The following is a 57,671-nucleotide window of genomic DNA, read 5'->3' as shown; positions in this document are numbered from 1 at the left end:
CGGGAGGGCGTAAGATCGTTGGCGGCTCGGCTGCTTGTCAAATTGTCAGAATCTTTCCTCAACGATAAATTGTATTTATTGGCCGGCCAACGATTGCTTCATCTTACGACCGACGCTTGCGCAAACCTTCCTGCTGTCATTGACAGTTGCGGCAGCCGATCGCTTCTATCTGTCGGCCTGCCTCGTGCAGGAAGCCAAGGTCGCGCTCCATGTAGAAGAGCAGGAACGCAGAATAGAGGACAAAGACCAGGCTAAACACCAGCGTCTTCACGATCAGCGAAAGCGCAAAAACGTTGAGGTGCGGTGAGGCGCGCGCCAAAAAGGCCAGCACAAGGTCGGACAACAGCATGCTGATGATGAGCGGGAAAACCAGGGTCAATGCCATCATCAGAATGCGGTTCAGGAGATCGAGGAAAATGCCGGCCGCATCCTTGCTGAACACCGGCAGAAGCTGGTCGATCGGCCACAGGCCATAGCTGTCGTAGAGGCTGGTCAGCGAAAGCTCGAGGCCGCCGGCGGCCAGGTAGACCGTGACCATGATGACGGCGAGCAAGGTGCCGGTGGCGCTCGTCTCATGGGTCATCATCGGATCGATCAGCGTCCCCATCGTCGAGCCGCGCTGCAGGTCCAGGATATCGCCGGCAGCCTCGGCCGCCCAGAACGGAATGCCGATCGCCAGCCCGAGCGTTACCCCAACGACGACCTCCTTGAGCATGTAGGCGACGATCATCGTCGTCGCGATGTCGGTGTTTGTCAGTCTGTCGACGATCATCGGAAAGACCGGAACCGCCAGCGCCAGGGCAACGCCGTTGCGCAGAAGGCCCGACAGCGGCACGCGCGAAAAGAGCGGCATCAGCAGCATGAACCCGGTCATGCGGGCGAGCGCGAAAGCTCCCGCCAAAAGAAACAACTGTAGCTCCTTGACCGACGCGAAGAAGGGTTCGACCGGCATCCGCGCGCCTCAACGCGTGACGACGGGGAATTCGTCCAGCGCCGTCGAGGCCTGCTCGGCGATCTGCTGGCCAAGCAGCGGGCCGAAGACGATGATGACCAGCAGGATCACGACAAGCTTGATTGTCTGCGGCAGCGACTGGTCCTGAATTTGCGTCAGCGCCTGGGCCAGCCCGACCAGGATGCCAACGGCCAGCGCCGCGACGATCGCCGGGCCTGACGCGAACAGCACCGTCAGGAGCGCGCCCTGGACCTTCGCCAGGATGAAGTCATTGCTCATGCAAACCTCCCAGCGGCGTCAGACGTAACTCAGGATCAGGCCGTGCATCAGCCGCGACCAGCCATCTATGGCGACGAAAAGGAACAGTTTCAGCGGGACCGAAATGAGGACCGGCGAGACCATGATCATGCCGAGCGTCATCAGGATGTTGGCAACGACGATGTCGATGATGAGGAACGGAAGATAAAGCAGAAAGCCGATTTCAAACGCCCGCGTAAGCTCGGACGCGACAAAGGCAGGAACAAGTATCGAAAGATCGTCGTCCTTCAGATCTTGTCGTGCCTGTTCCGGCCACAGGCGGTTCGTTCCGTCGAGAAAGAACTGCCGCTCTTCCGGCTGGGTGAACTTGATCAGGTGCTGCTGCAATGGTTCCCTCACCAGTTGCGTCGCCCTGGCGAGGTCCTCGGTCGTCTGGAACTGAACCTGCCCTTCCTGGAGCCGTCCCGACATCTCGCTCAGCAACGGCGTCGTGACATAGACCGTGAGCACGAGCGCTATGCCGTAGAGCACCAGATTGGGCGGCATCTGCTGGACGCCGAGCGCATTGCGGATGAGGAACAGCACGACCGAGATCTTCAGGAAACCGGTCATGGTGACGACTGCCAGCGGCAGCAGACCGACAAAGCCGACGGCAATCAGGATCCCAAGCAGGTTGGGCGAATTGTCAAGCATTGTCGAACATACGGGCGATCCGCACGCCCAGGCTCTCCCCAATGCGGACGATCTCGCCACGGCCGACGCGTTTGCCATTGGCGATGATGTCGACCGTCTCCTTCGTCACATTGGCGAGCGGAACGATGGCGCCGGGCGCAAGCTGCCTTACTTCGCCGAGAGGCAGCGCCGTGCGGCCGAGTTCGAAGGCAAGCGCAACCGGCAGCTCGTCCAGAGTTGCCTCCTCCAATGCCTGATCGGCGTGCGGCGGCGTGTCTTGATTCATGGTCCACTCCCATTTCGATCCAGCGATTGCAGTCGGCGCGGCAAGCAGTTGCGGCCCGCTGGCAGTCAGCACCGCCGGGGCATAAAGCCGCTCGGCAATGACCAATGCCGCCTCTTCCTCTTCGTCATCGAAAAGCACCACATCGCCAGGTTGCAGGCTTTCAAGATCACCGTGACTGATTGTAAGCGCGTGACGCCAAAGGCAGACGGGCAACGGGAATTCGGCAGGAACCGGGGGCCTCGCTTTGCCGATCGCGTCGAGAAAGCCCCCGGCCCGCACCGCCAGATCGACGCTGTCGGTGTGCAAGGCGCAACCTATGGTTTCGTCCTTGCCGGCCAGGACGAAAGCCAACGCGGTTTGGTCCAGAACGCTGTCTTCTTGTTCGATCGACGTAATAGCGATCGTCTCGCCCAGCTTGCTCTCGATCCATTCGAGATCTTTTTCGAATTCGGACTCCAGCAGCAGTGCGGCGTGAGCGGGTGCCGGTCGTTTCACGTCGATCAGCTCGTCAGCCTTGGCAAGGCCTCGTTCGACAACAGATAACGGCAAGCGCAATTTGCCCGCCATGTCTCCGAGAGTGAAGACAATCGTGCATATTGGCTGGTCCACAGGATTTGGCGCCGGCCAGACGGCGGCGATCGCCATGGTTTTCCCGGCAATCGTGATCTGCGCGGCAGCACGACGGCGGTAGAAGGCGTTCAATGCCTCAACCTCCCCAGCCGCAACAGATTCCAATGTCAGCGGCTCGCCAACGCTCGAGCGTGTGCGTCTCGCCGGCTCTGCGCGCGCTTTCTTTTTTGCCGACGCCAAGGCCTGAGGCATCACACTTCCATATTCACGATCACGGATTGGGACTATCGTTCTGTGGGCAAGCGCAGTGGACTGCGCTCGTCTTCCTCGGAAAGCTCGGCAAGCGCCAGGCTGCGGCGCGCAGTGCGTTTGGTCAGATGCTGCAACAGCCCGTCCAGCTTCGTCACCGCCTTCATGCTGGCGCGATGATGGTTGCGGGCGGCCGATAACTCGGTTTTGCGTCGTTGCTCGGTGACGCCGGCCATCTTCTCGTTTTCCCGGAGCTGCTCGGTTTGCCTGGCGGCGTTCTCGAACTGTCCCTGAAGCCGGTAAAGGCTGGCGGCCTTCACCGGTTGCCCAACAAGCGAAGCGAATGCTGCATCCTCAGCGTCGGCTGTCTGCTGCAGGTGTTCGCTGACCGCGGCGGCCGCCTCCCGAACCGCCCCGGCGGCCCGCTGCGCAGCGGCGTATCGCCTTATGACCAATTCGTTTGCGCGCTGTTCACCGTGGCGCCTGAGGTCGCGCAATCGTGCGATCGTGTCACGATCTTTCATTGACGATCCCCCGCATGCGTTCGCGTGTCTGCTCGATTGTCTCGTGGGTGGCGGACGGCTGTCGCAGGAAGGCGTTGATGGCGTCGATCTTCGCCACCGCCTCGTCCGCCACCGCATCGCTGCCCTTTTCGTATTCGCCGACGCGCAGCAGCAATTCGACGTCGGCGTAGCGGGCGAGCAGCTCCCGCAAGCGGCCGGCGTCCGACCGATGCTCAGCCGGCACCACCGTGTCCATGAGGCGACTGCGGCTGCGCAGCACGTCGATGGCCGGGAAATGATTGCGCTGTGCAAGCTCGTTCGACAGAAAGACGTGGCCGTCGAGAAGCGCCTGGATTTCTTCGGCAACCGGATCCAGCGTGCCATCGCCCTCGAGAAGAACGCTGTAGAGGCTTGTAATGGAGCCGACGCGGCCAGGCCCTGAGCGCTCGAGCAATCGGGGCAGAACAGCAAAAAGCGAAGACGGAAAACCGCGACGCGTCGGCGGCTCGCCTGAAGCGAGGCCAATCTCGCGCTGCGCACGGGCAAACCGCGTGATGTTGTCCATTGCCAGCAGCACATGCTTGCCCTGATCGCGAAAATATTCGGCAATGCTGGTCGCCACATAAGCGGCCTTGACGCGCTCGATCGCCGGCCGGTCGGACGTCGCGACGACGATGATTGCGCGCGCCAGCCCTTCCGGGCCAAGCTGATGCTCGATGAATTCGCGCACTTCACGTCCGCGTTCGCCGACAAGCGCAACCACGGCAACATCTGCGTCGGTGCCGCTGACGATATCCGAAAGCAGGATCGACTTGCCGACGCCAGGCTCGCCGAAGATGCCGACGCGCTGCCCACGCGCGCAGGTGAGAAGCCCATCGAGGGCGCGGATTCCGAGCTGGATAGGTTCGGAAATCAAACTGCGCTCCAGCGGCGACGGCGGATAGGCGTTGACGGGATAGCTGCCGGTAATGCCATCCGGCGCAAGCGGCTTGCCATCCAATGGCTCGCCGAACGCGCTGATCACCCGACCAAGCAGGCCGGGTCCGACAGGCACCGTCTGGGTCTTTCCGGTCGCAATGACCTCGGTGAGGCTTGAAAGGCCGGTGAGATCGCCAAGCGGAACAAGGATCGCCATCTCGTCCATGAGCCCGACGACTTCCGCCTTGGTCGCCGTGCCGGTCCTGGGATCGAGGAGTTCGCAGATCTCGCCGATCCGAACCTCCTCCACGGTCGCGTGAATGACCGTGCCGGTGACCCGCCGTACACGCCCTTTCCTTGGCCGGCTGGCATCTTCACGCAGGCCGGAACGCAGGTTCGGAACGATCGATGCGAGGCGGCTCTCGAGCTTGATGGCGGGACTTGTCATGCCGCCGCCTCGGCCTTTGATGAAATCGCAGCGGCAATGGCGTTGAGCTGTGCCTCGATGCTGGCGTCGATGACGGCAATGTCGGTCGAGAGGATGCAGGCGCCCGTCGCCAGCGTATCGTCGGCATCGATCTCGACCGTCATGCCCAGGTCACTCTCGCGCAGGACCGCGTTCAGTTCGTCGCGAACCCTGTTAACGGAAGCAGGATGAAGTCGGATTTTTAGATATTTTGCGCGGCGAATTTCAGTGACGGCCTGCGCGGCCGCCTTGGCGACCAGCATGCTCGCGTCGAATTCTCCCAGCACTCGCCTGACCACATCGAGAGCCAGATTGATGATTTCGGCTTCCAGCCCACCGAGATAGCGATCTACCTTGACCGCGGTCTCGCTCACCAGACGCGCGGCATCCTCGTCGCCTCGCGCCTTGCCGTCTTCATAACCCTGCGCATATTCGGTCGCATAGGCTCGCCGAGCGGCGTCACGCAACTGCTGCGCATCACGCCTGGCTTCGTCGAGAAAAGCGTGCCCATCCTGCCAGGCGCGTGCCTCGGCGGCGCGCAGGATGCGGGCGACGGGGCGCCTCGGCACGGCAGTAGTCACTTTGTCCGGTTCGACCATATCGCCTAACCCATCGCCCGTCGAACGATCGCCGGACCAGCTTCGGCAAATGGTTCGGCTGTCGGCTGGTCGACAAGCGCATGCGGCATCAGCTTGAGACGGACCCGCATGCTCGTTTCGCCCGGCATCGCCTGACACCAGGCGCCAAGGCAATGCAGGCCGTCGGCATGGACACGACGATCAATGTCATCCAGGGGCTCCAACGGCTGTATTGGGCCGGCCAGATCGCGGTTGGCGACTGCGAAAGCGCAGATTTCCGCGCCGAGTGCTGCCTGCAACGCAGCGGCCTGGCGTCCATCGATCACGGCGGCCAGACTGCCGGCCCAGTAGATCGCGCCGGCGCGAAGCGCTAGTTCCTCCAACTCCTCACCCGACGACAAGGCAATCGCCAGGTCTGTCTCATCGGCTGGCTCGTTGGAGACGGCGCCGCTGAGGCCGTAACGCTCAAGCAGAAGCACTGACAATCGCTGATGCAGGCGCTGCGACCGCAACATACGCTCGCAGGCAGCCTCGCCGATCGTGCCGTCAAAGCATTGCGCCAGCCGGGCCGCACCCGCATAGCCTGCGGGATTGGACATGAATGTCTGCCATTCCGGGCTGGCAGTTTGCTTCGAGCCGGTCTGGATCATGTCTTCTTCACCGGCATGGCCGAAGCGTCGAGCGCATAAACACCGGGTCGTCGATACCACTGGACGTAAGCCAGGCGGGCAGCCAGCGCCGCTATAGCCGCCATCATGCCGTAAAACAGCCACATCGCGGCGGCGACGCTGTCGGGATGCAGCCAGAGGCCGAGGAACGTCGTGAAACCTGGCTCGCCGGTTGCGTGCTCGGGAACTGCCGCGGTCACCGGAATGAGTGTGACGGATACATTGTCATAAGTCAGCCCGGCGATGCCTTTGGCCACCAGCATCTTGACCTGAGGGATCAGCTCATTCATCGGAACGGATGCGCGATGCCGGATGAAAACGGAGGCGGACGATGGCACCAGCCGCTGTCTCAGCGGATCGTTTTCGGGCAGGACGAGATGAACGCGCGCGGAAAGCACGCCGTCGATGTCCGAAATCGTCTGCGACAGTTCCTGGCTCAGGCCATAAATCATCGTCGCACGCTCTTCGACCGGCGAGGATACAAGCCCGTCGCGCTTGAACACCTCGCCGAGCGTCTGGAATTCCTGTTTGGGCAACCCGCTTTCGTCGAGAATCGCCATGGCCTCGGCGAAACGGTCCTTCTGTACGGAAACCGTCATTTTGCCGTCCTTGCCCGCCTCGCGTTGGGCCGGGATGCCATGACGCATCAGCGTGGCCACGATCTCGTTGGCCTGCCGCTGGTTGAGGTCGGAATACAGCTCAACCGAGCACGCCTGGAGCACAAGCATGCTCACCACGACGAGCGCGACGCGGCACTGAACGCCGCATCGATTCAATAGTGTTGACCGCCGCGGCAAGGTTATCGTGTGCACGAACACTCCGTAGGCTTACTGTTGCTTGATCAGCGTGCTGGTGGACGACGTAACGGCCGTTACGCTGCTCGTGACCACTTCGAGATTGGCGGCTGCCCACATCACCGAAATGGATCGTTCGAGCAATTGCTCGGCATTTTTTGCGGTGGCGTTTTCGTCTTCCTTGCCTGACGGGGCCTTGCCTGACGGGGCGGTCTTGCCGGCGCCATCCTGCATGGTGGCCGTTTCAGCACTCACGGTGGCATTTGCCTGGGGGGGATTTGCCTGGCCAAGGGCCTTCTGGACCTGCTGCATGGTCCCTTCCAGCGACTGAACCGCAGAACCGAACAATGCAGACGGATCCGTGAGCGCCCCGCCCCCAGCCTTCTCCACCTCGGCCAGATAGTCGAACAGCTTGTGTTCGGCGATCGGCTCGGTCTTTTCCAGTTTGGACGATTGTCCGGCCATCGCCGGATTGGCTCCCGAAGACGACTGCGCCACCTGCTGGCCTGCCCGCGCGGCGACATCACCGCGTTCAGGCATACTGACCTTCGCGGCATCATGTTTTTCCTGATTGGCACCCACCATCCGGTTACCCGGCTGCGCTGTCGTGCCGGCGGTGATCTGCTGCTGCGAAGCCATGCTGGTGGTCAAGTTCGCCAGTGTGGCTTCCAGGGCTCCAATCGGCGCGATTTGCATGAACCTGCCCTCCTGCTTGCTTAGTTCGGTTTGCCGGAGGGAACATTCTGCGCCTCCGCCTGCCTGCCGCGGAAAACGCGGACCGGAACAACTTTGCCAACATCCCGCTTCGTGCTCGGCGCCGCAGGAACTCCCAGTGTTTTCCTGACAAGTTCAACATAGGACGGCGGCCCCGATACCGAGACAACATCGTCTTGCCTGGACACCTTGATCGGAAACTTCGGGTCGATGACCCCCAGCCGCGAAAGCCGATCTTCCGCACCGGCAGCCGTGTTGGCATCAAGCGCGATCATTTCCGTCCGGACCTCAGCTTCGGTCGCGACGTTCATAACGATGCCATCGAAATGCCAGACCAAGCCGTATCGATCGCAGATCTCCTGCAGGAACTCGCGGGCCGTTCCAACCGGCATGCCGGCGCTTAAACGCCCCTTTACGAGTTTGCTGACACGCATGGGCACCCGCATGTTGCGGCCTAGCTCGACTAGCGCGTCGGCCACCGACTGATCGACGGTGATGTATTTGTAGGGGCCGGCAGGCCAGCGCGGTTCGGCGGCGTTGGCCTGCGACGAGGCAAGGCCGAACGCCAGGATCATCGCAAGACCGCAGGCGACAAAAGCAGCCCTGGCTCCCGAGAACCGATCCCCATGGCAGGTGTCGCGTCCCGTCAACATTGGTCCTATCGCAAAGGGACGCACGAGCGATGGCCCGCGTCGCTGGTTTCATGATTTACCCGCCGATTCACTCTATCGTGCACATTGCAGAATTGGAAGTCCAATTGGATTGCGCACGAGCATTTGGTGCCAAATGTTGCGAACCGCCTGCAAAGCGATATGGTGCGCGCTGGAATCAGGTGATCGTCAGCTGGACGCCTGGATGCAGAAGAGATCGGTCTTGGCGGCAATCATCATCCTGCTTGCGAACCTGCCTGTTCCCGTCAAGGTTGCGGGACGCAAAGTCCGGGTCGCCCCGCGCCTTAACCAGAGGTTGCGTGCATTTCTGATCGCTGCCCTATCGATTGCTGCGATGGCGCCGGCGCAGGCCCAATCGAATAGCGGTTATGACCCACGAAGCTGGACTTATGATCCGGCAAGAAATGTGCTGGTCTCCCCTTCCGCACCCGACCAGACTTCCGATGGAGAAACCCGGAGCGACTGGTCAGCAACCCCCAGGGAGATCGTGCATTTCAGTGAGGCTCAACCGAAGGGATCGATCGTTATCAGCACCACGGAGCGGCGGCTTTACTACATTTTGGGCAACGGAAGGGCGCTGCGATACGCGGTGGGCGTTGGAAAGGAGGGCTTGGAGTGGGCCGGCCGCGACACGATTTCGAGCAAGAAGACCTGGCCGGACTGGCGGCCGCCGGCCGAAATGCGATCCAGGGAAGCGTCAAACGGCCGCTTCCTGCCTGCCCATGTCGAGGGAGGACCGAACAATCCATTGGGCGCGCGCGCATTGTATATCGGCAACACGCTTTATCGCGTCCACGGCACCAACCAGCCATGGACCGTCGGACAGGCCAACTCCTCCGGTTGCATTCGCATGACCAATGACGACGTCATCGATCTTTATGACCGCGTGAAGATCGGCAGCCAGATCATTGTGCGGCATTGATGGCCGTTCCCGAAAGCCGCAAATGAGTGATTCCCAGTCGTGATACCTTTCAATATCAAGCAGCTCGAAACCTTTCTCCTGGTGGCGACGTTCGGAAGCTTTCGCAAGGCGGCTGAACGCCTGAACACCACGCAGCCGGCGGTGTCCACCCGAATTGCTGGGCTGGAGGAAGCGCTTGGCGCCAAGCTGTTCGAGCGACAGAGCAGCACGGTCAGGCTGACCGCCGAGGGACAACGGCTGCTGCCGCCTGCCCAACGGGTTCTGCGTGTCGCAGAGCGGCTGCAACTGATGGCCAGCTCTCTTTCAGGGACTTCAGAGACGACGAGGGTGCTGAGGCTTGGGGTCGCCGAAACGATCGTGCACACCTGGCTGCCGGATTTCCTCACGGCACTGAAGGCAAACTTTCCGCTTGTCGATACCGATATCGTCGTCGATGCGACGACGACCCTTCGCAACGAACTCATGTCACACCGGCTCGATCTTGCGGTGCTGATAGGCCCTGTGCTGGAGTACAGCATCGAGAATATCGAGATGCCGTCCTTTCCGCTTGTCTGGGTCTGCTCGCCGCAATTGGAATTGCCCAACCGGCGCAAGGTGACGCTGAACGACCTGATGCAGTTTCCGATCATCAGCTACGCCCGCACCACGCGACCCTACAGCGAACTCTACCGCAAGCTCACCGGCGAATTCGAAGAGACGCCGCGCATCTTTCCGGCCAATTCGCTGGCCGCTTCCATCACGATGACACTCAACGGGATCGGCATAGCCTCGCTGCCCGAGGGCGTCGTCCAGGACTATCTCGCAAGCGGAAAACTGCGCATCGTCGAATGCGAATGGCACCCGTCCGACCTGCAGTTCACCGCCTCCTACTCTTCCGAACCCTCCAATCCGATAGCGGAGCGGGCGGCAAAGCTGGCCGGCTGCGTTGCGCATGCCTATGCTGCGAGAACCGACAAGCTCAGGCCCGCGGTTTCTCAGCCGACCAAGGTGGCCGGCAGGTAGATGCGGTCGCCTGAGAAGATCACATCCGGGCTCATTATATGGTCCATGTTGAGCACCACCGTCTCGGCCACATCCGCGGAATGGGTCCTGGCGATCAGGCGAATGCTGTCGCCGTTCTTGACCTCGACCCACTGGTAGCCGTCTTGCTCCAGCGTTGGATTGGTGCGGCCCGCAGGGTTGCTGCTGCCGTCGGCATGCGCCTCGACATGATCGCCGGAAACCCAGCCACTATGCATTTCGCCGTCCGGCCCGAAACCTTCGACCGGTATCCAGGCCTCCCCTGACTGGTCTGCCGAAGGCGCGGCGGTCTGCTCGACGAAGCTCCCGGGTTGCAGAACCGTCACCACGGTCGAATCCCCGTCAGGCTGGGTCCGCAAGTTCAGGCCGTCATCGGCCAGCACGGCGAGTTGCGGGAAGTCCTGCGGCGGGGTTTGCGTCCCGGGATCAGGCTGCTCGGTCCGTTCGTCCGGCGGCGCGCCCTCGACACCGGAAGGATCGTTACCCGGCGCGGTCTGTTCGTCCGGTAGCGCGCCATCGACGCCGGAAGGTGCGTCGCCCGGCGCGGTCGGGTCGGTCGGCGGCGTCTTGCCGGTGTTCCATGGCTGGTCGTCCAGCGTATCCCAGGCAAACAGCAGCATGCCGACGCCGAAGGTCACGCCAAGCGCGATGCGATCGGCGATCCCCCAGCGCGCGTCGGACTTTGCCCGGGCGTCGATCTGCTCTGGCGTCCTCGGCACGGCCCGGCGGTTGAGCAGATCGGTGCGCGCGGCCGACACCCAGAACTCGGCGCTGCCGACGGTGAACAAGGCGCCCGCCGTCGCGGCCAGCGGCGAGTGCAGGTTCTGTGCCGTGTAGAGAAGGGAGCCGAAGACATAACCAGGACCGGCCAGATGCTCGGCCACGTTCCGCAACACCGGCCGTCCGGCGATCGACTGCAGCGCGGATTTCGTGCCGTAGATCACATTGCCCAGCGAGAAGGAGCCGTTCAGCCAGACATTGTCGCCGCGCAGCAGCCCAGCGGCCGAGCCTGGAGACGAGAAGATGAACGACGCCCCGCTCGCGGCATTGAGGGCGCGTCCCAGCGGCTTGTGATTTGCCGTGGCATTCGGAAACACCGATTGCGCGCTGAAGACGATGCCGCGCACGCCGAACGCTACGCCCGCAGCCGTCGCGGCCCAATGCGGTGGCAGGATCTGCCATACCGTGTAGGAGGAGCCGGCCATCGGACCGAAGGTCGCGACCAACTGCGCGTTCTCGTTGAGGCGGGCGAGGGTCAGCGCCTGATCGACGGCCGCAGTTTGATCCGGCGTCATGACCTTCTTGTGGGTCGCCCGATAAGTGGTCATCTGCAGCACCGAAAGCGCGTTTGTTTGCTCGGTCGACATCCAGGCAAACTGCCTGGGTGTGAACTTGCGCAACTGGCCGGGGCTCAACTCGCCAAGCTGCTTCGGTGTCAGCGCCGCTATCTGTTGTTTCGTCAGCGCCTCGATCTGATGAATGGTCAGAGCGTCAAGCTGCTCCCGCGTCAGCGCTGCGATGTGGCGTGGAGACAGCTTTGCCATTGTCGCAGGATTGCGTGCCGCGACGAGGCCCGGGTCCAGCGCCGCAAACTGGGTGGCATTGAGATGGCTGAATTGGGCAGGCCGCATGGCGGTGACCTGTTCCGGCGTAAGGGCGTTGCGCTGCTCGTCACTGAGCTTGGCGATCTGGTCGGGCGTCAGCTTGCGCACCTGCTCGATGGTCAATCCGGCGAGTTGCTCTTGCGAGAAGGCCGCGACCTGATCCGGCCGCAAGCCGGTGATCCGGCCAGAGGCAACAGCCTGCAATTTGCTTGGCCTGATCGCCTGAAGCTGTTCGGCACCCAGCGCCCGCAACTGCTTCGGCGGAAGCGCGGCAAGCTGATCGAACGTCAACTGCCGAACCTGCTCGGGGCTCAGCGCAGCAACCTGCTCAGGCGCCAGCTTGGCGATCTGCTCCGGCTTGATGGCGTGCAATTGCGCGCCGGTCAGCCCGGCAATCTGATCGGCTGCAAGCGCCCTGACTTCCGGCCCGGTCGGTGCCCGCACGGGTTCGGCAAATCCCGGCTCCGCAGCGGAACTCACCGGAAGCTCAAGGCTGACGATCCTTCCGCTGACGGGGTCAAAAACCGCCCTGCCCCGGTCAGGCGCCGGCGGCCATGTCGCGGCTGTCGGCGTTTCGGCAGCACTATTCTCTGTCGGCGGCGTTTCGCCGGCCACGGCCGGCGCTTCGTGGCCGACCACCGCGGCCACTGGCGGCGGCGGCGCTTCGGCCTGTTCTGGCGCATCCCAGAACTCGTCGGCCGGCCGCAAGATCACCTGCGGGCGTTTTTGTGTCGATCCGCCAGGCGCGACGGCATCCTCATTGCGCGTGAACTCACCGACGAAATTGCCGTCCGGATCCATCATCCGCCAGCCATGGACCTCGTTCCATGGTATGCTGCCGTCGATTGCAGTCTCGTCGACGCGGGCCATGCTGTCGCTGACCGGCCGGCCCATCGCTTCGAACTCGGTCGGGACGTGGAGGCGCGGTCTACTCGGATTGAGCGTGTAGAGATAGGTATGGCCCTGCTGCCGCGCGGCCCGTGACTCTTCCGAAACGAAAGCCTTGGCGCCCGAGATCGACTGGCTGGTGCCAACGAAACGGCCATGGGTATTGCCCAGCACATAGTTGCTCAGGACGATGCCTTGCGGATTGTCCACCCAGATTCCGGTCGGCGGCGGCGGCGAGAAGCCGCCGGCGTCCCTGATCTCGCTCGGCGCGCGTGTATCGGCGCGGAAAACATAGGGGCCGACATTGCCGCGCAAGGGTCTTGCGGGGTCGCCGGCGCCGTCGACGGGCAGATTGCCTTCCTCGGGATGCCCAAGGCTCCCCGGCACATGGTCATCGGAAGCCCCACGTATCCAGGGCAGCACCACCGGCTCCCCGGTTTCCGGATCGCGATGCAGAATATGCGACTTGTGAGCCAAGGTCGGGTCGTCGCCGCGGAGTTGCGGACCATCCGCAGGCGGCACGTATACGTTCTCCGCGCTCTTAGGCGGCGTCCCGAGATACCTCACGGTGGCCGTTTCGCCATTCTCGTCCACGATCCGAACCGTTTTTTCCGACGACCCCGGGCCCAGTGCCGGCGGGGTGCCATTCGACGGCCCCGGGCCCAGTGGCGGCGGGGTGCCATCCGGCCGTCCCGAGCCCTGTGCCGGCGGGGTCGGCGGCGAATTGTGCAGCACGTCCTGCTCGAGCAGCCGGTTGAGGTAATGCGCCTGCGTGGGCGTCAGTTCGCTGCGGGCCTGCTGGTCCAGCTGTTGCCGCAGCGCTTTCCATGCTGGCCGGCTCATGCCGTCTGGCCGTCCGCCGGGGATCTGGTCCGGATATGGCGCCACGCCCAGTTCCGGGAACACATCCAACACGCGCTGACCAGCGAACCTCAAATCGCCGTGCGGCGATGCCGCAACTTCGGCGAGATAGGCGTCGAGATACTGCAGGACGTCCGGCGTCAGTCGCCCCGCCGAGGTGTCCAGCGCCGAGAAGAGCTTTTGCGCGCCTTCGGAGGATCCGGGATGGGCGCGGGCGGTACGGGCATGCGGGACAACATCCTTCCTCACCGAGCCGACTTCCACCGTCGTTAGCGGCAATGGCCCATAGTTCAGGGCGAGACCGGCGCCGTGGTCGGCGCGGTCCAAGCGGTTGAGCGGCCCGGCGCCCGTCTCGCGCGGGACGCCCTCGAAGGCGGGGGTGCCGCGCCAGGGTTCCTTGCCGCCTCCGAAGGGCGCCATGACGTTGTAGTTGCGGTAGAGGAGACGATCCTCGAAACCAGGCACCTTGCCTTCGGAGCTATAGTGGCTGGCACCACCTCTCGCCGCCTCCTCCCAGAAAGAGGCTGCCCGTTGGCTGAGCGGGCCAGGCTCCCTGTGCGTATATCCCGGCCGGCCGCCTTCGCCGCCGAGATAGCGCAGCGTGCGATTAACGTAGGTCCCACTCACAGAGAAGCCAAAGATGGATAGTGAAACGCCAGCGGCTTTTTCGTTCTGGAACGTGTTCTTCGACAGCATCGGCGCCGATGCGACCCACTGGGCGGAGGGAGCCGCCGCCTCATCATAAGCGAAATTCGGCCGGTATCCATTGACGAAAAGTTTCTGGCCCTTCGCGTCGTTGGGATGGACCGGGAGCAGGAAGCCGGTGCCGCCGTCTGGGATCGGGCCGTTGTTCTTCAGGCTGAGTTCGCCATAGACCTGGCGGCTGGGCAGCGGCACTTTGAGGCCGATGCCGAGCATCGATCCGCCGAGCGTGATCGTGCGTCCGTCGGGGCCAAGGAGCCACCCGGCCGCCAGGAGGGCGCCGTTTGTCGCGTTGTCGTTCAGCCAGGGGCCGCCCAGGACATTGGCTTCGTGCTCCTGCAGGAACCAGGAAACAGTGGCGCGGTCGGACCGCCAGACCCCTTGTGCATCGGTGAAGAATGTCGGGGCGCGCAACGAACTCGCCTTGTCGGCATCCAGCAACCGCTCCAGCAGGACGGGCACCTCGCTGTTGATCTCGGTCCCGGCCCTGGGCTTGCTTGCGGGCAGCGCGTTCTCCAGCGCGTGCGCGAGCGACTGGACCGCAGGGTCCGCGGATTTCGTCTGGTTGGCGGCGTAACCGCGCATCTCTCGCCACAGATACGGCGTCCAAGTGTCGTGGCCGGACAGAACCTTCTCATTGTAGCGGCCTTCCGGCGAAAGCTCGCCGGCGGGTTTGAACGAAGTCTCCGGCTGGAGCTTCGGACCGTAGACCCACGTGCTGCCGCTGTCGGCCTGCAGGACCTGCATGAGCGCATCCTGCTGCGCGGTGGTCACCGCCTTGCCGGGCCTGGTGGCGCGGCCCTTGAAAAACGGCGAAGCGGCATTTGCCGCGGCGGCGAGGTCCGGGTCGGTGGAGCGTGACGCAGTTTTGAGGTAATCGCCGACGATGCCGCGGCCGGCGTCGGTCCAGCCGGCTTCTCCCGGCAGCGCCCCGGCGGTAAGGAACTGCTCGCCGCCGGTCAGCCTGGCGTCGGATGACAGGCCGAGTTGGTCGATCACTTCTCCCGCCGACAGATGCGGCAGCTTGCCCTGTGCGCTGAACACCTGGAGGGCCGTCAGGCCGTTCATCGAAAGCTGGCCGGCCGGCTTGGAGCCGGTGAACGGGCTGTTGCGGTCGGCGTTGAGCATTTCGCCAAGCGCATGATGCTGAGCCGGCGTCATGTCCGTGCCGGACTGAGGCAAGGCCTTGCCCCCGAGTTGCACTCTGGTCATGGTCACCGCATCGCGGACGACAGAATCGCTGGACCGTTCGAGAGAATTGAGGTAGTCGCCGACGAGTTGCAGCTGCTCGGGCGTCCATATCGGCGCGGGCGTTGCCGCATCGTCGGGAAGCGCCGGCAAGGTCGTGGCCATGGTTTCGCCGAGCGCCGAGCGACGGCTGACTTCCGGATTCTTGGCAGGATCGAACGCGTGGACTTCCCGTGCCGGGGTGTTGACCCTGAGCTGGCCGTTCGGCGTGGTTATCGACCCGCGCTTGGCGCGTTCGACGGTCGGGCCGGAACCCAGGTAGCCGGCATCCGTCGCATGCTCGCCCAATGGGACGATGTCGGGGACGATGTCGCGGGTCATGCTCGCCTGCGGGCCGGCGACGACGACCTTGGCCGGCAGGTATTCGCCGCCGGCCTCGACATAGATGTCCTGTCCGGCGGTGACGCCGTCCTGCGGAACCGGCCGGTGATAGATGCTGTCGACCAGTTCGCCGAGCTTCGGATAATCATAGCGAGGCTCGGTATTCAGGTAACGCGTGCCGATGCGCCGCAGGCCGGCTTTGACTGCAGTGAACGTCTGGCCGAAGCTGTACGGGTTTGACGAGCGATTGTTGATGATCGGCGTGCCGTCGGGCCGAACCGGGCTGGGGTGCTCGGTGTCCGTCACGGGCGGTGGCTCGGTGCGGGCCTTATCGGCTGTCCAGCGGCCATCGGCGCCGAGATAAAGAACCGGCAAGGAAGGGTCGAGCTCGTCAGGAGCCGGCACCGGCTCCGGCGCCGCCGTGATCGCCTGGGGTTCGGGTATGGCGACAATCCTCTGCCCTTCCGGCAGGTTGAAATCGACCAGCATCTCGCCGGTATGGCGGTTACCGAGAGTGTAGCGCATCAACGGGCGGCTGCCTTCCGCCCCGCGTGTTTCCGTTTCGGACTGGAGCAGGACCTCGTCCGGGGTGGCCAGCACGGCCGGGTCGGAAGGGCGTGCGCCGTCGAGGTAGCCCGTCTGCTGCGGATCCTTGCCGCTGGTGTAGACGTATTCCGCGGGATTGGGGCTTGGCATGCCGGTGAACGTCTTGGTCGCCGGGTCCCAGACGAGCCGCAAGCCGCTCTCGGCCGGGCGCGTCGTTCCATCGCCGCGGACCGGCGGAACCACAATCGGATCGCCGTCGGCGGGGACGCGCACATTCTGCTCACGCGCTCCCTGGGCGTCTCGGTCGCTGGCATTCTCGGGATCGCCGCGCTCACCCGGGGCGCTCGGCCCTTCATCGTGGACGTTGATAACCGTCCCCTCGATAACGGGCTGACTGGGATCGTGGAAGACCAGCTTGTCGGTCGGGCGATAGACGCCGTCGGTGCCTTGCTCATGCACAACCATCGGCCTCGACGATTGTCCGTCGCCTGATGGATCACCTTTGCCGCCCGTGGGCGGCGGCGGGTTCGGACCGTCGGACTCGCCGGCCGGCAGCGCCCGTGGACCGGTTGGACCGTTAGCCCCTCCCGTGTTGTCAAACCCGTCCCGGGCGCTGAAACCGGCTCCCTGCTGGCCGGATGTTTCGCCGGCCACATCGCCGTCGATGATGATCTCATCCGGGTCCGGCATGACCTGCTCGCCGGTCGGCCTGTAGACACCGTCAGCGCCCATCTCGTAGACGGCCCGCGGTTGCGGCCCCGAATCCGGAAAAGTTCCGCTCCGAGTACCGCCCGTTCCAGGCATGTTGGACAACAGCGAACGGCCGCCCAGCCCCGTGCCGACAGTGCCGACGCCTATGCCCACGACTGCGTTCGCGAGCTCGAGCAGGGACATCTCGCCGTCATGCGCCGCCAGATCTTCCACCGATTTGCCGAGCAACGGAACACCGGTAACCACGGCGCCGGCATCGAGGCCCCACGCAGCGTTGGTCAGCCTGTTGCCGCTTTGCATGAACTCCGAAACCTTACCAGCATAAGAGGCCTCCTCTACGTTCACCTGGAATCTGCCGATGCCCCAGCTGGCATCCTTCATGCGGGTCATCCCGAAGCCGCCCGCGAAAGCCTGGGATCTGGACAGGCTTGTCTTTGCCAAGCCGAATGTGCGCAGGGCACCCGCGCCCACGGGCAGGAACGCAGTTACGCCGGTGGCGATATTCCAACCCGACTGGCTGTCGAAGTCGCCGCCCTGCAGGAGGTGATCACCCTCTTTGATCAGAGCCTTGCCGCCAAGGATTGAACCGGAGCCGATCGCGATGGGAATCGCCCATTGGCCGCCCGGCACGAACGAGACGATGGTGGAGACACCGGCGACGATGCCAAGACCAATGTCGGTAGCTTTGTCCCAGAAATCCACTTTGCGTGCGTCGGCCACTTCCAGTTCGTCGAGCGAAAAACCATCCTCGCCGAGCGACATGTCGCCGCCCTTGGCCATGACCAGATTGCCCTTCTCGCTGAAGATGCGATTCTCGTGCTGGAATTCATCGAAGGTGCTGTAATATTTGCCCAAGCTGTCGACATAGCCGATTTCGTCGCCGCCGCTCTTGATCGCGAACAAAGCCGTCGTCGATTCCTTCCCGCCGTCGAGGGAGAAGATCGGCACGATCTTGACCTCGGCGTCGTCGCCGCCGCGGTCGGTGATTTCTTCGGTGACCTTTTGGACGTCTGCCTCGGGCCCGAGGGTCTGACCAACGGCAGTGCTGAGTTGGTCCGGCGTATATGTCTCGTATTCGCCGGTGAAGCCGGCCTCGTAGAGGTTCTCCAACTGGACCTGATATCCAGCCAGCGCCTGGTCCTTGTGTTCTTCAAAATACTCGTACTTGACTTTCGCCTCATGATCGGCGGAACCGTATTCGAGAAGTTTGGGGTGGCTTGCGGAAAAAGCGTACCAGTCGCGCCCCGCCACCATCGCCGGCCGCACGTTTTCTTCCCAGTCCTCCAATTGGTTCTTTTCGGTCTCCGCTTGGCCTCGATCGATTTCCGCGGCCGCAAATTCGGGGTGCACCCACAGCTTCTGGCCGTCCATCTCGATCTGGACCCACTTGCCGCTGTCGCCGATCGCGCCCGGCCCCTGCTCTTCATAGGCCGCGGCAACCTCCGGCGCGACCCACAGGTCGCGGCCGTTCACCGTGATCTTCACCGCCGTCTCGCCCGGCTTGAGCGTGCCGGCGGGCGCCTCTACGGTCCCCGGCCCGTAGTCGGTAATCGCCTGGTCGCGTGCCGTCGTCGCATCGGCGAGCGCCGTCTTCGCATCTCTCAGCCCGGCATCAAGCTGGTCGACCTGCACGCCGACAATCTTCGACCTGGCAGCGTCCAGCGCCGATTGCGATCCGCTTGCATTGGCTGTGCATACCGGCGCCGATAGGTCCTGCGTCGAGGCCAGCATCTCCTGCCACTGCTTGTTGAGCGGATCGTTGCGGAAATCTTCCCTGATACCCTCGTCGTTGAGGTCATATGTCAGGGCAGATTTATGTATGTTGGTGTCATCACCGTTCTCGTCGGTGAAAGTGGCGTTCTCATATTCGGTAACGACATAGAGCTGACCGTTCTCCTCAATGATGTCCTGCGATTTTATCTTGCCGGTAAAGTCACCATGTCCATTGGTATAGCCTTCCCAATCGAAATGGTGCGGGTTTCTTTCCTGCGCCTGCGCAAGCAGTTGCTGCTTGAGAGGCTCCATGGTTACGGCAAGATCCGCCGCCTCTGCCTGTGCAACCCCATACTCCTGATATGCCTCGGCCAGGGTCACCTGATTGGCCGCTGCCCCCTGGAGCGTTTGCAGACCTTCAAGCCGCTCTTCGATGGCCGTGTATTCTGGGCTTCCAGGCTTGGCATCCGTAAGCTTCAGCTCCAGCTCGGTCGAGCTGATCATTTGATCGATCGTGGCCTTGTTGCCGTTTGCGGTGTGTAGCGAAACGTTTGTAAAGAGCTCGGCGACGTCCGCGTGCGCGGCCTTTCCTTGTTGGTTGGTTTCCTCGGCACTGGGGCCATCCGGGTTGCTGACAGCCGTCTGGTTGGGATCGCTGAGGGTCGGCAGGTCTACCTGTTTGTCGATCGCTTCGAGAAGTGACGTCTGGCCCTGCTCGTATTCGGCCCGGGCGGTGCTGGCGCTTTCAAGCGCGTTGTTGGCGAGGATCAACCGGCTTTGCGCATCTGCCAGCGTGCCCTTCGGCTCGGGCGGCTTCCAATCCAGTCCATAAGGCGCCAACGCCTTGTCGAGCGTTGACTCGGCACCCTCCATGGCGTTCTTGAATTCAGGGTCCAGCGCATAGACGTCGAGCTGTGCCGCGCTCTGCGCAGCCTTTGCTTCTGCCTCACCGAAGTTCGCAATCGCCACGTTCTCGGCTGCGATCGCCTTGGCCACCTCCGGGTCGAACCATTTCCAGCTCCCGTCGACCAGCAATGGCACCCACTTCCCGCCCGAAGGAGCCGTGGGTGACGGTGGGTTGCCGTAGGGACCAACCGACGTGGGGCCACCGTCGAGAGTCGCGCCGGTTGCGTCTTGTCCCGGACCATACAATTCCATTGCAGCGACCACGGCCTGCTGCTTTTCAAGCGCCTCCGTGGTCAGCTCTGGCGTCGCTCCGCCGAATATGCCGTCCAGCATCGTCTTGAGTATCTGGTCTTCCTTGGCCTGTTGCGGGTCACTGCTGTTCGGGTTGATGTCCAGCAGCAGCTCGGCGAGCGCCTGTTGCGCGGTGCCGGCCGCGATATCCGTGACGGCGCCGGTCGTTGCGTTGGTCAGCGTGATTTTGCCGTCCGGCGACGTGGTCATTGTATAGCCGTTGAACGTCACCTCGACGGTGGTGTTGGTACCGCCCTCGATCACCACGGTTTCCCCGGGATGAATAAGGTCGGGATCGCGCGGAGAGGTGAACAGCTCCGGATTGCTCTCGGCGAGATCCTCCAGCGTCACACCATGCGCCTCGGCGATGTCGCTCAGATTGTCACCGGGTTGGACCTCGTAATCGATCGGCTCGCCATCCCCCAGCGTCTCGACAATGGTCTCGGTGCGCCGGCCGTCCTTGTCGACGACGATCGTCGTTTCGGTGTTGTTCTTAGGGTCGACGATGGTGGTGGTCTGCTCGCTGGTCTCGGTGTTGCGCTCGGTGTGGCTGGTCCTGCCATTGCCGTCGACCGTATCGGTCGTTTCGGTATTCCCCTCGATGGTCGTCACCGAAGTCGAACCGTGTTGGTAGTCGTTGTTGTAGGTGACCGTCTTGCCCGTCTCCGGATCCGTAACGACGATCTGCAGGGTTTCGCCCGGGTCGCCGCCCTGCGTCACCTCGAGGCCGGCGGCGTTCAGCTCGGCGATCACCTGCTCGGGCGTGAGATCGCTCGCCTCGGCGATCTCCTCGATGCTCATGCCCTCGGCAAGCTGCTCCTGGATCGACGCCGCGCCCGAGCCGTCGGCGGTCTGGGTCTGCGCCAGGATTACTTCGTCGCCATCCGGCCCCGTGACCGTGGTTACCGGCAAGGCGACGCTGTTGTTGGGCGCTACCGTCTCAACCTTTGCGCCGTTCGGCAGGGCCTTCTCCACCGTGACGGTGCCGTCGGCAGCCGTGTGGGTGGTGGTGGTGATGCCGGTCTGCGAGTTCGACGTGCGTTCGGTGACCGCGCCGTCGCCAAGATCGTCCACGAGCGTCGTCGTGATCGCGCCGGTCTGCGCGTCGACACTGGTGGTTTCCTTGCGGCCGAGATCGTCACGGATCGGCGATGAAGTCGCCTGCATGTCGGGGCCGGTCTCTTCGGTGTAGTAGCCGCCGTGATGATAATCCTGGTTTTCGGTGATCATGCGGTCTCCAACGGTGATCACCACCGTGCGGGTGTCGCCGTTGGCGTGCTCGGTCGCTACCGCCGTCATGCCGCCGGCATTCAGAGCCGCCACCACATCCTCGGGAGCCATGTGCTGCTCGGCGGCGATGTTGTCGATGCTTTTGCCGCCCTCGATCGCCTTGAGGATGTCGTTCGCCTTGGCGTTCGGCGTCTCGACTTTCGGCGCCTTGACTTCCAGCGCTTTGACTTCCGGCGCCTTGACTTCCGGCGAAACAACGAGGTTTGGCGCGCCGCCGAGATCCTGCGTGAAAAGCGCCGGCGCGGCGGTGGCGCCGCCATTGCCGTTTGCCGTGGTGACCGCGGCAGGCAGCTCCGGTCCTGGCTGCGCCGGGGCGGTCGACTGTGGCGACGGGGCAGTCGGCTGCGCCGTCGTCAGATCCGCATTGACCTGCGTCAGCCGCTGGCGGGCGCCCGCGGCCGCGTCGGACTCGCCCATCTTGTTGGCGAGCCGGATTTCATTTTGCAATTTCGTGGCTTCCGCCTGCAGCCGCGTAATCTGCTCGGCATTGGCCTTTGGATCGACCTTGGGCGGCGGCGGCGGCTTGACGGTGTTAATCGGGCGGATCATCAAACAACCTCCGGAGCCGGTCCAGTCCTGGTTCAGGCAGTCTGCCTGCCGTCAACGCCCCCGCGCCCGACAGTGGAAGCCCCAGAAGCTTACCGGGGCGGCTTCCAATAAATGCCGAAAGCAGCGAGTTGCTCTTCCGACTGTCTTACTCGTTCGGCAGCATTCACTTCAGACTGCACAGCCGTCAGTGCCGCCAGAATCTCGACGGCGGCGAACGCCGGCGCCATGCTGCGAAAGAACGACTGCGAATTTGCCGTAACGATGATGGTCTCCCGCGCGATCCGGGCCAGCGGCGACACGCTGCTGTCGGTGATTGCCACCACGCCGACACCCTGCCTGGCCGACTGGCGCGCCACGTCGATCGTCGTTCGTTCATAAGGCGACATGCCCACAGCAAGGAGCACGTCGCCGCGTCCCGCGCCCTGCAAGGCATCCAGACCATGTCCGCCTATCTCGCCGACAAGCGTCACCTTGCGGTCGCCGCCAGCCAGAAACGACATGATGTGAACGAAGTGGCTGGCGACCGGATAACCGGAGCGCGCGCCGAGACCAAACAGATTGCGTGATCGTGCAAGGAGGTCTGCGGCGGCGATGAATTGCGAGGCATTGCCGTACTCACCCAGACTTGAAACCTGCGCCGCGAGCGTGTCGGCGACAACCCCTGCAGTCGAATATCCGGGAACGCCACCCTGGTCGGCACCCCGTCGCACCGGCTCACCGGCGCCTGTCTCACGCAGCGCGCGCGCATAAAGGCTGCGCATATCCTCATAGCCTTCAAGGCCAAGCCATCGCGCCAACCGCATCATCGTGCTGTGCGAAACGCCGGCCTGATGCGCCTGCTCGCGCATCGACATCAGTGCGACATCCTTAGGATGGTCCAGCACGAAACGCGCGGCGACCCGCAGCTGCGGCGGCATATTCTCGAACCGTTCGACCAACAGCTCCGCCAAAGGACCTTGTTCCATTCTGCCATACCCCATTTACCCCGATGGCAGGTTACTCCTCCAATGGTGGCAATGCAACAGTTGGAACCGAACTGGTTCATATATTCCAAGTGGACTTTCATTTTCGATCACGCTGCCTTAAGCTGCTTTCGCAACCTGCCGGATCGCGTCGACGTGATTCCGGAGTTTGTAACTTGAATGGTCCCTCAAGGAGACAATGATGGCTACCCCTCCCATTACGTCCGGCGCTGCCGGGTCGCCGGAACAGAACCTGGACAAGATGATCAAGCATCAGGAGCGCATGTTTAGCCTCGAGATCACAAAAGAGATCGCGAAGTCCCAACATGACATGCTGATGAGCACCGCGAGGACGCTCGGCCAGTCGGCCGAAAAGGCCTAAGGCGGGATTCTCGAACCATGCGCCGCCGCAAGCACCCGGCGGCGCACGTCCACGGCACGAACGCTTCGATGCCGTTGCCAGGCTGCGTCTGAATTGTCATCAGCGGGAGATGAAGTGGCATGACCGCTCATTCTAACGGCAAAGATTGGGCTAACGGCAAAGATTGGGCTATCGGCCGCACCCCGGCATCGCGACATTCCGTTGCGCTCAGCGTAACGCAGGGATTTCACGCGGGCGCCCAACTCAGCCTGGTCGAGCCTCTGTATACGGTCGGCTCGAGCACGGAGTCCGAAATAGTCCTCAGGGACGCCGGCATCGCGCCGGTCCACGCAAGGTTGCGGCGCAAGGGCAGCCAGATTGAAATCGAAGCCGTCGGCGGCGATGTCACGCTCGCCACCGGCGAGATCATCCGTGAAGGCCAGGGCCGCCGCTGCAAGCTGCCGCTTTCGATGAGCATCGGCGATGCCCAAATCCGGCTGGTCAACCCGGAACGCCCGCCGAATCGCTGGTCTGTTTCCAATCGCCCCCTGCTGGTTGCGGGCAGCGTTCTCTTTGCCGTTTTCGCTGTTTCCGTCGCCGCCAATGGGTTCTCCTTCGCCGAGCCCGACATTGGCAAAAAGTTGTCCGCTCAAGTCGATAAACCGATCACGTTGGCCCTCGCTGGCGAGGCCGGGCAGAGTGTTCTGGACGATCCATCGCCGACACAAGCCCCCAGCGCCGCCGACGCGGAACGCCAGCTCAAGCTGCGCCTCGAGCAATCCGGCATCAGCACATTGACCGTTCAGCAATCACCTGGACGGCTCGTGGTCTCGGGCATGATCGCCAATGACAAGAATGCTGCCTGGACCGAAACGCAATCCTGGTTCGACCAGGCGTTCGGCGCGCACATCTCCCTCGCCTCCAATGTCATGATCGGCAACGCCGAGCAGGCTCCGCGCCTGAGGCTGCAGGCGATCTGGTATGGCGAGCGGCCCTATGTCATCGCCATCGACGGCGCGCGCTATCATGAGGGCGCATTCACCAATGACGGCTGGACCATCAAGCGCATTGGCGAGACGGAACTTCTCCTGACGAAGGGCGGCGCCACGGTCGCGCTGAAATATCCGTGAACCGCCGGCTTGAAGGCCCGCGTTTCGATACGGCAAGGATGGACACAACCGGCCGCGACGTGCGGCAGGCGGAAGGCGTGCGCGGTCAGGCAATCAACCGTCGGCGGATGAATGGCGTCGACAAGGCCGCAAGCCGGGCCCAGGGAGCGACATCGGCCGCTGGCATGGAAAAGCCAGGAACCGCGGAATTCCAGTCCTCTCGGGGCACGAACAGCGAATCGCTCGACGAGGCGCTCATCAACTTCGTCATGCCTGGTATTCCCGAGCCAGCCATCCTGCGTCGCTCGGTAGCCATCCTCCAGCATTTTGTAACGCATCTGGTTCCCGGCCTTGAGGGTGGCGAGCAACTCAAGACGCTCGCCAGAACGCTGATGGAGGATGAAATCGAGCGTCATCGCGATCTGCTTGCCCGGATACAGGAAGGAATCGAAACCTGACTGATCCGCATGACACAGTGCATCTGCTGCATGTCCTGGGCTATCTCTACGGGTGTCACGGGCAGGCAAAGCGGGGCGCGGCATACCTGCTCATCGCGGCGCAGCTGTCACCGGGAAATGCCGGCGTTCTGCGCACGCTGGCGCATCTGCTCATACTCGATGGCGAAGCGGACAAGGCGCTTGCCACCATAGCCAGGCTGGAGACGCTGGAGGGAATGGACCACCCGACGCTGGCGTTGCTGAAGAGCCGAGCATTGCTTGTGGCCGGCCGCAAGGCCGAGGCGCACAATGCCTTGCGGAGCTTCCTGTCGCATCGAGCCGCCGAATGACGGTATCGGAACGCCTTCTGGACTTCCTTGCCAAGCTGTCACGCCGCAGCGATCTGGTCATCGCCATCCTGATGCTCGTTGCAGTGGTGATGATGCTCATTCCATTGCCGACCTTCCTCGTCGACATTCTCATCACCGCCAATATCGCCGTCAGCGTGCTTATCCTGCTGGCTTCGTTTTATGTTTCTCATCCGCTCCAGTTCTCGTCGCTGCCATCGGTCATCCTCATCGCCACCTTGTTCCGGCTGGCGATCACGATCACGACCACGCGACTGATCCTCCTCCAGGCCGACGCAGGCGAGATCGTTTCCGCCTTCGGTAGTTTCGTCGTCGGCGGCAGTATTGCCGTGGGCCTGGTGATCTTCCTGATCATCACCGTTGCGCAGTTCATCGTGGTTGCGCGGGGTGCGGAACGCGTTGCCGAAGTTGCCGCGCGCTTTACGCTCGATGCGCTGCCCGGCAAGCAGATGAGCATCGATGCGGAGTTGCGCAACGGAGACATCGATCAGGCGGAGGCACGCCGGCTTCGCCAGCAGCTTGAGCGTGAAAGCCAGTTGTTTGGCGCGATGGATGGCGCCATGAAATTCGTCAAGGGCGACGTCATCGCCGGCATTGTCATCATTCTGGTCAACCTGATCGGCGGTTTCGCGATCGGAACGCTGCAGCACGATATGTCGCTGGGCGACGCCGCCGTTACCTACTCACTGCTCACGGTGGGTGACGGGCTGATCGCGCAGATACCGGCACTGCTTGTCGCCGTGGCCGCCGGCACGATGGTGACGCGCGTCGGCAGCTCGGACGGCACGAGCGACCTTGGCAAGCAAATAACCAGTCAGCTACTACGCGACCCCCGTGCACTCGCACTCGCCGCGGTGATCATGGTCGGCCTTGCCGTAGTGCCGGGCTTTCCGTCCCTTGTGTTCCTGATCCTTGGTGCCTGCTTCGGCGCCGGCGCCTACGCCATCAACCGCCGCACCGCGGGGGAAGCCGAATTTAGGGATATCGGCCAGACCGCCATGGCCGAACAAGCCGGAAAACCGGCGTCGCTTTCATCAACGCCCGTGGCAGCACTGCCTTCTTCATCCCGCATCGTCGTGCGCTTCGGAACCGAACTCGGACGCTCGGTCCCGGAACCCGAATTCGCCTCGCTCGCTGATGGCGTGCGCGGCGAGCTTTTCGGCGATCTCGGTGTCGACGTTCCGGCTATCGGCCTGCAGGTCGACGAGAAGCTTTCAGCGAGAAGCATGCGCATCGATCTGGAGGGCGCACCCATCCTGGATGCTGAAATCCCCGCCGGCCGCGTTCTTGTCGAAGCGGACCCAACGCATCTCGATCTGCTCGATGTGACTTACGAAAACGGTTCTCCGGTTGCCGGCCAGCGCAAATTCATGTGGGTCGACGATCGCCACCTTTCGGCGTTGAAGGAAGCCGGATTCGTCTTCTCCACGCCGGCGCAAACAGCGGCCAGATGGACCGGAAATGCACTTCGGCTCTATGCCGGCCATTTCGTCGGGATCCAGGAGACCCGCAGGCTGCTGTCGGACATGGAGCCGGACTATGCGGATCTGGTCAGACAGGCGCAGGAGATCGTGCCGCTGCAGAAAATCGCCGAGGTGCTTCGGCGACTTGTCGGCGAAAACGTGCCGATCCGCAACCTGCGCCTGATCCTCGAAGCGCTGATCGAATGGGGTCAACGCGAACAGGACGTCGTTCTGCTTACGGAATATATCCGCACGTCCTTGAAACGCCAGATCAGCTTCCGCTTCGCTGGCCGTAACAACATCATCGCAGCCTATGTTCTGCAGCGCTCGGCCGAGGATGTCCTGCGAAACGCGGTGCAAAGCACATCGACCGGCACGTTCCTGAACCTTTCGGATGACGATGCACAGGCATTGATCGCCGAAATCGAACGAGCCTTGTCGCAGAACGCCACCGATGTCTCACCGGTCGTCCTCGCGGCGATGGATGTGCGCCGTCATATGCGAAGCCTGCTCACGCACAATGCCATCGAGCTTCCGGTCCTGTCCTTCGGGGAACTCGCACAGGAATTCAACGTCCAGCCATTGGCCACGATATCCGGCCGCTCGGGCGTGGCACGCAACGTCTCTCGATCGCTGCCGTCGGCTGAGGCGAAAGCCGTACAAGAGGCAGCCTCATGATGCCAGCCGGGCGGATTGGGACAATTGGGGGAACTACATGCTCAACAGGGGAACGGCATGACAATTCACGATACCGCAGCAGGCGTTCGATCCGCCACTTTCGCCGGGCGGATGCGCTGGCTCGCTATCGCGACAGTTGCCGTCTTGCTGGCGTTCTTGTTCACACATGCCGACGCGACGGCGCAGGATGTGCCGCCATTGCCGAGCCGGCCAACGGTCGACCTGCCGGTCGGACAAGGACGCCTGCTGCGCTTCAATGAACCCGTCGAATCGGTCCTGATCGCCGACACCACGATCGCCGACCTTCAGGTCGTGTCGCCGGGGATGGTCTATGTCTTCGGCCTGAAACCCGGCCTGACCAACCTGATTGCAATCACGGCCGATGAGCGGGTCGAGGCAACGGCCCAGTTCCGCGTCACCCCCGACGTCACGCCTGCCAACGAAGCGAAAGCCGCGATGCAGCCGAACTCGGCGACAAATCTCTCGATTTTCGGGACCCGCATTGTTGCGACCGGCGAGGCACAAGGCGTCGAGGAGGCAACGGATGTCGACAATATCGCCCGCACGTTCTCGCCGCCGGAACAGCCTCCGCTGAACAACATGACCGTGCAGGGGTCGCAGCAGGTCAACATCCGGGTCCGTTTCGCCGAAGTCTCGCGCACCGAGTTGCAGTCCTACGGCGTCGACTGGTCTGTCGGATACAGGAGCGGCGGTTTTGAGTTCAACATGTTCCAGGACAATGGCGTGCCCTCCGGCACCGGCAATCTTGGTTTGAGCATGGACCAGGCGCAGGGCGTCAACTTCGACATTCTCATCGAAGCGCTGCAACGCAACGGCGTTGTCAAGATACTGGCCGAACCGAACCTGACAGCGATGACCGGTCAGACCGCGAGCTTTCTTGCCGGCGGCGAAATCCCGGTTCCGATTCCGCAAGGAACGGACGTCGTTACCGTTCAATACAAGTCGTTCGGCGTTTCCCTCGGGTTCACCCCTACGCTGATCGGCCGCGATCGCATTGCGCTCCATGTTCAGCCGGAAGTCAGTTCCTTGTCGGAAGCAGGCTCAGTCAGCGCCAATGGCTTTGCCATGCCGAGTTTCGTCGTGCGCAGGGCTGACACCACGGTCGAAGTGGCGAGCGGCCAGACCTTTGCGATCGCCGGCCTTTTCCAGCAGCGGACCTCGCGTAATCTGGAAAAGTTTCCGGTTCTCGGCGATGTGCCGGTGCTTGGCCCGCTTTTTCAGTCACAGCGCTTCCAGCGCGAAGAGACGGAACTGGTGATCCTGATCACGCCTTACCTGGTCGAGCCGGTGCGCGACAGCCTCGCCACGCCGCTCGACCGTCCGGCAGCCAAGCGCCACAGGAAGCGCGCCAATGACGCATCGGCGATGGGCCTGATCATCAAATAGCGGGGAACCGGACATGACATTTCGCATCGCATTGTGCTCTGTTCTTCCGGTGCTGCTTCTGGTCGGCTGCGCGAACGGCCGGCAGCAGCCGCAGGAATATTCTCCCGGCTACAGCTATGTTTCGACCGACACCGGCGGCTCGCAGAAGGGCGTCGGCGGCTCCATCCTTGCTCCCAATGCATGTCTGAACCAACCGGTCGATGACGACCGTTCTGCCGCTGCGACCAATCTGACGATCGTCACCGGCGTCGGCTCCCACCTGCCGCCCGGCTGCGCCAACGCCTACAATCTTCAACGCATGGCCGAAAGCCAGCGGGACCTCGTCGAGGGCCGGCGCATGGGGGCGGCGGCGGCCGTGCCGACGGCAAATGCCGCGCGGCGCTACCTCAATGGCGAAGAGGCGCCGATCGGAGGAGCCAACAGCGGGCCGCCGACGCCGCAAACAACGCTGCCAGTCGAGTGAGCCGATGCGGCCTTGCAAAAGCGCGTCGCGTTTGCGCGACATGCATTAGTTTGTCCGGTTGTTTGCGCGTCGGGCTCGACCCGACTTGGCTTTGCGCTTTCCGGACCGATGCGCTAGAGCGGTTCATCGTTTCACGGAAACGCCGAACCGCTCTATCTCCTTGTTTTTGCGCAATTCCCAAGGGAAAGCGCTATGCGCTTTTCCCGGGAAAATCGTTTCACACTTTTCCTGGAATTGCTCTAGCCGAGGATAGAGCCGAGCGCTTTCGCCCTTGCCTGTGTGCTGCCCTTCGACCGGATGGTTCTGGCACGCGCAAGCAAGGTATTCACCTCCTTGGTCGCCAGGCCGATCGGCGGCGAGGCCCTGACCTGATCGGCCTGGCCAAGAAGTCCGTAGACCACCACGACGTTGCGCTTGTGATGCAACTGCGCATTGGGTGCGGCGGAGATCTTCTGGACCAGCGGGAGTGCTGTGGCGGAATTGCCTTCGAGCGCCGCGGCCAACGCCATGTTGCTCTCGACGTCGAGATCCCCCGGCGCAAGTTTCAACGCCTGAGCAAAAGTGGTCTGCGCCTCCGCCGTCTGGCCGGCGAATGTCTGCGCCACGCCCAGCCTGATATAGGCGCTGCTGGTGTTGACCAGCGGCGCGGCCTGCGCGAGCGCGCGCATGCCGGCATCGATATCGCCCGTTTCCATCATCGCCGAGCCAAGCCCGAGCATTGCCCCTCCGTCATTGGGCGCTTTTGCCAGCGCGGCCTGATAGGCTCTAGCCGCCTCGGCGGGATAGCCCGCTCGCATATAGGCCTCGCCCGCCTTGACGAAGGCGCTCGGCTTGGCATCCGGCATCGCTGCCGCGCGCTGGTAGAGCGCGATTGCGGTGCCACTGTCTCCCTGCGCATGGATATCGTCCGCAAGCTTGATCAGACGCTCCGATTGCGACGACGGGCCCTGTGCCTTTGCCTGCTCGGTGTCGGTTTTGGTCGTCTGACAACCGGTCACCGCCAGCATGGCGACGACGGGCAAGAACACGACGTGCAGCCGCATATCCACCTCTCCGTATTCAAGCCCGCCGCACCTTACACACGGCCCTGGCCGACTGGAACCACAACAGTGCGATAAGATTGCAACATGGCCGAAGAAGCTGAGGAAAAGAAACTACCGGCGTCCGACAAGAAGCTTCGCGACGCTCGCCGCAAAGGCCAGGTTTCGCAGAGCCGCGACCTGGCCTCCGGCTTCACGCTTTTCGCAGCGCTTGGCTATCTTTATTTCGCCTGGCCGATGCTGTTCGGGCACCTTTCGGAACTCGTGCAGACCGTGACCATCCCCGGCGATTCGTTCGTTGAAGTCAGTCTGCGGGCCATCCGCCATTCTTTGTCATTGCTGATGCTTGCCACCTTGCCGCTCGTCGGAATCGTTGTCGTTCTCGCCGTGGTCTTCGGCATGCTGGGAACGTTCGGGCCGGTCTTCTCGTTTGAACCGCTCAAGCCGCAATTCGATCACATAAACCCGGCGAAGGGTCTTCAGAAGATCCTGTCGCTGCGCAACGTCGTCGAGTTCACCAAAGGCCTGGCCAAGGTGGTGTTGCTGGCCGGCCTGTTCGCATTCCTTTTGATCGCATGGCTGCAGCCGCTCTTCGATGCTCCGGGGTGCGCTCCGTCATGCCTGGAGCCAATTATCAAAGCGGTGCTGACACCGCTTGGAATTGCCGCCGCCCTGGCCTTTGTCGTCATCGGCGTGATCGATGTTCCTATTCAGCGCTGGCTGTTCCTGCGCGACATGCGCATGACGACAACCGAATACAAGCGCGAAAACAAGGACCTCGAAGGCGATCCGTTGATTCGACATGAACAGCAGCGACAGCGGCGTGAGGCCGTGATGCAACCGGCGAAGCTGGGCGTGAAAAACGCGGTCATCGTTTTCGTGTCCGGTGACCGCTCAGTGGCATTGCGTTACGTCAGGGGTGAAACGCCGGTGCCGACGGTCGTCGGCAAGGGCCAGGGCCGAGCGGCTGACGAGATGACGGCTCAAGCACGCCAGGCAGGTATTCCGGTGATCGAGGATGCGGCCGTCGCCGGCCCACTCTTCGAAAATACGAACACCGGAGCTTACATCGGCCAGGAGATGTTCCCACCGGTCGTACGCCATCTTGTCCGGCTCGGGCTCACTTGAGCCATGCGCGAACCGACCTTGCCGCAATGCCTGAGCAGCGCGGCAAGGTCAGCAGCGACAGCCGACTACTTGGCTGAACCCAACAGGACGTCGAGATCGACCGCGTCTGCCATTGCCTTGTATCCCGCGTCGTTGGGATGGAGGTTATCGCCGCAGTCGTAGTCGTCGCGCAGATACCCCGGCTTGGCCGGATCTTCCATCACCTTGTCGAAGTCGACCACGCCATCGAAGCCGCCGCCGGTGCGGATCCATTCGTTCACCGCGACGCGAATCTTTTCTTTCTCGGGCGTGTAGTAACCCTCGGTGGGAAGTCCTTTGAAGGTTTCGGCGAAGGGGGTCAACGTCGCGCCGACAATGCGTATGCCATGGGCGTGCGCGCGATCGATGAGTTGTTTGTATCCGGTGATGATGTCTTGCGCCGTCGGTTCCTTGTCGTCCGGCGTGATTGCATTTTCGCCGGGCCAGCCGATATCGTTGATGCCCATCATAAGGACGACAGTCGAGACTTTGGGATGGCTCAGTATATCAGAATCGAAACGTCCCAAGGCATTGACACCCATACCGTCGGTCAACATGCGATTGCCCGAAAAGGCTTCGTTGACCACCGCGACCTTGCGGTTGGCCTCCTGCAATCGCTTGGCGATATGGTCCGGCCAGCGATTATTGGCGTCAGGGGTCGAGCAATTCCCATCCGTGATGGAATCCCCGAAAAACACGATCGCCTCGGATTCCGGCACGGCGTCAACCCATATGTCGCTCAGAAACAGGCGCGATTTGAGTGTGCTGTCAGCCTTGAACGCAGCCTCGTTTGTGAAATTGCCCGGGCCGGAGATGTAGGCGGTTTGCACGCCATCCCAATGCACCGACGACAACGCCGTCTTCTTCGGCAGGAAAATGCTGACCGAGATTTCGGAAAGCGCTTCTGCCGAGAGAGCGATGGGGTCGCTGAGGATCGGAGCTCCCGGCGGAACGACCACAGAACTATTGCCGCCCCAGGTCAGAGGCTTCAAGGTCGCCTGATCGACGTTGCCGCCCTTGCCTGCTATTGCGACGCTGCCGGCACCGATGGTCAGCGACTTTTCGCCGAAAGCATTCGACAGCACGACCCGCACGCTATTGCCGCCAACGCTGATGCGGGCGACCTGGCGGACGGTCTGGTTCTCCAATACCTCCGGCACTCCGAAAGGCGCAGGAAGATCATCCGACCAGCGCGGAGCAGGTGTGGCAGCCCAAGTGGTGATCCAGGCTGCCTTTTCGGCGCCTTGTGCCGAAAAACCTGCAATCGCGGAACCGGCCGCCGCAGCTGCACATATCAGGATGATCTGACGTCGACGCCGATTCCTCCCTGCGGCGGTAGAAAGCTCCGATGAAACCTTATCCGTGAAAACCAAAGGCCTGTTGAGCCGCATTTTTATCTCCTCCTCGAGACATGCTGGTAATGCCGCCGCCGGGCTCATTATGACGGGCTGCCTAGGGAATGAAATTCGACTTCCGTGGCAATTTTGGACCAGCGTCAGGGGCAAGGATTGCCAGCGTGGAAACTGGAGCCGCCCTATAGTCAAAACTCACGTGCTGAAACGTCCGCTGCGCCCTCGCCGGATTCACTGGCGGACATCGATCCTCGGCCCCAATGTCTGGGTCATGACCCGCCGCACGACCTTGGCATCCGCGACATCGAGGCAGACGGTATCGACCAGGTATCGATACGCGACGATGTCGCGAGGCTCCAGCGCCTCAAAAGCGCGGTGCAGGAACGGCATGGAATAATGATGGTGTGGATAGAAGTTGTAACCGACCGCAACAGCCGAGTTCGCCAGGTTCGCGGCGCGATTGTGCTGTCCAAGAATAAACGGCGCCGGGCGGGCCGCATCGTAGTCAGGCGGCGTGATTGGCAGTTCGACTGGATAGGCGCACTCGTTCGTAAGCTTCATGATCTCGTAGTTGGACGAGGCAATTTCCGACGACTTTGGCTGCACCTTCCTGATCCCGATCTGGCCCCAGGCTGAGGTCGGAACGTGGCCGGATTCACGACGATATTCCTGATAGCCGAAGTGACGGGCATAGAGCAGATAGGAGGCGTCGCGGAAAAAGCTCGGTGCGACCCGCACCCAGTCACCTTCTTTCGTCAACGCCTCGAAATGTGCTTGCCGGATTTGCCTTGAATCGTACCAGCCGAGCCGCGCGTTATAAAAGACCGCGTCGCCGAATATGGTGACAACAATCCCGGTTACGATGGCAGTCGTGGAAAACGAACTTTCCTTCATTCTCGTCAGAGCCGCGACGATCAGACTGTTCAGGATGATCCAGTGCAGAAAAAGGGCGCCGCTCAGAAGGAATATCCCGATATGCATGATATCGAAGAACGCGGTCAGCCCGATGAGCCACCGCCTGCGCAAAAAAGCGAGAAAGCATAGAAGCTGCGCAGCAAGGATAACGACATTCATCGGAATCTGGACCGCCCTGACCGCTTCATAAGCATGAGCGAGCAGCGATTCGGAAATGCCCAGCGGGGCCGCGCCCAACCCGTACCCGGCCAGCATGATGGAACTGGTCGGGTTCTCCAGGATCCAGCTCAACGGCCCTCCGTCAAGCGTGACCTTGGCCATCCCGGACATGAAGTAGTTGCCAAAATGGGCGCCGATTCCGGCAAGCAGCAATATGCCGGCAGCCTGGGCCGCGAACTCCCTGGTTCCGAGTTCGTCAGGGTTGGGCAGGTACCTGGTGAAGGGCTTCAGCCGGCTCAAGCTCTGCAGCAGGCCAAGGCCCAACAGGCCACAGGCCAGGAAGAGACCGACCTCAATCAACGGCGCATAGTCGTTGCGGCCCAGTTCCACAGCATCGGAAACTGCCCGCGTGACGTTCTTGTGGAAGGCGAAATAGACCATCGGAAAAATGGCGAAGGATGGCCGCAGGATCGAAAAAATCGCCGCCACAAGTGCGATCAGGCGAGAATAGACGAGTACATTGCCCAACGCGTCGGCGCGAGCTGCGTCGGCAATGCCGAGTTCGTCTCCAAGCCCGAAGCTGAAGAGGCCCAGCGTTATCGACAGTCCGACGACGATGATGCGCGCAGCCCGCGCCTCGGCGGGATAGCGCACGAATGCAAAAAGGCAGCAAAGCAGAGCCAACCCGATGGCGCTGACCGTGGCGAGGGCAGGATCGTGCCACGCCACGCGGGATGCCGCCTTCTCGTACAACAGGATCGGAACGACCCCGCACAGGACCGGGAAAAAAAGAAGGGCTGCAAGGACATAACGCTCAACGGGTGAACGGTCGATGCCGACTGACGGCCAACGCCGGGCGCTGCCCGCTCCGATGCTCATCCCATGCTTCTCCCGTCTTCCGGAATTTTCGCCTCACCTGTTCGGTTTTCGGTGCTCACCTTCCGGGGGACGGGATGAGCCCTCACGCAGCCGCACGTTGCCGCCGGATATTGCTGCACTGCAACAGGATGCGTACTACAACCTAAACGCACAGGCAACGACGAAAGTTCAAGATGCCTCTGGCTCAATGCGCGCGCACAATTTGTGCCAATTACCGACTAAATGCCCGCGTTAAATTGCCGACCTGTCGCAATTTGGTACAACAACAGCAACAGCGATCGCCGCCCGCGTCACCGTGCCCGGTGTCGAGCCAGGGTATTGCAGGCTCAAAAAAATGTTGCCAATCTACCCAGAGTAGTGGCAAATATTATGTTGCAGTGCCTAAGAGTGCGATGCAACATTGAATTTGTCTCGCTGACCTGCAGAAAACCGATCGCATCGGCGTCAGGTGCAGGGTCAGTGGCTTAAGAGGCCATGGACAATGGTACTCGACACCCGGGCCAAACAGGTCGCCGACGAGCACCATGGTGTCGTCGCGATCGGCGTTGGTTTCGATTCAGCCTTTTTCCTGCACCAGTTCGTCGGACGGAGGAAAGGTCGTGTTCTCGCCCTCGAATGGGGACGCCACAACACGGATGATCGGCAGCTCGAAAGCCGCGCAAACAGCAATATCCGGGAAAAGGACGCCGGCAGATCGTGGAATTACACGATCGGCCTGGTCGGCGGCACCAACAGCTGGTTCGGGCAGACACCGCGGTTCCTTGCTTACGACTTCGACCGGCCGACCAGCTATGACGATCTCGAGCCTTTCTGCTGCGGCCCAGGCGGTCATGCCCGTGAGCAGCTTTGCCAGTGGGAGAAAATACTATGACGGTGTTCTATGACAGCAGCCGTCCGGACGCTTTCATCGGCGGTGCCGGTTCGGACGCAGTCAATTACGGCGCTTCGCCCCGTGGAGTCATCGCCGATTTGGCTTCAGGCCATGCTTACAAGTTGCTGTCGATACTGCCGCTGGGCGATTCCATTACCTATGGAGTGATCGCGAGCTCTTCCGACACCGAAAGCGGCGGCTATCGGAAGTTCATGCTGGAACAGTTGGCGGCACTCAATGTGAAGATCGACTTCGTCGGTTCCTCGTCCAACGGACCCGCCAGCATGGGCGATCGGGATCACGAGGGTCACCGCAACTGGACGCTCAATCAACTGAACGGCATCGACAACGATGTTGTGGCCGCTACGAAACCGGATGCCGTGCTGCTGATTGCCGGAACAAATGACAGCTCGACCGATAGCGTGCCAACGATGTTGCAGGATCTGCGCAGTCTTTTGCTCAGCCTGACCTCCAGCGATCCCGCCTTGACCGTCTTCGTCGGTTCCTTGCCTCCCGTTCGCGTCGGCCGACAGTCGCAAGCGCGTGCAGACCGTGTCGATGCGTATAATGATGCAATGCCCGGTCTGATCTCTGAACTGGCCGCCCAGGGGCACAAGATCGCCTTTGTCGACATGCGTGATCTGACACCAGATGACATCACCGCGCCGCCGCTTGACAGCGGGCTGCATCCGACTGCCGGGGGCTATGCAAAAATCTCCTCACATTGGATGGCCGCACTGGAACAACATCTCGGCCTGGACGGGACCGGTATCGGAAGCGACCGCGATACCTTCACCAGCATCGAAAATCTTACAGGCTCTTCCTTTGCCGACCAACTCGGCGGAAACGAGGGAGCCAATGTGCTGGATGGGCTGGCTGGCGATGATTTGCTGGAGGGCCGCGGCGGCTCCGACCAACTCATCGGCGGGGTCGGCGCCGACACGCTTGTCGGCGGCACGGGTAACGACGTCTACTATGTCGATAATGCCGGAGACAAAACCATCGAGGCGACCAATGGCGGCGTCGACGAAACGCATGCTTATACAAACTGGACCCTGGCCGACAACGTCGAAAACCTCTTCCTGAGGTCGGCTGCCAATCTGGCGGCAAAAGGCAACGGGCTCGCCAACACCATGGTCGGCAACGGCGCAGCGAACACGCTCGAAGGCCTCGGCGGCGACGATCGGCTGGAGGGCCGCGGCGGGTCGGACCGGCTCGTCGGTGGTCTTGGCGCCGATATCCTCATCGGTGGAACGGGAAACGACAGCTTCGTCTTCGCCGCCGGCCATGGCCACGACACCGTCACCGACTTCGACCTTTCCGGCGATGATCTCCTGGAGATTTCAGGCTACCAAAGATATAGCGAACTCCGGCAGGTCGGGAGCGACACGCTGGTCGTCTTCTCCGACAGCGACACTGTTCTCCTCAAAGGCGTGACCAGCGCCTCCTTGAGCAGTTCGGATTTCGTCTGGATCGATCCACTCGACGAGCCGCCGCCGGGGTCAATCGTAGGCAACGACGGCAACAATACGCTTACCGGCGGTCCCGGTGCGGACGTCATTTATGGAATGGGCGGCAGCGATATCTTGAACGGAAAAGCGGGCGCCGACACGCTTGTCGGCGGCGCGGGTGATGACGTCTTCCATGTCGACAATGCCGGTGACAAAACCATCGAAGAGAACAATGGCGGCTTCGACGAGACGCATGCTTATATAAACTGGACCCTGGCCGACAACGTCGAAAACCTCTTCCTGAGGTCGGCTGTCAATCTGGCGGGAAAAGGCAACGAACTCGCCAACACCATGGTGGGCAACGGCGCAGCGAACACGCTCGAAGGCCTTGGCGGCGCAGATCGGCTGGAGGGCCGAGGCGGGTCGGACCGGCTCGTCGGTGGTCTTGGCACCGATATCCTCACCGGCGGAACGGGAAACGACAGCTTCGTCTTCGCCGCCGGCCATGGCCACGACACCATCACCGACTTCGACCTTTCCGGCGATGATCTCCTGGAGATTTCAGGATACCAAAGATATAGCGAACTCCGGCAGGTCGGGAGCGACACGCTGGTCGTCTTCTCCGACAGTGACACGCTTTCACTAAACGGTGTCCTCGTCGCAAGCGTCTCGAACAGCGATTTTCTCTTCGTGTAGAGCGGCATCTCGCTGACATGCGGTCTCTTCGCGCAAATTGCCCTTCGTCCTTGCCTCGACCTCTTTTGCTTTATTCGCCCGTTTCGGTCTCGATCAAGACAAGGCGGTCGGTACCGGACTCCGCACCCCATACCTCGCCGGAGCGCCCGTTGAGCTGGCGCACGTTGGCGTTGTCGCGGTCGGACGGGAAGCTCGCGAAGGTCTGCGTTTCCGGGTCGAAGCGGACGATGGCGTTCGCGCTGAAATCGGTGAGCCAGACCTTGTCGCGTTCATCGACATAAACGGCATAGGCCTGGGGCTCGTCTCCGGGCAGCTTCCAGCTGCGCCAGTCATTTGCGGCCGGATCGAAGACGCTAACCTGGCCGGCGTTCCATTCGCTGACCCAGATGCGGCCTTTGGAATCCGACCAGACGCGGCGGGCGCCCTGATCCGCGGTCGGCGGGTCGATCGGGGAAGCCTCGCCGGTCGAAACATCGATCCTGGCGATATGGTTGCCGGCGAGCGAGGCGTAGTAGACCTCACCGGACGGCGTGGTCGTGATCCCGTAGGCGCCGCGACCGCGCGGGGCGTTCCACACGTCGACCTTGCCGCTCGCCGGGTCGAGCCTGCCGTATATGCCCTCCTGCCCAGTGAACCAGAGCCTCCCGTGTTTGTCGAAGGAACCGGTGTTGAGGTTCGCGTAGCCGTGCCCCTCGGGGAGCGGAAACGCCTTCACCGCTTCCGTTTCGGCTTCAACGCGCACGATGGCGTTGAGGCCGCCGTCGGTCACCCAGGCGGCGCCGTCGGGACCGACGATCACGCCGTGCGGCGCCGAGCCGTCGCCAAGGGTGATGTGCCTGACGGCGCCTGTATCAGGATCGAGCCGCCCAAGCGCGCCCTGTCCCTGGGCGGTGTACCATACGGAGCCATCCGGCGCCGGAGCGACATCGTGCGGGCCGGCGCCCTCTGGAACGGGATAGTAGCGGACCTCCTCCGAGGCGGCACGCGCGGCCACCGAGCAGAGCAGCGCGGCGAACAGCGCCGACGCAATCGTACGAAACATGGCGAACTCCTCACATCGCGCGTTTCAACTTGCACAGCGAGCGATCCACGTATCCTTTTCGCGCCACTGCGGCGGCCGAGCCGCAGATGGCGAGCTCGCCGTGTCGCTTGCCGATAAAGTCAGGAGCTAGTGCAGCCCCTGCCCTCGCCCAGGCCTGCAAGCCCAGAATCGTCGATAAGGCGGTAGCCTCGTGGGAAAAACCTGCATACGGCGACGGGATCGCGGCCAAAGCCAGACTTTTCGGCGGAAGCCGTCAGCTTTGCCCCAAAAACGCACGCGCCAACTCTTGCCATTCCTCTTCAAGCGTCAAGGTCGATGGCACGGCATCGCAGCGACGATACCAATATTCCGCATTGGATTGATCGCCTTCCTTGCGATGCAGGTAGGCATGCACGCGCATGCCCGCCGCGTCGTCGCGGAGCTGCGCGCGCTCGTGCGCCTTGTCCCAATCGCCCTTTGCATCCCACCACAGGGCCTGCAGGGCCGGGGTCAGGCCGGCGGGCGGCTGTGATTTCGCAATCGAATTTCTGAAGGCTTGCAGATCCATTCTTCCCCCGACGTGAGGTACATGGGCGGCCGATAATAGTTCCGGATTCCCCAACAGCAAAGTCGCATCGCACAGCAAAGAGGCGGTGCTCGTGTGCGTGCCATTGTCCAATCTCGGGCGCAGTCGACGCAGTCTGCACGGCAGTGAGCGGTGTCTCGTTGCCTGGGAAGGCGCACATGTCCGGTGCGGCGAGCTACGACGCCGACGTATAGGACTTTACCGAGCGATCCGAGCACGACCGCCACCACGTCCGGTTCACTATCTTCCCGGAGGATGGCCTGGAGATGCCCGAGCATATGGGAAAGGCATCATTGAACGATCAAACGCGAGTAGCCAAGTGCAACAGACTCTAATGCGGTGCGATTGAGAATTGTCAGCGAGCCGCGGTCGTATTGGGTCAGATACCGCCGTTCCCAGTCTCTCAAGCAACGATTCACTTTCGCTCGAGACGCCGGGATCATTGCCGCGAGGTCGGTCTGCGAAATGTGGATTCTCAGAGCTCCATTCACGGTAGCCGTGCTGTGCGGGGTTTCAGTCAATCGCAAGAGCGTGCTCGCCAATCGAATGGACAGGGCATTCGACGCACTGTGGATCACCCGCTCTTGCGCGTCGTGCGTTGCTTGGCATAAGTACGGGATCACCTTCAGTGCGAGATCTGGGTGCTTGTCGAAGACACTAGCCATGAAAGCTGCTTCGATTTGGAGCAAGTCGCTGTCCACAACTGATGCAGCGTTCATGTTACTGTGTCGCGCGATGAACAATCTAGTCAAGTCGAAAGTGTCACCGGGACCGAGATCGGAATAGATGAATTCTCGGCCATCTGAGAGGGGAACACTAAGACGAACTTTCCCATGGATTATGTAGTAAATATAACGCGGTATGTCCCCAAGGCGAGTTAAGACTTTATTCTTTGGAACACTTCGTAAGATGGCTGCTTTCGCCATTTCACTAAGAGTATCTTGCCCAAATTGCCGGAATAAGCGTATGTTGTTCAGTTGTTTGACCCGAACCTCAGCGCCATTCTCTGTCATGGCTCCCTCTCCCTGATAGGGTAAGCGCCCCCGGTCCCCTAACGCATTGCCTTGACCACCTGTTTGAACGAGTCCGACCTCCAGTCCGTTCTCGCGCAAACGCGTCAAGGCAGAAAATATTAACACATTAGGATACGATAAAATAGCGACTCGTCTGTGCCCGAGGTAACAGCGACATGTCTCTGAGACATTTAAATCAAATCTAACCGACTGGAAGCCGTTGGGATGACCCCCTCCTTATGGGATGGCGTGTGCCATGACCCAAAGAGGAGAAGGGATGCAACAGGATTCGGGGGGTCGTCTTATGCGGCATGCACCAACCGAGGCGTCGCGTGCGCTCTGGAAGCGGAGCGTAGAGCCGCTACGGCTCCCTGTGGGAGCAGTTTGCGTGTTTCTCGCAACTGCTGATTTCCTCCTTGGACAGACCGTATTTCTTGCGTCAATTGAGCTCTACCATCGGGCCTTCGGCGTGAGGCCGCCAGATATCTGGGATTCGATCTGCCTAAGTGTTACCGCCGGCCTATTGCTGGTCGCATTCATGACCGCCAGGGGCGCCTACACGGTTAGTGGCATCCTGGACGATCACTGCAGGATCAAAACACTCTTCAGCGGCTGGCTGTTTGTTTTCTTTTCAATTCTCTGGCTCGCCTTTCTCACGAAGACGACGTCGACGTTCTCGCGCGGCTCCTTGACGCTGGCGTTTGCGGTCGGATTCCCAATCCTGCTGCCTGGCCACGCGGTTCTAGCGCGCGGGCTGACACGGCTTCTGGCGGCTGAGAAACTCGTGTTGCGCACAGTTTATCTGTTTTACTCTGGCGTTCCTGGGAAGGAACAGGGGATAATTGCCAAGCTTGGGCAACAGGGCATCGCGGTTTGTGGTGTTTCGAACATCGAGAACGATGATGGCACGATCGCAGCACGATCGGTGCATGCCGCCGTCGCAGCTGCACAGGCTGCGTTCCGTAGTGGCTCGTATGGGGCAGTTTATCTCTTTTGCTCTTGGGACCAGCGGAAGTTGATCGAACGCATCCTGGAGGAAATGTCCCGCCTCCCGCTGCCGGTCTATCTTTTCGCCGACGCCTACATAGATAGAATTCTGGCTGGATGCCCGCTGCACACCGGCTGGCAGCGAGCCTTCGAAGTCCAGCGTGTGCCGTTGAGGCCTACCGAACGCCTGCTCAAGCGGCTGTTCGATATTGCTGTTGCATCCCTGCTACTGCTGTTCCTGTGTCCGTTGATGGCCCTGGTCGGATGTGCCATAGCGCTCGAGAACGGTCGCCCTGTGCTGTTCCGGCAGATGCGACGAGGTTTTGGTGGTAAGCCGTTCAATATTTACAAATTCCGATCGATGACGGTGCAAGAGAACGGCACACAAATTCGCCAGGCTCAGCGCAATGATGCGCGGGTTACCCGACTTGGCCGAATATTGCGCCGGTCAAACATCGACGAGCTGCCGCAATTGTTCAACGTGCTTCGGGGGGAGATGTCCCTGGTTGGGCCCCGACCTCACGCCGTCGCTCATGACGACACCTATACTTTGACCATTGCGAGCTATGCTTATCGCCATCATGTTAAACCCGGTTTGACAGGGTGGGCTCAGATCAATGGCTTTCGAGGGGAAACGAAGGAACTCTGGAGGATGGAAAAACGCATTGAGCATGACCTCTGGTATATAAAATCCTGGAGCATGCTTCTCGACACTAAGATAATTTGGAAAACTGCTCTACTGATCTTTTCGGATCGTGATGTCTATTGATGTATATAGCAGCTTCTCAGGAAGCTAATGGATATATGTATTCCATCTTCCGACCGATTGACCGGATAATTTTGATTCTGATGCTTCGGGCGATCCCGCCGCCAGCGAGTACATCGAGCCTCACAATCGGGTTCGCGCCCGTTCAGTCGCCGGACAGTGGCGCATCTCGCAGGCTAAATTTAGCTCAATGCGAAAATCAACGCGACGCAGGGAGATGGTCGGAGCAACACATGACGGAACCTCAGCAAAAAGCCTGGGGCAGTCGGATCTTGCCATTCAACGGTTCAAGGACGGACCACGGGCTCATTGCGGCGGACGGAAAGCAGGCTTGCTTGGGGGCGCAGCCGCCTTCAACACGAGAAATTGTGCAGTCCTATGAGCTTCCGCTCGACGGCATCCGGCTCTTGATTTCCTCTAGAATGTTGGTTGCGCGTGCGATGCGGCTGTACCTGGCCAGAAAGTCTGCCTTCGCCTGCTGACCAATCTGGTCCCGAAGTGCCTTGTTTTCGCGCAGGCGCTGAAGGGCTTTGACCCAGTCGGACGGGTTGTCTGGCGACACCAGAACGCTGTTGACGCTATCCCTCAAAACTTCTCGTATAACTGACAGGTCGGAGGACACTATGGGTTTGCCATGCGCCATATATTCGAAGAGCTTGAGCGGCGACATTCCCTCAGCGATATTTCGACCGCCGCCCTGGCCCTCTACATCTCTAAGATAGGGCGCGAGGACAACGTCCATTTCGGCCAAGTAGGCATATGTCGCGGCGTGAGGAACGTAGCCGTGAAACACGGTGTTCGGGCATTTGGCCAGCTTCGCTGTCCAATACTCTATATCGCCTGGAGTTCCCCCGACGATGTGAAATGTCGCCCAGCCGCATCGAGGCGCAATAGCGCTTATGATCTCCATGCCTTTTCCCTTATACAGGTGTCCGACATTACCAACCTTGAACGTGCCGCTGAGGCTGCATGGCTCGCCATTCGGCGGAACAGGATCCGCGCCATTGGGCGCGATGAGAAATTTTCCCGCATGTAAGAGGCGGATGCTGTCGTCTCGCAGACGTTGCGACGTGACGACCAGCATACGGAATGCCTCTAGGCCTATCAGTTTGGCAAGGCGCTGACGCTGACGTCTGCTCAAACTGCCAATCGGGTCGTGAAGCTCAAAAACGGTCGTGAACCCGAAAAGTCCGGCAGAAACAAGCGCTACAGTAGCCGAGCGTGTACCGACGACATGCGGCCGCAGCCAGACCGCAGCAAGAAGCGCCAACACAGCAAAAAAGCTCCCGGCCGGGCACAGGCCAAAAGGGTACAGGGAGAACGCGGAATGGGAACTCGGTACCGAATCCGTATGGCGCACGATCTTTTCATAATGATCCCGTGGATTCATGGAGGCGCGTGGCAGCGCTAGTAGGACCTCCGCTCCGGCACACACCGCCCTTCACCGGACAGGTTCTTACCACAGCCGTCATCAAAGCCCCAGCCAGCCAGCAATAATGTTGCGCTGTATCTCCGAAGTTCCGGAATAGAGTTTGCTGCCGATGGCATCACGCACGGCACGTTCGACGTCGAATTCGCTCAAGAAACCATAGCCGCCGAAGACCTGGACGACATCGAGCGTAGTGCGGACTAGCGATTCGCTCACAAAGAGCTTCGAAACGGCGGCGTCGAGGGATACGGACTCGGAGCGCTCAAGGCCCCACGCCGCCTTGTAGACGAGCAGTCGGGCCGCCTCCAGTTGCATCTTCATGTCGGCAATCTTATGGGCGACCGCCTGGTGCTTGGAGATGGCCTGGCCGGACTGACGTCTGGTGCGCGTATAGGCCACTGCCTTTTCCAGAAGCCGCTCCATGGTGCCTACATGACTGGCGAATAGGCACGCCCGCTCCCAGTCCATGCTATGAGCGAACAGCCTGGAGCCGCCGCCCACTCCACCGAGAACAGCGTCCTTCGAAACAAATACGTTCTCGAAGACAAGCTCCCCGATCGGAGACGTCCGCAGTCCCATTTTTTCGAACTTTTGCGCGACCCGATAGCCGGGCAGCGCGCGGTCCACGAGGAAGCTCGTGATGCCGCCGAAATACCCCTTGGCGCGGTCAGTGACAGCAAAGACGACAGCAACATCTGCCACCGGCCCGTTGCTCACGAAGGTCTTTGTGCCGTTGATTAGAAAGCCGTCGCCATGAGGCTCCGCCCTGGTTTGCATCGCAAATGCATCGGAGCCCGCCGCCGGTTCGCTCATCGCATTGGCTGCGATCAAAGTGCCATCACAGAGCCCCGGAAGATATCGATTCTTCTGCTCTTCAGTGCCGAACTTCCAAATCGGCACCACGCAGGCCAGAAGGTGGGCGCAGATCGAGAAGACCAAGCCGGAATCCTCGCAGCCGTAGCCAAGCGCATCGATTGCCATGGCCGTGGACAGGGAATCGAGACCGGGTCCCCCATAGGCCTGCGGGACTGGCAGGCCGGTCAGGCCCATCTGCGCGCAAGCCCCCCACAACTCGCGCTGGAATACTTGGTCTCGGTCGCGCTGCCTGACATCTTTATTGAGCTTATCTTGCGCGAAGCGAAGGATCTGGCCACGCAGGATACGCTGCTCCTCGTTCAGCGCGAAATCCACTACTCCATCCTCATCAGATGCTGGTAGTCGATTTTATCTGTCGATGTCTTCGGAAGTAACTTCTGATGCGAGAACCAGTCCGGGGCCATGTAGGCCGGCAAGTTGTGGGCGCAGAACCGCTTCAGCTCGATGAGCGACAGCGCATGGCTGTCGCGCGAGGCATAGAACACCTTTATGGAGACGCCCGACTCCTCCGAGCGAGCGATCGCCGCCACCTCGGAGATCGCTGGATGGCGATAGAGCGCCGTCTCGATCTCGCCGAGTTCGATCCGATATCCCCGTCTCTTCACCATCCGGTCGCGTCGACCGCGGAAGGTGTAGACTCCGCCATCGCCTTCGATCACTACATCGCCGGTACGGTACCAGCGACCGCTTGAATCGACATGAAAAGCGGCGCTTGTTCGCTCAGGCATGTTCCAATAGCCCAGCATCACGGGAGCACCGCTGATTGCGAGCTCGCCTTCCTGGCCTCGCGGCACGTTGCGACCATTCGCATCGATCACGCGTGCCTTAACATGCGAGCAGGCGCGCCCGATCGGAAACGGCGCCGAGCGGTCTTCGGCGATCGTCTGCGGGATTTCGTAGTAGGTACAGACGTTGGTTTCGGTTGGGCCATAAAGATTCAGGTAGCGTGCGCGTGGGACCACAGCCTTCAGCCTGCGCAGATGCTTGACCGGAAAAACTTCGCCGGCAAATAGAATGAACCGAAGAGCGTGGTCGTCGCGAGCATCAAGGCCGCCGTGCTCGACCAGAAGCGTGAGTACGGAGGGCGTGGAATACCAGACGGTCAACCGCCGCTCGGCGATAACCGACGCCATCCGGGCCGGATTCTTGCCGAGCTCCTCACCGATGAGGAATACGGTCGCGCCGTGCTTTAGCGGTACGAAGATGTCGAGGATAGACAGGTCGAAGTGGAAAGGCGCATGGGAGGAGAAGCGGTCATTCTCGTCAGGGGCGAGGATCTCGGAGCACCAATCCACGTAGCTCGAGCCATTACGATGCGTCAGCATCACGCCCTTCGGCTGGCCGGTCGAGCCCGAAGTGTAAAGCACGTAAGCGAGGTTGTCCGGCCCCGGCCGCGCCGATTCGTCCTCCACCGCCAGGCCGCCGGCCTCTACGCGAGCCAGGTACGTCGCGAGCGGCGAGGGACCGTCGGACCAGTCGAGCGATAAGAGACAAGGTTCCGCAGCCAAGCGCGCCAACTCACAGTGCAAAGTTTCGGCTCGGGAAGCCTCCACGAAAATCGCGCGCACGCCGCAGTCGGTAAATATGAACGCGTTACGCGCAGGCGGTGCCAGAGAGTCGACGGGCACATAGGCCGCGCCCACCTTTAAGATGCCGAACAGAACAGCGAGCGAGGCGATCGATTTTGGAAGGCAAATGCCGACGCGGTCCCCCGGCCGGACGCCGATCCGACGCAGATGGTCGCGGACTTGGTCCGACAGCGCGTCGAGCTCGCCGTAGGTGATCTGCCGCCCAGAGCTCGCCTCGACAGCGGCGCACGTCTGGGGATACCGCCTCGCGCTCTGTTCCAGATACTCGTGCAAGATAGCGACCGGCATGACGGGCTCTACGTGCACGCCTGCTTCGATTGCACGAAATTGGCAATATGGGCGATGGAGTTCAGGTTCTCCGGCACGAGTTCGTAGGGGGCGATTTCGATGCCGCAGGACTTTTCCAGGTAGGCAACGAGCTTGAGCGTCGCCAGCGAGTCGAGAATGCCGCCAGTTATCAGCTCCGTTGAATCCGTCAGATTCTCCGGCATTTCACCAGGCAGGAATTCCTTCAATATGAAATCCCTGGCCATCGTCCTGATCTGGATCGCGTTCATTGTTCCTCCTTGTGCGGAGCAACCGCAAGGTTCAGGGGAATTAGATCCCGGTGTTGCTGCAGCACCTCGTAAAGCTTGTCGGCGATGAGCCGATGGCCGGCGGCGTTTGGGTGATCGTCCCAAGGTGCTACAAGAAGGGTCCGCCAGTCGTGCCCGTCATACACGTTGGAAAGATCGAGAACGTTGAATCCAGCCTCGGCAGCGAGGCGCCTCTCCAGCTCGGGACTGGTCCTCTCGTCTGGTCTGGGTAGATAGATCCAAAAGACCCCGACACCTTCTCGCTTCGCAGCTTCCACGATTCGAGAATAGATTGCACGCAGAAGTCTCTCTCCGTAGGGGGTGAGCTTTCTTTGAAGCACCTCGCGGTCGGCGCTGGGATCGATCCCGCTCTCGCGTACAATGTCGCTCACGAAGTCGTAGCGATATGCGGAGCCATTCTGGATTGCTGTCGCGAGACGCTTTAGCATTCGTGGAATAAGCGCGGTGTGCTCGAAGTAAAAAATGTACTTTGGTTTGAATGCGAGCACCCGATCCTCGGTGATGGCCAGAACGTCCAGGGGAACATAGCCCCCGACGGCGAAGTTCAGCACCTCGTAATCTCGATACCCGCTGTCGGCCGCCTGCTCATTCAGCCGCCGCTCCAACAGGCCCTCGAAAATCTCTTCATCCGCGACGCCCTCGCCGAAGACGTGCGAAGAGCCGACGGTTGCAATTCGTAGGGTGCCGGGAGCAGGAATCTTTTCGTAGTCCTGATCTCGCATGCCCCAGCGGTTGATATGGACCCGCTTTCCCTTATAGTCTGCTTGGGAGAGTGGGCGCAGATAGATCGTGGGAAGCGCACCCGTAAACTCACTCAGCGGCGTCTTGTGTAAATTGCCCCATCCCTCGTCTCGTCGTTGGCCGTAGACAATCCACAGTTCTGGGTTAAAAGCGCTGACATTGACGAGGTTCTCGTAGTAGCCGCGCTCCAGGTTCTCGTTGTCGCGGCTATTGAGGTTCGGCGCTCTAATGTCGGCCATTGCGGTATTCACAGTCTCGCCGAGGCGATCGCGAAACCCGGGGAGCGAGATGCAAACCGCGATCAACCCGCAGACACCGACCGACGCAACCGACCGCCGAAAACTGTATTGGCGGTCGGCGGCGCCGCGCGCGAGCGCAAGGGCAGGAATGCCAATGATAGCTGCTACCGTGAGCAGCACGAGGGCGGGCGTTGTTTTGCCAGGGCCTTCCACACCCACGGTTTCGAAGACCGAGAACCATTGCGGGACCGAGCTCGCGCTCCAAAACGACCAAAGGAGCGAGATGACGACGAACACGCCGATGGTCCGGCCAGCAGTTTGCAGCGCACCGTTCCAGCTTAGTGCCCCGCCACGCAGGCGCCGCGTGCGACCGTGCCGCATTTCATAGTGGGCGTTGATCGTCACAAGCACGGCCAGGATCATCCAGAAGAGGAAGTCGTTCCAGGTGAATACCCAGGTGCCACGTAACCAGAACCACTGATAGTTGTGCAGCAGCCAAGTCGCGAGGAACGCCAGGAGGGTCGCGCTGACCAGCGCTACGCCCTCTCCCCAGCGTCGAAAACGAAAATACAATGGATAGTATACAATTTTCATTATGAAGTCCTTCCAGTATATATTTATTCGACGCCAGAAATCTGTGAAACTTGAGGAAAGAAAGTACAGATTGTGGGTTTCTGGAAGGTTGAAACCAAATAAATGCAAAATCCCGGTGATTATGTGAAAAGTTCCTGAAACCTTCAGATAAAGTAAAAATGGCCATATGATAAATTGCAGGAGCTCAATCTGATCGTGTACGTCCGCAGCATCGATCACAAACCGCTGGTACACGATACGGTAGCATATTAAGTGGATAGCGCCGCGAAACATCCACTGAACACCTGTTTGATAGATATAATGCCGGTCAGCATTGTAGTAGCTGCTACGGAAAGTTCTAAAATCTACGACCGGAAAGAGCGGGAAGCACACGTTCGGCAACATGAAAAAATACGCGAGACGTTCCGAAACCGTCGCCATCCTCTGGTCACGCCGCATTTCGTACGCATAGACAATGAGACGGAACATGAACATGGAAGCGAGCACGGGCCAGACGGCGCGCGTCCACGGGGTCGCAATCCAGTCCATTCGTGCGGCGGCGAGCCCGCAGCCGGCGCCAACCAGCGCCAGCACTCTCCATCCAAAAGCGATCGGTAGGTGGACGATTCCGATCAGTACGAGCCCAATGGCGACGATCCAGGCGGCATCGATGAGGCCCTCAAATCTCCAGTGGTGCCAGTTAGGCCCAAGGTTCGCGAAAACTGCGGCGATAGCCGCGAACGAGAGCAGCACGAAAAACGGCAGCCGGTAACGCTGTGGCAGGAAGTAGTGCACGCACCAGCCGGCGAGGGCAACGAGAAGGACGCGGACAAGCGCAGTAGTCTCGAGCCTGAGGAGATAGACCAGCGCTATGAAGAGGGCCAACTCGCCGGCTATGGCGAACCAAGCCAGGATGCTTCTCGACTCAGTCCCCGTAGGATCCGCCGACCAGGGAAGAGACAATGTCTTGATCGAATGCACGCTCGCGCGCCTCAACCAGCTGCCGGCAGACATTGACGAGAAGTAGCTTTGGGGCACGCGAAAGATCCGCAAGCTGCTGGTCCCCCTCCCCTGGCTCCCATCCCTGACGGGTAAAGCGCCCGGTCCTTGGAGCGTTGCCTTGACTTCTTTGAACGAGTCCGGTTCCGCGCAAACGCAGAAGTACATAAGTGTATCAGAGAAAAATCGCTGCGCTGTGCCCGGGGTAACAGCGACCCGTCTCTAAGACGCTTAAATCCAACAAGCTAAATCTGACCGATTGGAAGCCGATTCCGAATGGGATCGATCTGCCCCGCAATCCGCGCCGCGAGCCGAACGCCGATGGCAGCCGACGCTCTATCTGCGTTGTCCCTTAAAGCGTTGCCTCCACTACTTTTTGAACGAGTCCGGTTCCGATCCGATTTCGTTAAAACGCGATAAGGCAGAAGTATTGGTACAAGGTATACCACAAAATAATCACTCCGCTGTGCCCGGGGTAACAGCGGCAGTTCTCTGGGACGTTTAAATCCAACAAGTTAGATCTGATCGACTGGAAGCCGTTGGAATGACCCTCCTTACGGACTGCAAGTGCCATGGCCCAAGAAGGACACTTAGGATTCGGGGTTCATCTCCATACGGCATGCACCCACCGGGGGCGTGGCATGTCACTCCAATGCAGTAGCACCGATATCGGGACACATGGACCAAAAGCGCGGCTGGGCGTGGGAACGCACCCAACGGATAAATTCAGCGCGATCGGTGCGGCGATATGAAAGTACAGGATGCGGAAGGCAAGATTGACGTGGGGCGTCGACTGCGTATCGCTCATGTCATCACCCGTCTCATCAATGGCGGTGCTGATGAGAATACTGTCCATTCCTGCAATTGGGCCGCGCAAGGGGGGCATGATGTTGCCCTGCTACATGGCGAGACGGTCCTGCCGGAAATCATAGCTAAATTGGACCCGCGGGTGGAACTCATTGGCGTCCCGGGCCTGACTCGCTCCATTTCGCCTGTCTCCGACATGCGGGCATTGTTGGCGCTCACCCGGAGATTCCGCGCCTTGAATGCCGACATCGTGCATACGCACACCAGCAAGGCAGGCATTCTCGGGCGGCTCGCCGCATGGGCGGCGGGAGTGCCAGCGATCGTTCATGGCGTGCATATCGTGCCTTTTGTCAATGTCGGCGTCGCCGAGCGGTTTACTTATCTCGCCTTGGAAAAGCTGGCAGCGCCAGTCACCAGTGCGTTCATCAGTGTGAGCGAGGGCATCCGCGACTTATGCTTGAGCGCGGGAGTGGGACATCCAGACAAACATTATGTCGTCCATTCCGGATTCGATCTCGATCGTTTTCGCAACGCCGGTCCGCCCGACGGTTGGCGCGATTTGTTGCGCTTGACCCCGGACGCGCCGCGCCCGTCCGTGCTCTTGATGATCGCGGCTTTCGAACCACGCAAGCGACACACGGAATTTCTGGACGCTTTCAACAAAGTCGCCGTCCGGTTACCCGACGCGGTGCTTGTGCTCGCGGGCGACGGGCCGCTTCGCTCGACCGTGGAATCGCGGGCCAAGCAGCTTGGGCTCGAGCGACAAGTGGTCTTTACCGGTTATCGGGACGACCCCGAGCGGCTGATCGCGCTTGCGGACCTCTGCCTGCTCTGTTCCATGCGAGAGGGATTGCCCCGCGTGGTCATGCAATATCTCGCCGGTGGCAAGCCTTGCGTCGCTTGCGATCTGCCAGGTCTTCGCGAAGTGCTCCGCCCTGGTATCAACGGTGTGATTACACCCGCGGATGATTTGGCAGCGATGGCCGACGCCATTGCCGCCCTCCTGGAGGATCGTGCAAGACTGGCCTGCCTCGCCCAAGGTGCCGCCGCGGCGACGGATCTTTCGAACTGGGACGTCAAGCTGATGGGCAAGCGGACCGATGCCATTTACCGCGAGGCTCTTGACCAGCATCGGGCAAGCACGGGAGTATCAACAACACGTCCTATCCGAAATGTGGCGCTTCCGCGATGAACGGGTGCTGCCTATGCGTTTGACGGTGATCGGGCAGCTTGCCGGATTGGTTAGCGGTGCAAACTTTGCCGATTTCGGGGATGAGGTGGAGTGCGTCGATCTGGACGACAAGGGGATCGATGCGCTGAAAGGCAGTGAGATGCCAAAGAGGCATCTTCTTTTTTGCACATGGGACGGGGTTGTAATCTTGGTGGCCGCCCTGGCTCCAGGAACGCTATCCGGCGGATTGATATGATTGAAGCAGAAGTTGCCTCCGCTTATCCGACGAAGACCCCGCGAGCCGAAGCTCTTCCCAGCATACGTGTTCTGCTCGTGCTCCCAACCTATTTTCCTGAGTCATATGGCGGCGGCGAACAACAGGCGCGGCGATTTGCTCGGGCGCTGGTTGAAAGCGGCGTTTCCGCAACCATTCTGGCACCCAGACTGTCGCACTCGACCCCGAAACGGTCCGCCATCGACGGGGTGCCTATCCATCGCCTTCGTTTGCGCGCGGCTCCGTATTTGGGCGGGCGGCATATGCTGTCGTTCCTGTCGTGGTGTGTCCAGGTTTTGATCTGGATGCTGCGCCGTCGCGACGAATTCGATGTCGTACATATCATCCATGCCCGACTTCATGCTGTTCCGGCGGCATTGGCAGGAGCCCTCCTACGCAAACCGGTTCTCGCAAAATTGGCCCGGGGCGGACGGTGTTTCGATCTCGACGTTGTGCGCGAAAAGAAGATCATCGGTCGCTGGGCGTCCGCCTTGATTAAACGTCACGTCACGGCCTTCATCGCCAATAGCCGCCAAATCGCTGGTGATCTGAAGAGAAATGGCATCGGCGCGGATCGCATTCATATGATTCCGAATGGGATCGATCTGCCCCGCAAGCCGCGCCGCGAGCCGAGCGCCGATGGCAGCCGACGCTTTATCTGCCTTGGCCGTCTCGATCCGGAAAAATGCGTCGAGCACATGATCGATGCGTTCGCGGCACTTCCCGCCGACGCAAAGGCGCAACTCACCATCCTGGGCGATGGCCAGTGCCGCGTCCCTCTCGAGGAACAGGCGGCCCGGTTGGGCCTTTCCGGCAAGGTCACATTCGCCGGGGCGGTCGAAGATGTGTTTCCCTTTCTGTGGGAGGCTGATTTCTATCTTTCCACCTCGGCGTCGGAAGGCATGTCAAACGCCCTGCTCGAGGCCATGAGCTGCGGCGTGGTCCCAATCATCACCGATGTCAGCGGTGCGTCCGACATTGTGGAACATGAGCGCGGCGGCTTTCTGGCCCGCTCGCATGCCGAGTTTTCCGGGCTTCTTCGTCGCGCGCTCGGCCTATCGGAAGCCGAGCGCTATGAGATGGCGCAGCACGCAGTACAGACAATCGCCGCGCGGTTCAGCATGGAGAGCGTCGCCCTGCTCCAAATGGAGCTATACTCCACTCTCATGCGGCAGCATGTGACGTCTGAGAGCAACATGCTCGGTACAAAGAGGAGATTCGTCTGGTAGCTGCTTTTGCCAGGCGAGGATCTAATGCACAGACGCTCATATTTGGCCAGTGGACGGAAAGCAGAAAGGGCGGTTTACTCCGTCCTAGTGCGGCGTCGCTTGAATGTTGCCGGTGGCGAGCTGGTCGAGGCGGTTCCCGGCAGAAATGCAGTCAAGCAGAGGCTCTTCGTACGGAAGGGGGATGTATTGGCGACAACCTTCATCAAGCTGGAATGGCGGGGTCATCGATGGCGCCAACAGGATTATGTTCATGGCTGAATCAGCAAACGACGGCGGAGACGCTACCGGTGACCCAAACGGCGCATCGTGCATGGCAAACACTGAGGACAGCAACTCGACAACTAAACCGCGCAAACTGACAGAGCGCATGCTGAAGGGCGCTGCTTGGTCCGGCGTAACCTCGATCGCGCGCCTGGGACTGAAATTCATTTCGGTTGCGATATTGGCGCGGCTGCTTTCGCCGTGGGATTACGGCGTCGTCGGCGGCGCAGTCATCGCCGTGGAGCTTGCGGCGATGCTCTATGGTTTGGGCCTGGCCCAGGCGCTCATCCAGCGCAAGGTCGTCGAGCGAGATCACATAGCAACTGCGCTCGGTGTCTCTCTTACTCTATCTTGCGTGATCGGTGCCGCCTTGTGGCTCGCAGCGCCGTTTGTCGCAGCGTTGATGCGTATCGAAGCTCTAACCGAGGTCGTGAAACTGCTCGCATTCACGACTCCGCTGGGTGCCTTCAACTTGATCTGCGAGGCGCTCCTTGTGCGCAACATGAGGATAAGGGCGGTTTCTCTCCGCCCGCTCTTCAGCTTCTCCGTAGCGGTCTTCGTCGTTGCTGTTCCCATGGCGTTCGCCGGATTCGGCTATTGGTCGCTCGTCGCCATGCAGATTGCAGAAGTGTCTGTTGGTGCGCTTGCCTTCGGAGTTGCTGCTCGCAAGCTTCTCGTGCTGCCCGGCTTTTCAGCTCGAGCGTTTCGCGAATTGTGGCCGATGAGCCTTGGGTTCTCGCTCACGCAGCCCTTCGGATACCTGGTGAACAATACCCCCAAGTTTCTTATCGCACGGCTCATGGGCGCCGAGGCGCTCGGTCTTTTCACGCGCGCGGCTTTCCTCAGCGAGAATGCAGGGCATCTCTTCAACGGCATCGTCCGAATTGTTGCATTTCCTGCCATGGCTCAGCTTCAGAATGACCGAGAACGCCTGCGCAGCGGATACTTGAAGGGCCTATCTTTAACGGCACTGGCCACCATCCCGACCAGTGCATTTTCTATCGTTTTCGCGCAAGAGCTTGTCGACATTATGCTTGGTCCACGATGGGACGAGGCCGTCTTGCCCTTTGCCCTTCTTGCGACCAGCCTATATTTTCGGCTTGGTAACAGGGTTAGTTACGCAGTCCTTCAGGCGCTGGGGCAGCCCTATCGCATCATCAAGAATAACTGCGCTGTCGTTGCTATACTCGCACTCGGCATCCTGACGACTTCCGATCATGGCCTCGCCAGCATTTGCACGGTGGTGCTACTGGCTTTCGGCGCTGCTTTTGTGATCACCGTCCGACTCGTCTCCAGAGTTATGGAAATGAGTATCGGTGCTATTCTTAGGACTCACGTTATGCCAATGTCTCTCGCCTTGGTGGTTGTTGCCATCGGCGTAGGTACAAAGGCTATGCTTGTTGGGCAGTCGAGCATTGTCATTGTCGCAATCAGCGCTCTTGCTGTTGTGAACTCAGTGCTCGCGCTACTCTACTTCTTGCCAGAGAAAACTTTGGTGTGGTTTGATGTAGAAGGAGTTCGAACGCTGCCGTCGCTAAGGTTTGCTTTTCGCCAGTTGGCTCGTCATTACATGTGATCTGGACTAATATGAGACCTCGTGTTCTTCTTATAACTCGTCTTCATACGCAAAATGCGGGCAATGAGGGACTCTCTACAGAGTTCATACGGTACGTAACATCCCGTTTTCCTGCTGCGGATGTTCGAGCTATTGATCGTTACCCACGCTTTTTCGAACAATTTGATCTGAGGGGCATCGGTGGAGGTTCGATCAAGGAGTTTGACGCACTAGCTCACGCGCTGACATTGCGATTTCGCAGGGAGGACGCGCCTTTGCCAGCGAAAGCTGAGTTAGATTTGGTCAAGCTTGACGAGACGGGAAAGGAGCGTCGTGGTCCCTTCCGAAGAGTAAAGCATAAGCTGGCATTGCGTAGGAAATTGGCCGGCATGCGACTAATCGAGAGATCAGTTCCTGTAACCGCTGTGACAGCTTGTTGTACTTCCGATTTAGTCGTTTGGAATCCCGCAGGGGAAATTTGTCCAACCGGCGATCCTCATCAGGTGATGCGGTTGCTTCTGTTGCTTCGAATCGCTCAGTTAAGCGGAAAGAAGACTGTCGCAATCAACCACAGCCTCGAGATCGGGAACAATGCTCTCGGTGCCTTGATTGCTCATGTATACAAGAACCTGTGCTATTTGAGCGTGCGCGACGCAAAATCGGTTGAAGTTGCGATAGATCTTGGCGTGCGCAATTCGATTATTCATGAGGCACCAGATATGGTGTTTCTGGCCTCACAGATATCGGTGCCGGAGGCTGCAAGCGCCATACCCCGCGGGGCGATCGGGCTTGCAGTTAATGGCTTGGGGGCTATGCAGGGCGTGGATGAATGGGCGCGTCTGGCAGAAGGTCTGAATAAGGTCGGGCGCCCCATCGTTCTTGTGTCGAATGCAATCCATCGCGATTTGGCTTTCGCCAGACGCTTGAGTCGGATGATCGATAAATCCACGGTCATCAACTACCAGCCTCGATATCAGCAGCTTCGGTCCATATACCGAAAATGCGATGCCGTCATCAGCAGCCGCCTGCATGCTTCGATTTTGGCGCTTTGCGAGGGTGTCCCGGTCGTTAGCATCGAACCGTCGGTCTTCAAACTATCAGCGATCTTTCGCCAATTGGATTATCCGCTCGAAACTGAAAGATTGCAGCAGGCTGGTTGGTCTGATCGGGTCCTTGCCAAGCTAGCACGGTGCCTATCGGAGGAGCGATCTTCGATTTCATCGGCTGGTGCAAACGCAATTTCCCAACAGCTGAGAAGGATAGAAGTGGCGTACGCACCGTTGTTTGCGCTTGCATAGGTTGGGCGCGTGTCCACCTGTTGTCGGGCACCTATGCAGGTGATCGGCGAGAAGACCTGAGTAAGCGCTCTTTTGCCTCGGCGCCGGCGTCTTGAAGTTGGATCGGAGCTGGTGTCAGCCCGCGAGTTTATTGTCGAGACGCGAGGTGGCCAGAGGTTGACGAACTTGGTGAGTACGTCGGCGAGGTAGGCTCGTGGATCGCCGCCTTCCAATTTCCAGGTTTCGATCAGCGACGCGATGCGGGCTCTCCGATACAATCCGCAGCTTCGCTCCAATCGACCAACGGCGACGGCATCCAGTCTCGACCTCCAGCCGCCCAGCATGCTCACTTTGCGTTCTCTAAACTCAGCTCGGCGATGACAAGGCGCCGTCACCGTGCGAATACAAAGATCTTCCTCTCAGCTTCTCGATGTGACTCTGAGATGCGCGAATTTGCACCACCACCTGCTCGCAGGCTCGGCAGGCATATTTGGGACGGCGCGTCACCATCACCCGGTACTGCGCCGGGATCACCTCGAGCCCCTGCAAGGTTTCCTCGCCGATCACATGCCTACTTAAGGCGTTGCGCACGGTCGTTTCCAATCCTGTCTGACAGGAAAAACCAAGTTAGAAAACACCTTTGAGGCGGTCACGCAGTGACTAGCACCAGTCTTTCCGAATAGCCTCGTTCGCGGGATCGGGATCGCGCAGTCTGGCTCAGGTCGCCTCTGTAATGAGAACAATATTTATCTTAATGCAAGTAGGCGAGTTGCAGCTCTAGTTTGTCACGGGTCTGAGTCGCGCGAGCGATAGAAGCTTTTCCGTTGGCATTCTTCTTATCATAGTACTTTGCCGATGTGGTCATCCCGAATTCAAGCGCGTTGTATATTCAACATCGATCTTCGTCCTCTAAGATTGAAGGGGTCTTCTACGTGGTGATACCAATCATCTACTAATCAACCGTAAGCAGGGCGACGCAGTAAGACCACGGTCGACGAATAGGGTCGAAAGAGCCAGAAGTATCTATGATAGCGAGCCTTGAAACGCTCAAAGTCAGCAAGAAGGAGATACGGAAAACTTAGAACATGCCGGGTAAGCAGCCGGATCAGCTCCGGTAATGTATGCTGGCTCAGAAGATCGTCCAGATAGGTGCTGTCCGAAACGACGGCCTCTTGCAGGCAGGTGAAATCAGGAAAGAGGCGACGGATTTCGTCGGGGGCTGGCCGGTAGAGCGTATCGATGGGGTCGAGGTGATAGGGGTAGCTGTACGGGCCGGTGACCAGCAGGAGACCCTCAGGCTCCACGATACTGGCGCAGACATCGGCAAATGCGCCCGGATCAAACAGATGCTCGAGCAGGTTGCAGCACATGACGAGCCTGGGATGGAGCGCCCTCAGTTGCTCCTGGAAGGCCAGATCCAGTACATCTCCAACCAAGTCCACTCCCTCCTCTTCCTTCATATCGATATTGAGGATACGTACCCCGCGCTCGCGAAGCGGCCGAAACACGAGTAGGTCGACGTGGGGCTGTTCCACCGTCCGGAAGTGGGCGGTCGAGGAGCCGATATTCAGGCAGGGATTCATTGCTTCGCTCGGAAGCGAAGCCAAGATCGTCTGAACGTGCTTGGCTTCATTCGGACGCATCGGCGAGCATTCCCCATCCGCTAGTTACAGTGTGCGAGGGCCTGTCGCCACAGGCCCTCATCGTTAGCACCGTTCGCCTCGTCGTTTGCTCCACCCTCTGCGAATTCAGGGGCCCGGGCTGCTCCACCGAACCTCGTACAGGGTCTCCATGACACCGGAGCCGTACCTGTTGAAGTCCTTCAGGTCCTCGCTCGTCAGTCGCTCGATCGCAGCAGCATTAATGTTCTCGGCCAGGAGTGACGCCCAATAGCTTTTGTCCACTAAGCGCATGGTGCGACTGGCAGACGCCGCGGCTTCCTGGCCGGGCCCATAACCCTTCGGGTTGTGAATATAAGCGTCCTCACGGGGCCGCGGCAGCGCCAGGCGCCCGTACAAGCGATCCAGAAAACGGAGAGGATGGGCAACCATATC

The 57,671-nt window shown here is 60.7% G+C and carries 45 protein-coding genes and 1 pseudogene; 19 read left to right on the top strand and 27 right to left on the bottom strand.

All coding sequences use genetic code 11. From position 1 onward, the window contains the following. Nucleotides 1–136: 136 nt before the first annotated feature. The 11 genes from sctT to AC0L2C_RS24610 all read right to left on the bottom strand — a co-directional run bounded on the left by sctT (nt 137) and on the right by AC0L2C_RS24610 (nt 8,281). On the bottom strand, nt 137–952 hold the full coding sequence (sctT, locus tag AC0L2C_RS24660) for a type III secretion system export apparatus subunit SctT (RefSeq protein WP_287227027.1): 816 nt from the start codon (nt 950–952) through the stop codon (nt 137–139). Between the two features lie 9 nt (nt 953–961). Continuing rightward, nucleotides 962–1,231, bottom strand: a complete 270-nt coding sequence (locus AC0L2C_RS24655; RefSeq protein ID WP_023799503.1) for an EscS/YscS/HrcS family type III secretion system export apparatus protein — start codon at nt 1,229–1,231, stop codon at nt 962–964. An 18-nt stretch (nt 1,232–1,249) separates the two neighbouring features. Further along, the gene (gene sctR, locus AC0L2C_RS24650; RefSeq protein WP_128245331.1) at nt 1,250–1,903 is read right to left on the bottom strand and encodes a type III secretion system export apparatus subunit SctR; all 654 of its coding nucleotides are present in this window, start codon (nt 1,901–1,903) and stop codon (nt 1,250–1,252) included. Beyond that, complete coding sequence (sctQ, locus tag AC0L2C_RS24645; protein WP_473524654.1) at nt 1,896–2,813, bottom strand: type III secretion system cytoplasmic ring protein SctQ; 918 nt, start codon at nt 2,811–2,813, stop codon at nt 1,896–1,898. The genes sctR and sctQ overlap by 8 nt, the downstream gene beginning before the upstream one ends. A 209-nt stretch (nt 2,814–3,022) precedes the next feature. After that, complete coding sequence (locus AC0L2C_RS24640) at nt 3,023–3,511, bottom strand: hypothetical protein (RefSeq protein WP_128172204.1); 489 nt, start codon at nt 3,509–3,511, stop codon at nt 3,023–3,025. Beyond that, nucleotides 3,498–4,856: a FliI/YscN family ATPase gene (locus AC0L2C_RS24635; protein WP_287227035.1), complete on the bottom strand. Its 1,359-nt coding sequence runs from the start codon at nt 4,854–4,856 to the stop codon at nt 3,498–3,500. The genes AC0L2C_RS24640 and AC0L2C_RS24635 overlap by 14 nt, the downstream gene beginning before the upstream one ends. Further along, nucleotides 4,853–5,473 (bottom strand): type III secretion system stator protein SctL, encoded by a 621-nt coding sequence (gene sctL, locus AC0L2C_RS24630; RefSeq protein ID WP_287227037.1) that lies wholly within the window; start codon nt 5,471–5,473, stop codon nt 4,853–4,855. The genes AC0L2C_RS24635 and sctL overlap by 4 nt, the downstream gene beginning before the upstream one ends. 5 nt (nt 5,474–5,478) lie before the next feature. Then, on the bottom strand, nt 5,479–6,051 hold the full coding sequence (locus tag AC0L2C_RS24625; protein WP_287227039.1) for a SctK family type III secretion system sorting platform protein: 573 nt from the start codon (nt 6,049–6,051) through the stop codon (nt 5,479–5,481). A gap of 47 nt (nt 6,052–6,098) precedes the next feature. Further along, nucleotides 6,099–6,932, bottom strand: coding sequence for a type III secretion system inner membrane ring lipoprotein SctJ (sctJ, locus tag AC0L2C_RS24620; RefSeq protein ID WP_287227042.1), 834 nt, complete (start codon nt 6,930–6,932; stop codon nt 6,099–6,101). Between the two features lie 15 nt (nt 6,933–6,947). Next, entirely contained in the window at nt 6,948–7,610 is a 663-nt protein-coding gene (locus AC0L2C_RS24615; RefSeq protein ID WP_287227045.1) for a hypothetical protein, read from the bottom strand. 20 nt (nt 7,611–7,630) lie between these two features. Further along, nucleotides 7,631–8,281 (bottom strand): type III secretion protein, encoded by a 651-nt coding sequence (locus AC0L2C_RS24610; protein WP_287227047.1) that lies wholly within the window; start codon nt 8,279–8,281, stop codon nt 7,631–7,633. Here AC0L2C_RS24610 and AC0L2C_RS24605 point away from each other — a divergent pair. Beyond that, nucleotides 8,262–9,221 (top strand): L,D-transpeptidase, encoded by a 960-nt coding sequence (locus AC0L2C_RS24605; protein WP_473524653.1) that lies wholly within the window; start codon nt 8,262–8,264, stop codon nt 9,219–9,221. The two genes, AC0L2C_RS24610 and AC0L2C_RS24605, sit on opposite strands and share 20 nt — an antisense overlap. A 39-nt stretch (nt 9,222–9,260) precedes the next feature. Further along, on the top strand, nt 9,261–10,223 hold the full coding sequence (locus AC0L2C_RS24600; RefSeq protein WP_287227050.1) for a LysR family transcriptional regulator: 963 nt from the start codon (nt 9,261–9,263) through the stop codon (nt 10,221–10,223). Here AC0L2C_RS24600 and AC0L2C_RS24595 read toward each other — a convergent pair. Together AC0L2C_RS24595 and AC0L2C_RS24590 are read right to left on the bottom strand one after the other, a co-directional pair. Next, nucleotides 10,196–21,871, bottom strand: a complete 11,676-nt coding sequence (locus AC0L2C_RS24595) for a LysM peptidoglycan-binding domain-containing protein (RefSeq protein WP_473524652.1) — start codon at nt 21,869–21,871, stop codon at nt 10,196–10,198. The two genes, AC0L2C_RS24600 and AC0L2C_RS24595, sit on opposite strands and share 28 nt — an antisense overlap. Nucleotides 21,872–21,960: 89 nt before the next feature. Beyond that, on the bottom strand, nt 21,961–22,821 hold the full coding sequence (locus AC0L2C_RS24590) for a MurR/RpiR family transcriptional regulator (protein ID WP_287171958.1): 861 nt from the start codon (nt 22,819–22,821) through the stop codon (nt 21,961–21,963). A 214-nt stretch (nt 22,822–23,035) separates the two neighbouring features. Here AC0L2C_RS24590 and AC0L2C_RS24585 point away from each other — a divergent pair, with 214 nt between their 5' ends. From AC0L2C_RS24585 to AC0L2C_RS24555, 7 genes are all read left to right on the top strand, one after another. After that, the gene (locus AC0L2C_RS24585; protein ID WP_023799517.1) at nt 23,036–23,215 is read left to right on the top strand and encodes a hypothetical protein; all 180 of its coding nucleotides are present in this window, start codon (nt 23,036–23,038) and stop codon (nt 23,213–23,215) included. Between the two features lie 119 nt (nt 23,216–23,334). After that, nucleotides 23,335–24,324 (top strand): SctD/MshK family protein, encoded by a 990-nt coding sequence (locus AC0L2C_RS24580; RefSeq protein ID WP_473524651.1) that lies wholly within the window; start codon nt 23,335–23,337, stop codon nt 24,322–24,324. A gap of 38 nt (nt 24,325–24,362) precedes the next feature. Further along, the gene (locus AC0L2C_RS24575) at nt 24,363–24,761 is read left to right on the top strand and encodes a hypothetical protein (RefSeq protein WP_128180306.1); all 399 of its coding nucleotides are present in this window, start codon (nt 24,363–24,365) and stop codon (nt 24,759–24,761) included. Nucleotides 24,762–24,778: 17 nt separating this feature from the next. After that, nucleotides 24,779–25,090, top strand: a complete 312-nt coding sequence (locus tag AC0L2C_RS24570; protein ID WP_023799520.1) for a tetratricopeptide repeat protein — start codon at nt 24,779–24,781, stop codon at nt 25,088–25,090. Continuing rightward, on the top strand, nt 25,087–27,249 hold the full coding sequence (sctV, locus tag AC0L2C_RS24565) for a type III secretion system export apparatus subunit SctV (protein ID WP_473524650.1): 2,163 nt from the start codon (nt 25,087–25,089) through the stop codon (nt 27,247–27,249). Before AC0L2C_RS24570 ends, sctV begins: the two co-directional genes overlap by 4 nt. Before the next feature lie 57 nt (nt 27,250–27,306). Next, nucleotides 27,307–28,656, top strand: coding sequence for a type II and III secretion system protein family protein (locus AC0L2C_RS24560; protein ID WP_473524649.1), 1,350 nt, complete (start codon nt 27,307–27,309; stop codon nt 28,654–28,656). A gap of 13 nt (nt 28,657–28,669) precedes the next feature. After that, entirely contained in the window at nt 28,670–29,119 is a 450-nt protein-coding gene (locus tag AC0L2C_RS24555) for a hypothetical protein (RefSeq protein ID WP_473524648.1), read from the top strand. Nucleotides 29,120–29,358: 239 nt separating this feature from the next. Here the strand turns inward: AC0L2C_RS24555 and AC0L2C_RS24550 are convergent, their stop codons facing one another. Beyond that, nucleotides 29,359–30,162: a tetratricopeptide repeat protein gene (locus tag AC0L2C_RS24550; RefSeq protein WP_091590139.1), complete on the bottom strand. Its 804-nt coding sequence runs from the start codon at nt 30,160–30,162 to the stop codon at nt 29,359–29,361. Nucleotides 30,163–30,246: 84 nt separating this feature from the next. Between AC0L2C_RS24550 and AC0L2C_RS24545 the strand changes: the two genes are divergently transcribed. Further along, nucleotides 30,247–31,287: an EscU/YscU/HrcU family type III secretion system export apparatus switch protein gene (locus AC0L2C_RS24545; RefSeq protein WP_473524647.1), complete on the top strand. Its 1,041-nt coding sequence runs from the start codon at nt 30,247–30,249 to the stop codon at nt 31,285–31,287. A 65-nt stretch (nt 31,288–31,352) separates the two neighbouring features. Here AC0L2C_RS24545 and AC0L2C_RS24540 read toward each other — a convergent pair whose 3' ends face one another. Beyond that, nucleotides 31,353–32,696 carry an SGNH/GDSL hydrolase family protein gene (locus AC0L2C_RS24540; protein WP_473524646.1) on the bottom strand — a complete coding sequence of 448 codons (1,344 nt, stop codon included), beginning with the start codon at nt 32,694–32,696 and terminating at the stop codon, nt 31,353–31,355. A 192-nt stretch (nt 32,697–32,888) separates the two neighbouring features. Next, nucleotides 32,889–33,944 (bottom strand): hypothetical protein, encoded by a 1,056-nt coding sequence (locus tag AC0L2C_RS24535; RefSeq protein WP_473524645.1) that lies wholly within the window; start codon nt 33,942–33,944, stop codon nt 32,889–32,891. On the opposite strand from AC0L2C_RS24535, the gene AC0L2C_RS24530 reads away from it, so the two are divergent. The 3 genes from AC0L2C_RS24530 (at nt 33,918) to AC0L2C_RS24520 (ending at nt 37,628) form a co-directional block, all read left to right on the top strand. Beyond that, nucleotides 33,918–34,556 (top strand): hypothetical protein, encoded by a 639-nt coding sequence (locus AC0L2C_RS24530; protein WP_473524644.1) that lies wholly within the window; start codon nt 33,918–33,920, stop codon nt 34,554–34,556. The genes AC0L2C_RS24535 and AC0L2C_RS24530 overlap by 27 nt on opposite strands. Before the next feature lie 535 nt (nt 34,557–35,091). Further along, entirely contained in the window at nt 35,092–35,481 is a 390-nt protein-coding gene (locus AC0L2C_RS24525; RefSeq protein ID WP_287171968.1) for a hypothetical protein, read from the top strand. Then, nucleotides 35,478–37,628 (top strand): GDSL-type esterase/lipase family protein, encoded by a 2,151-nt coding sequence (locus tag AC0L2C_RS24520; protein WP_473524643.1) that lies wholly within the window; start codon nt 35,478–35,480, stop codon nt 37,626–37,628. The genes AC0L2C_RS24525 and AC0L2C_RS24520 overlap by 4 nt, the downstream gene beginning before the upstream one ends. A gap of 70 nt (nt 37,629–37,698) precedes the next feature. Here the strand turns inward: AC0L2C_RS24520 and AC0L2C_RS24515 are convergent, their stop codons facing one another. The 3 genes from AC0L2C_RS24515 to AC0L2C_RS24505 all read right to left on the bottom strand — a co-directional run bounded on the left by AC0L2C_RS24515 (nt 37,699) and on the right by AC0L2C_RS24505 (nt 40,248). Beyond that, nucleotides 37,699–38,670: a Vgb family protein gene (locus AC0L2C_RS24515; RefSeq protein WP_287171970.1), complete on the bottom strand. Its 972-nt coding sequence runs from the start codon at nt 38,668–38,670 to the stop codon at nt 37,699–37,701. A gap of 253 nt (nt 38,671–38,923) precedes the next feature. Continuing rightward, a complete protein-coding gene (locus tag AC0L2C_RS24510; protein ID WP_128245311.1) occupies nt 38,924–39,217 on the bottom strand; it encodes a hypothetical protein in 294 nt (97 codons plus the stop codon). 308 nt (nt 39,218–39,525) lie between these two features. After that, entirely contained in the window at nt 39,526–40,248 is a 723-nt protein-coding gene (locus tag AC0L2C_RS24505) for a Crp/Fnr family transcriptional regulator (RefSeq protein ID WP_287288030.1), read from the bottom strand. A gap of 388 nt (nt 40,249–40,636) precedes the next feature. On the opposite strand from AC0L2C_RS24505, the gene AC0L2C_RS24500 reads away from it, so the two are divergent. Beyond that, nucleotides 40,637–42,004 carry an exopolysaccharide biosynthesis polyprenyl glycosylphosphotransferase gene (locus AC0L2C_RS24500; RefSeq protein ID WP_287061212.1) on the top strand — a complete coding sequence of 456 codons (1,368 nt, stop codon included), beginning with the start codon at nt 40,637–40,639 and terminating at the stop codon, nt 42,002–42,004. Between the two features lie 373 nt (nt 42,005–42,377). Here AC0L2C_RS24500 and AC0L2C_RS24495 read toward each other — a convergent pair whose 3' ends face one another. From AC0L2C_RS24495 to AC0L2C_RS24475, 5 genes are all read right to left on the bottom strand, one after another. Further along, nucleotides 42,378–43,391, bottom strand: a complete 1,014-nt coding sequence (locus AC0L2C_RS24495; RefSeq protein ID WP_473524642.1) for a glycosyltransferase — start codon at nt 43,389–43,391, stop codon at nt 42,378–42,380. Nucleotides 43,392–43,472: 81 nt separating this feature from the next. Next, nucleotides 43,473–44,621: an acyl-CoA dehydrogenase family protein gene (locus tag AC0L2C_RS24490; protein ID WP_287061213.1), complete on the bottom strand. Its 1,149-nt coding sequence runs from the start codon at nt 44,619–44,621 to the stop codon at nt 43,473–43,475. Then, nucleotides 44,621–46,183 (bottom strand): amino acid adenylation domain-containing protein, encoded by a 1,563-nt coding sequence (locus AC0L2C_RS24485; protein WP_287237128.1) that lies wholly within the window; start codon nt 46,181–46,183, stop codon nt 44,621–44,623. Before AC0L2C_RS24485 ends, AC0L2C_RS24490 begins: the two co-directional genes overlap by 1 nt. 8 nt (nt 46,184–46,191) lie before the next feature. Next, nucleotides 46,192–46,452, bottom strand: coding sequence for an acyl carrier protein (locus AC0L2C_RS24480; protein ID WP_473524641.1), 261 nt, complete (start codon nt 46,450–46,452; stop codon nt 46,192–46,194). Beyond that, nucleotides 46,449–49,025 (bottom strand): SGNH/GDSL hydrolase family protein, encoded by a 2,577-nt coding sequence (locus tag AC0L2C_RS24475; RefSeq protein WP_287324997.1) that lies wholly within the window; start codon nt 49,023–49,025, stop codon nt 46,449–46,451. The genes AC0L2C_RS24480 and AC0L2C_RS24475 overlap by 4 nt, the downstream gene beginning before the upstream one ends. A 766-nt stretch (nt 49,026–49,791) precedes the next feature. Here AC0L2C_RS24475 and AC0L2C_RS24470 point away from each other — a divergent pair. The 5 genes from AC0L2C_RS24470 to AC0L2C_RS24450 all read left to right on the top strand — a co-directional run bounded on the left by AC0L2C_RS24470 (nt 49,792) and on the right by AC0L2C_RS24450 (nt 55,638). After that, on the top strand, nt 49,792–51,042 hold the full coding sequence (locus AC0L2C_RS24470; RefSeq protein ID WP_287061217.1) for a glycosyltransferase: 1,251 nt from the start codon (nt 49,792–49,794) through the stop codon (nt 51,040–51,042). 13 nt (nt 51,043–51,055) lie between these two features. Continuing rightward, on the top strand, nt 51,056–51,277 hold the full coding sequence (locus AC0L2C_RS24465; RefSeq protein WP_258118599.1) for a hypothetical protein: 222 nt from the start codon (nt 51,056–51,058) through the stop codon (nt 51,275–51,277). Further along, the gene (locus AC0L2C_RS24460; protein WP_287283551.1) at nt 51,274–52,524 is read left to right on the top strand and encodes a glycosyltransferase; all 1,251 of its coding nucleotides are present in this window, start codon (nt 51,274–51,276) and stop codon (nt 52,522–52,524) included. The genes AC0L2C_RS24465 and AC0L2C_RS24460 overlap by 4 nt, the downstream gene beginning before the upstream one ends. 250 nt (nt 52,525–52,774) lie before the next feature. Continuing rightward, a complete protein-coding gene (locus tag AC0L2C_RS24455) occupies nt 52,775–54,361 on the top strand; it encodes a lipopolysaccharide biosynthesis protein (RefSeq protein WP_287283549.1) in 1,587 nt (528 codons plus the stop codon). An 11-nt stretch (nt 54,362–54,372) separates the two neighbouring features. Beyond that, complete coding sequence (locus AC0L2C_RS24450; protein ID WP_287283547.1) at nt 54,373–55,638, top strand: polysaccharide pyruvyl transferase family protein; 1,266 nt, start codon at nt 54,373–54,375, stop codon at nt 55,636–55,638. A gap of 405 nt (nt 55,639–56,043) precedes the next feature. On the opposite strand, the pseudogene AC0L2C_RS24445 reads toward AC0L2C_RS24450, so the two are convergent. The 3 genes and pseudogenes from AC0L2C_RS24445 to AC0L2C_RS24435 form a co-directional block, all read right to left on the bottom strand. Next, nucleotides 56,044–56,187, bottom strand: a pseudogene (locus AC0L2C_RS24445) (IS66 family transposase zinc-finger binding domain-containing protein); the annotation flags it as partial. Between the two features lie 386 nt (nt 56,188–56,573). Further along, entirely contained in the window at nt 56,574–57,260 is a 687-nt protein-coding gene (locus tag AC0L2C_RS24440) for a class I SAM-dependent methyltransferase (RefSeq protein ID WP_287283546.1), read from the bottom strand. Between the two features lie 105 nt (nt 57,261–57,365). Continuing rightward, on the bottom strand, nt 57,366–57,671 hold a 306-nt coding region (locus AC0L2C_RS24435; protein ID WP_473524640.1), incomplete at its 5' end, for a hypothetical protein.

The sequence above is a fragment of the Mesorhizobium sp. WSM4845 genome, from assembly GCF_055811455.1.
The sequence above is the reverse complement of the archived record's forward strand: the minus strand, read 5'-3'. Positions and strand labels throughout refer to the sequence as shown.

Excerpts from the sequence above, each read along its gene's own strand:
- sctT (WP_287227027.1), bottom strand. The coding sequence starts at position 952 with ATGCCGGTCGAACCCTTCTTCGCGTCGGTCAAGGAGCTACAGTTGTTT.
- AC0L2C_RS24655 (WP_023799503.1), bottom strand. The coding sequence starts at position 1,231 with ATGAGCAATGACTTCATCCTGGCGAAGGTCCAGGGCGCGCTCCTGACG.
- sctR (WP_128245331.1), bottom strand. The coding sequence starts at position 1,903 with ATGCTTGACAATTCGCCCAACCTGCTTGGGATCCTGATTGCCGTCGGC.
- sctQ (WP_473524654.1), bottom strand. The coding sequence starts at position 2,813 with ATGGCGATCGCCGCCGTCTGGCCGGCGCCAAATCCTGTGGACCAGCCA.
- AC0L2C_RS24640 (WP_128172204.1), bottom strand. The coding sequence starts at position 3,511 with ATGAAAGATCGTGACACGATCGCACGATTGCGCGACCTCAGGCGCCAC.
- AC0L2C_RS24635 (WP_287227035.1), bottom strand. The coding sequence starts at position 4,856 with ATGACAAGTCCCGCCATCAAGCTCGAGAGCCGCCTCGCATCGATCGTT.
- sctL (WP_287227037.1), bottom strand. The coding sequence starts at position 5,473 with ATGGTCGAACCGGACAAAGTGACTACTGCCGTGCCGAGGCGCCCCGTC.
- AC0L2C_RS24625 (WP_287227039.1), bottom strand. The coding sequence starts at position 6,051 with ATGTCCAATCCCGCAGGCTATGCGGGTGCGGCCCGGCTGGCGCAATGC.
- AC0L2C_RS24615 (WP_287227045.1), bottom strand. The coding sequence starts at position 7,610 with ATGCAAATCGCGCCGATTGGAGCCCTGGAAGCCACACTGGCGAACTTG.
- AC0L2C_RS24610 (WP_287227047.1), bottom strand. The coding sequence starts at position 8,281 with ATGTTGACGGGACGCGACACCTGCCATGGGGATCGGTTCTCGGGAGCC.
- AC0L2C_RS24595 (WP_473524652.1), bottom strand. The coding sequence starts at position 21,871 with ATGATCCGCCCGATTAACACCGTCAAGCCGCCGCCGCCGCCCAAGGTC.
- AC0L2C_RS24585 (WP_023799517.1), top strand. The coding sequence starts at position 23,036 with ATGGCTACCCCTCCCATTACGTCCGGCGCTGCCGGGTCGCCGGAACAG.
- AC0L2C_RS24580 (WP_473524651.1), top strand. The coding sequence starts at position 23,335 with ATGACCGCTCATTCTAACGGCAAAGATTGGGCTAACGGCAAAGATTGG.
- AC0L2C_RS24575 (WP_128180306.1), top strand. The coding sequence starts at position 24,363 with ATGGACACAACCGGCCGCGACGTGCGGCAGGCGGAAGGCGTGCGCGGT.
- sctV (WP_473524650.1), top strand. The coding sequence starts at position 25,087 with ATGACGGTATCGGAACGCCTTCTGGACTTCCTTGCCAAGCTGTCACGC.
- AC0L2C_RS24560 (WP_473524649.1), top strand. The coding sequence starts at position 27,307 with ATGACAATTCACGATACCGCAGCAGGCGTTCGATCCGCCACTTTCGCC.
- AC0L2C_RS24555 (WP_473524648.1), top strand. The coding sequence starts at position 28,670 with ATGACATTTCGCATCGCATTGTGCTCTGTTCTTCCGGTGCTGCTTCTG.
- AC0L2C_RS24550 (WP_091590139.1), bottom strand. The coding sequence starts at position 30,162 with ATGCGGCTGCACGTCGTGTTCTTGCCCGTCGTCGCCATGCTGGCGGTG.
- AC0L2C_RS24545 (WP_473524647.1), top strand. The coding sequence starts at position 30,247 with ATGGCCGAAGAAGCTGAGGAAAAGAAACTACCGGCGTCCGACAAGAAG.
- AC0L2C_RS24540 (WP_473524646.1), bottom strand. The coding sequence starts at position 32,696 with ATGCGGCTCAACAGGCCTTTGGTTTTCACGGATAAGGTTTCATCGGAG.
- AC0L2C_RS24530 (WP_473524644.1), top strand. The coding sequence starts at position 33,918 with ATGGGCGCCGATTCCGGCAAGCAGCAATATGCCGGCAGCCTGGGCCGC.
- AC0L2C_RS24525 (WP_287171968.1), top strand. The coding sequence starts at position 35,092 with ATGGTACTCGACACCCGGGCCAAACAGGTCGCCGACGAGCACCATGGT.
- AC0L2C_RS24520 (WP_473524643.1), top strand. The coding sequence starts at position 35,478 with ATGACGGTGTTCTATGACAGCAGCCGTCCGGACGCTTTCATCGGCGGT.
- AC0L2C_RS24515 (WP_287171970.1), bottom strand. The coding sequence starts at position 38,670 with ATGTTTCGTACGATTGCGTCGGCGCTGTTCGCCGCGCTGCTCTGCTCG.
- AC0L2C_RS24510 (WP_128245311.1), bottom strand. The coding sequence starts at position 39,217 with ATGGATCTGCAAGCCTTCAGAAATTCGATTGCGAAATCACAGCCGCCC.
- AC0L2C_RS24505 (WP_287288030.1), bottom strand. The coding sequence starts at position 40,248 with ATGACAGAGAATGGCGCTGAGGTTCGGGTCAAACAACTGAACAACATA.
- AC0L2C_RS24495 (WP_473524642.1), bottom strand. The coding sequence starts at position 43,391 with ATGAATCCACGGGATCATTATGAAAAGATCGTGCGCCATACGGATTCG.
- AC0L2C_RS24485 (WP_287237128.1), bottom strand. The coding sequence starts at position 46,183 with ATGCCGGTCGCTATCTTGCACGAGTATCTGGAACAGAGCGCGAGGCGG.
- AC0L2C_RS24480 (WP_473524641.1), bottom strand. The coding sequence starts at position 46,452 with ATGAACGCGATCCAGATCAGGACGATGGCCAGGGATTTCATATTGAAG.
- AC0L2C_RS24470 (WP_287061217.1), top strand. The coding sequence starts at position 49,792 with ATGAAAGTACAGGATGCGGAAGGCAAGATTGACGTGGGGCGTCGACTG.
- AC0L2C_RS24465 (WP_258118599.1), top strand. The coding sequence starts at position 51,056 with ATGCGTTTGACGGTGATCGGGCAGCTTGCCGGATTGGTTAGCGGTGCA.
- AC0L2C_RS24460 (WP_287283551.1), top strand. The coding sequence starts at position 51,274 with ATGATTGAAGCAGAAGTTGCCTCCGCTTATCCGACGAAGACCCCGCGA.
- AC0L2C_RS24455 (WP_287283549.1), top strand. The coding sequence starts at position 52,775 with ATGGCTGAATCAGCAAACGACGGCGGAGACGCTACCGGTGACCCAAAC.
- AC0L2C_RS24450 (WP_287283547.1), top strand. The coding sequence starts at position 54,373 with ATGAGACCTCGTGTTCTTCTTATAACTCGTCTTCATACGCAAAATGCG.
- AC0L2C_RS24440 (WP_287283546.1), bottom strand. The coding sequence starts at position 57,260 with ATGCGTCCGAATGAAGCCAAGCACGTTCAGACGATCTTGGCTTCGCTT.